Here is a 56,103-nt window from a genome sequence, read left to right on the forward strand (position 1 = left end):
CTCCCCTTCAGGGGAGGGGTTGGGGTGGGGCCGTGCAGCGCGCTCGGCATCGGAGAGTCTCGGCACCATCCCACGCGCACTTCTCCCGATTGCGCTCAAAACGACCAGACAAAGAGATACCGCTACCGCCAACCTGCCTCATTTTCAGGCATCCGTTCGCACCTGCACATAAAATTTACGCAATCTTAACCCTATCGCCGCGCCGCGACCGCGGAATCGCGTTCCGGGACGTTTGGCATGCCGATTGCAGAACAGAACCCCAGGACCAATGAACAGGGGGGTTCGCGCGTGAAGCTCGTCATAGGCATTATCAAGCCATTCAAGCTCGACGACGTGCGCGAGGCGCTGACTGAGATCGGCGTCGCGGGCATGACGGTCACCGAAGTGAAGGGTTTCGGCCGCCAGAAAGGCCAGACCGAAATCTACCGCGGGGCCGAATACAGCACCAACATGGTCCCCAAGATCAAGATCGAGGTCGTCTGCGGCAGCGATATCGCGTCGCGCGTGGTCGAAGCGATCCAGGCATCCGCCAACACCGGCGCGATCGGTGACGGCAAGATTTTCGTGCTCGATGTCGGTCAAGCGGTTCGGATCCGCACCGGCGAAACCGACGAGACCGCGCTGTGAGGGGGGTAGAGATGAAGCCAGGAATCAAGACGGGTTTGGCGGTTCTGGCGGGGGCGACCGCCTTCGCGGCGCTGCCCGCCTGGGCACAGGCTGCGGCCGGCCCGATCAAAGCCCCCGATGCCGCCCAGATGGCGACGATGGTCAACAAGGGCGATACCAGCTGGATGCTGATCTCGGCAGCGCTCGTGCTGATGATGTCGGTACCCGGCCTCGCGCTATTCTACGGCGGCCTCGTCCGCACCAAGAACATGCTGTCGGTGCTGATGCAGGTGATGATGATCGTCTGCGTCGCGGCGTTGCTGTGGGTGACCTACGGTTATTCGATGGCGTTCACTTCGGGCGGCGAGAACCACTTCTTCGGGGGCCTGTCCAAGGCGTTCCTCAAGGGCGTTGACGGCACCACGCTTGCCGCGACCTTCTCGAACAACGTCTACATTCCCGAACTCGCCTATGTCTGCTTCCAGATGACCTTCGCGTGCATCACGCCCGCGCTGATCGTCGGCGCGTTCGCCGAGCGCGTGAAGTTCACCCCGCTCATCATCTTCGTCGTCGCGTGGCTGACCCTGGTCTATTTCCCGATCGCGCACATGGTGTGGTACTGGGCTGGCCCGGATTTCCTTCCCGATGCGCCGACCGATGGTGGCTGGCTGTTCAACCTCGGCGCGCTCGACTTTGCGGGCGGCACCGTGGTCCACATCAACGCTGGCATCGCCGGCCTGGTCGGCTGCCTCGTGATCGGTCCGCGGCTTGGCTTTGGCCGCGAGCCGATGCCGCCGCACTCGCTGACGATGACGATGATCGGTGCCAGCCTGCTGTGGGTCGGCTGGTTCGGGTTCAACGCGGGGTCCAACCTCGAAGCGAACGGCGTCACCGCGGTCGCGTTCATCAACACCTTCGTCGCCACCGCCGCCGCTGCGGTCTCCTGGGCCGTGATCGACCAGATCGTCCACAAGAAGCCGTCGCTGCTCGGCGCGGTGACGGGGGCGGTCGCCGGGTTGGTCGCGATCACGCCGGCGTCGGGCTATGCCGCGCCGATGACGTCGATCGTGCTCGGGCTGATCGTGTCGCCGATCTGCTTCATCTTCGTCACCTATGTGAAGGCGTGGCTGAAGTATGACGACTCGCTCGACGTGTTCGGGGTCCATTGCGTCGGCGGGATCGTCGGGGCGCTGGCCACCGCGATCGTCGCGGCGCCGTCGCTCGGCGGCCAGGGCTATTTCGATTACACCAAGTTCCCCGCGGTCGCGGTTGCGGCGGCCGACTACAGCATGTCGGCGCAGCTGGTGAAGCAGATCACCGCGGTCGGCATCACCCTGGTGTGGTCGGGCGGCGTCTCCGCCGTGCTGTTCCTCGCGCTCAAGTACACGATCGGCCTGCGCCCGACCGAAGAGGTCGAGCACAACGGGCTCGACATCACCGAGCATGGCGAGCGCGCCTACAATTATTGACGAGTTCGGCCGCCGGGTCGGTGACCCGGTGGCTCCACGATGTTCCTCCTGCGGACGACCTAAGGCCGGTGCGGCAACGCACCGGCCCTTTTTTATGCAGGCGACCGCAGTGCCAGGAACCGCGACCGTCGCGCGGTGCCGCTCAGGCGAACAGGCCGTGGAGGTACCAGTGCCCGTCGCGCGCTTCGCCCTCTGCCGGCGCGTGGCGAAAGATCCAGAAGCGCCGCCCGCGCCGATCCTGCACGCGGAAATACTCGCGCACTGAAGGAGCAGCTCCCTGCGGCTGGCCTTCGGTTTCGATCCGTTCGGGTCCGTCGAAGTGGATCACGTCGTGCAGCTTCCGCTGCCAGCGAAAGCGCTGCGGTGGGCCCTCCCCGCCCGGCGCGGTGACGTCGATCCGTTGCGGCGGATCGCACAAATGGATCGGGCGCAGCGCAGCGTCGTGGAAATCGCTCGCCAGAGCCGCGGGCGGAAGGTCAATGGGTTCGGGGATGCCGAGGAGGCCCTGCTCCGGTTCCGCACGATCGCGCGCTGCGGACCGGACCGTCCTCCGGCGTGCGACCGGCCCTGGATCGGCGGGCGGCGCGGTGCTGCGATCGGCGATCGCCCCGCCGTCCAGATCCAGTTCGGTCGGCGCGAGCGGCTCGATCCGCGGAACCGACAAGCGGACCAGATCGACCCCGGCGCCGGGGTCGTGCGGATCGACCAAGGGATCGGCGCGCGCACCGATCCGCTCGCGGAACAGCCGGAGCAGCGTCGGCGGGTCGCGTGCCGGCAGATTGAGCGCGACCGAAAGATCGCACACGCGCCCATCGCTGCGGAACAGGCGCACGGCGAAGCGGCGTCCGCCTTCGTGGCAGGCGGTCAGCGTCCCGCACGCTTCAGTCACGAGCTGCTCGATCATCGCCAGGATCTCGCGCGGTCGCCCGATCGGTGCGTTGAGGCGGCGTTCGAAGACGAGTGCGGGTAACCGACGGCGGGGGCGAAGCGGCGTGTCGTCCTCCCCCAACAGCCGTTCGAGGCTTTCGCCGACGTCGGAACCGAACCGTGCCGTGATCGCCGCCGGGCGCTGCCCCGCCAGATCGCCGATCGTCTTTACCCCCGCGTCGCGCAACGCGGCGAGCGTCTCATCATCGGTGCGCAGCGCCGCGATGTCGAGCCGGCGTAACGCGGCGGCCTCGCTGGCGGCGGGCATCGTCTGGAACCGGGCGAGCGCCTGCGCAGCGTCCGGACCGTGCGCGACCGCGTGGCGCAGATGCGCGCTCCATGGCGCGAGGCGCGATTCGAGATCCGCGATCAGCGCGTCCTCGCCCCCGAACGGAACCGCACAGTCGGTAATGTCGAGCGTCACGCCGTCGGCCTCGTCGAGCGCGACCATCGGGGTGTAGCGTTCGCACAAATCCGCGATCCGCTCGATCCAGTCCTGATCGGCGGACGATCCGCTGTCATGGACCGCGAGATCGGCGTGGATCGCCCGCGCTTTCGCGAGCGTCATTCCGGGCGACACGCCGATCGCCTGTGCGCGGGGATCGACCGCAGTGACGCGAGTCTCGCCGCGATGGTTCTCGACGAAAACGCACGGCGCGTCCGAAGAAAGGTCCGCGCCTGGCGCGCGCGCTAACCGGTCGCTCGACAGGAACGGGAACCACACGGCGAGATACCGCGGCGAGCGTTTTACGGGTTGGGGCGATGGCGCTGCGCGCCCAGTCGGCACGACCGCAGCGCCGCGACGATGCGGCGCCGGAGCAAGCTTTTCAGCGGCGCTGCGGCGCATGGCAAGGGGCGCGGTCACGCTTGTTCATCGTCTGTTCTCTATGGTGTGGATCGGGTCCGCGAGTCAACACGATCGTCGGCGGATCGAGCGGTGCCCCCCGACAGTGTCACAGCCGCCCGTTGACCTTGTGTTGCTGCAATGCAACAGGGCGCGGGAAACGCTTCATCCGAAAGGATCACTTAGACCTTTCGTGTGTTTGGGCGTCGTCAATGGAGAACACATATGCGTAAAATTTTGATGGTTGCAGCAGCAGTCGCCGCGTTTTCGGCAACGGCCGTGTCGGCTCAGGAAGTCACCACGACGTCCGCCAGCGAAGGCAACAACACCTCGTTCCGCGGGTTCCGCCTCGAAGGCAACCTCGGTGGTGATCGTTTCCAGTCGCAGGGCCGCCACGAAGACAAGTTCGGCTACGGTGCCACGATCGGCTTCGACGGCGTGATCGCTGACCGTATCGTCGTCGGTCCGGAAGCGACCTACTGGCGCGCGAACAACTGGACCGAGAATTGCGGCGCAGCGACCGGTGGGTCGGTTTGCCACAAGTCGTTCGAGGAATTCGGCGTTGGCGTCCGCGCTGGCTACCTGCTGACCCCGCGCGCGATGGTCTTCGCCAAGGGCGGTTACGTCACCAACGAGCAGCGCAAGGCGTATAACTCGGCAACCCCGGGTGCGTCGTATTACGACCACTTCAACACCACCGGCTACCAGGTCGGCGGCGGTGCCGAATACACGGTCACCGAGGGTCGTCTGCCGGTCTACGTCAACGCGCAGTATGTGTTCTCGCAGTATAACGACCACACCTCGCGTCACCGCATCATGGGCGGCGTCGGCGTTCGCTTCAAGTAAGCGTACCCCCACCCGTTCGAGAAGGGCGCGCCCAGCGATGGGCGCGCCCTTTTTCGTGGGAACTCACCAGTTCCACATGCTGCCGTCGCGCAGCCGCGCGATCGGCAACTGGCGCGGCGTGTAGGGGTATGTCGCGGCCAGCGCTTCGTCGATGTCGACGCCGTGCCCGGGCACATCGCCCGGATGCAGCATCCCGTCCGCGAAGCTGTAGTGATGCGGGAAGACCGCGTCGGTTTCCGCGCTGTGCGGCATATATTCCTGGATCCCGAAATTGGGGACCCAGCTCTGGAAATGGAGCGCCGCGCCCATCGTGACGGGCGAAAGGTCGGTCGCGCCGTGGCACCCGGTGCGGACCTGCCAGACCGCCGCGAAATCCGCGATGCGGCGCAGATGCGTGATCCCGCCGGCCCCGACGATCGTCGCGCGGATGTAGTCGATCAGCTGGTTCTGGATCAGCTCCTTGCAATCCCACACCGTGTTGAACACCTCGCCCACCGCGAGCGGGGTGGTGCTGTGCTGGCGGATCAGCTGGAACGACTCCTGGTTTTCGGCCGGCGTCGGGTCCTCGAGCCAGAACAGATCGTAGGGTTCGAGCGATTTGGCGAGTTTCGCGGCCTCCTGCGGGGTCAACCGGTGGTGCGCATCGTGGAGCAGCAGCGGCGCCTCGCCGAAGCTGGTGCGCAGCGCGTCGAACAGGCGGGGCGTGTGCCGCAGATATTCGGGGGTCGACCAGATCGTCTCGCTCGCGAGCGCGGCGTCGGCGGGTTCGTAGACGTGTTTGTCCTTCGACACGCCATACGGTTTGTCGAGCCCCGGCACCCCGCTCTGCGCGCGAATCGCATGATAGCCGAGGTCGATGTAGCGCGCGACCGCATCGGTCGTCTCGGCGATGTCGCGGCCGTTGGCGTGGCCGTAGACCGTCACGCCGTCGCGACTCTTGCCGCCGAGCAGATCGTAGAGCGGCGCGCCGAGCGCCTTGCCCTTGATGTCCCACAGCGCGACGTCCACCGCGGCGATCGCGCGCATCGTGACCGGACCGCGCCGCCAATAGGCGCCCCGGTACAGCAATTGCCAGATATCCTCGATCCGCCGCGCATCCCGCCCGATGAGCAGGGGACAGACATGGTCCTTGAGGTAACTCGCGACCGCCTTCTCGCGCCCGTTGAGCGTGGCATCGCCGATCCCGTAGACGCCCTCGTCGGTGACGATCTTGAGCGTGACGAAATTGCGCCCCGGGCTCGTCACGATGACACGGGCTTCGCGAATGCGCATCTGGGCTTGTCCTCTCGACCGGCGGTTACGCTAGCCCGCCAGAGCGGGCGCGTCCAATCGCGAGGCCGAGGGTCAGGCCGGGTGCGTCACTTGCTCGGGGCCGTGGGTCGGATGTTGCTGTGCGCGAACGCTTCCACGATCGGCGCCGGGTCTTCGAATTCAGCGTCATAGCGAAACGGCGTTGCCAGACGCGCCCAGGAATGGGCCGACCGCGTGAAGATCTCCGCGATCGGGCGGACCCAGCCCATGTCGTCGAGCGAACTCGGGCGAACGATCACGGTGTTGGGCGCGCCGGTCGTCGTCGTATGCGTCCAGGTTGCGCACGCTGGGCACACATACCGCGTCGAGGTCGCCCCGGACTCCGCCTGTTTGTCGAGCACGCGCGGCGCGACGTCGGACAGCAGCGCAAACCCGGCCGCGGGGACGGCCATGCCGAGCGAGAACGCCGAGGCGCTCATTTGCTGGCAGTCGGTGCAATGGCACGCCATCGTGAAGAGCGGCGCCTGGTCGACGCGGTAGCGGATCTGGCCGCAGAAGCAGCCGCCATCGAGCGGGAGGGGGAAATCGGTCATGCGCCGGACAACGTGCAACCGTACGATCGGTCGCACCGCGGCACACATAGTTTGGCGAATCGACAGTGCCCCGGCCTGAAGCTACTGCTTGCCGGTGATCGCCTTTGCAGCCCTTCTGCGCAGCCATGCCGCGACCGCCTGGACGGTGATCGTCTGCGCGGTCCTGCTGCGCGCGATCGTCCCGGCGGGTTTCATGCCGATGGTAAGCGCGAACGGCGTGGCGATCGTGGCGTGTCCGGGAATGGCGCCTGCCCAGCACGGCACCGATGCGTCGGTGGATCCGATGCCCGGGATGGCGCACCACGCAAGGCCCGATCATCCCCGAGACAAGCAGCCGGCGCCCGCAAAGTCCGACGGGCCGTGCGCCTTCACCGGCTTGACCGCACCAAGCATCGGCGGCGCGGATAGCGTGCTGCTGGCGATAGCGCTGGCAATCGTGTCCGCCGCCGCGTTGCTCCAACGGCCCGCGCTCGGGATCACGCCGCGAGGCTTTTTGCGCCCACCCTTGCGGGGTCCGCCCGCCCCCCGGTGACGGTGTCGCCAGCGCGGCACCCTGATGGACCGATCGCGTGCCCGACGGCGCGCGCCTTTGCGAACGGCCATGGCCGGGATCGAACGGGGAATTTTCATGACCAACCGCCTCCGACCGCGCGGTGCCGCGCCCGCGCAGCCGCCCGCCAGCCGCCCGGTCCGACTGTGAGCGTCCAGACCGCCGGAACCCGCTGGTACAACAGCGTGTGGCGCTGGCATTTCTATGCCGGGCTGATGTGCATCCCGTTCGTGCTGTGGCTCGCGTTGACGGGGGCAGCCTATCTGTGGCGTCCGCAAGTCGAGGCGTGGCTCGACCAGCGGTTCGATCATCTCGCGACCGCTGCGCCCGCGCAGTCGCCCGATGCGCAGGTCACGGCGGCGGAGCGCGCGGTGCCGGGGTCGACGCTCCGCAGCTACGGACTGCCCGCGGCGCCGGGGCAGGCGGTGCGGATCATCGTCGAGCGCGACGGCGTGGCCAGCCGGGTCTATCTCGATCCGGCAACGCTGCGCGTGCTCCATGTGGTGCCCGAGGCGGCGCGCCCGTTCGCGGTGCTGTCGCGGCTGCACGGCGAACTGCTTGCCGGAGCGATCGGAAGCTATATCGTCGAGATCGCGGCGTGCTGGGCGGTGACGATGCTGCTGACCGGGGTGTATCTGTGGTGGCCGCGCGGGCGACGCGGGCTTGGCGGCGTGCTGTATCCGCGCCTGGGGCGAGGCAAGCGCGTGTTCTGGCGCGATCTGCACGCTACCGCCGGGATCTGGGTCTCGGTCTTCGCGCTCGGGCTGATCCTGACCGGGCTGCCATGGGCGAAGGGCTGGGGCAGCTATCTGGTCGAGATCCGCACGCTGACGGGGACCAATGCGGGGCCAGTCGACTGGACGATCGGGGGCAAGTCTCCGGTCGCGGCGGAGGCCCCCGATCCGCATGCCGGGCACGCGGGGATGACGATGGGAATGGCGATGGGAATGGCGGCGGCACGCGCGCCCGCCGCGATCGCTGCGGGCGACCTGACGCGCGTCGTGGCGACGGCGCGCCCGCTCGGGATCGCGGCGCCGGTGATGATCGCGCCGCCCAAGACACCGGGCGCGCCGTGGTCGGTGCGGTCCGATGCGGCGGACCGTCCGCTCCGGTCGGAAGCGGAGATCGACGGGGCGACCGGCCGCCTGATCGGCCGCAGCGGGTTCGCCGAGCGGCACTGGATCGACCGGCTGATCGGCTATGGCATCGCGGTCCACGAGGGCGCGTTGTTCGGCCTCGCCAACCAGATCGCGGGGACGATCGTCGCGCTGCTGCTCGCGCTGCTGGCGGGATCGGGCGCGGTGCTGTGGTGGCGCCGGCGACCGGTCGGGCTGCTCGGCGCGCCGCTCCGGTTGACGCGGCCACGGTTCGGCGCGGTGCTGGTCGCCGCGATTGTGGTGCTGGGGGTCTATATGCCGATGTTCGGGGGGACGTTGCTGCTGGTGCTGGCGGTGGAACGGCTGGTGCTGCGAAACCTGCGCGGGCCGCGGCGGTGGTTGGGGTTGGCGCGGGGGTGAGGATTGGGGGAACGAGCGCCGTTCGAGCACGATCGGACCGCGACTGGCCCTGTGCCGGCGCATCTGGATGGGATCGCAGCCTGGGGTACCAGAGGAGTACCAGACAGACAGCGTTGGTCCTTGTCGAGAAAACGCTACGGTGCGCGCCATGAGCATGGCTGTGATAGACGACAATATGCGGGCGGCGATCCTGCGCCTGACGATCGCCGAGCGGGAATGCCTCAAGCGCTGTCTGGACCACCAGACCGCCAAGCAAATGGCGCTCGATCTCGGCATTTCTCCACACGCCGTGGAAAAGCGGTTGAAAATGGCCCGCGCCAAGCTGGGTCTGTCCTCATCGCTCGAAGCGGCCAAGCTGGTCGAGGCGGTGGAGCGGTCCGGTCGGCTGGGACCCGACGCGTCGGACCTTCCGCAGGGCGACTTCGGGCGCGATCAGGACGGCGCTACTGCCGCCCCGCGCAACGAGACCGCGCGGATTACCCTGCGGCACCGTATCTATCTGGTCTCCGGAGCAATCCTCATGAGCATTTTTGCCGCAGCCGCCATCCTGATCTGGGTTCAATCTTCCGGCGCGATCGCGGGGCAGGCCGGCGCTCCAGCAACCGTTCCGGCGGCATCGTCGGTCGCACCCAGCTCCGTGCCGACCGCCGGGACTGAGGCTGCGTTGCGGCGTCTGGTCGCCGGGCTGGCAAGCGGCTCGCCCGACTATGACAAGCTCTCTCCGCGGTTCGCCGAGGTCGTCCGCGGGGATTTGCCGATGACGCATCCGATGTTCGAGAAACTGGGCGCGCTCAAGTCGGTCACGTACCGTGGGCACAGCATGATGGGCGACGATGCCTACAATCTGGTATTCGCCAATGGCGAGGTCTTCATGTCGGTCGCGCTCGACCCTGAAGGCCGGATGGCGGGTGGCATTCTGCGACCGGGGGGTGCGGTTCCCTATCGCTAAGAGCGGGGTATGTTGCTGCATCCAGCAGAACCGTCAGCGGTATGCCGACCCCAGCCAGAGGCCGGGGTCGGGGCCGGTGCCGCTTACTCCGCTGGCAGGTAAATCTCCCCGCCCTTCTCCCGGAACGTTTCGCTCATCGCCGCCATCCCGGCCTCCGCATCGGCATGCGTCGTGCCCTTGGCGAAGGCCGCGCGGTCCGCGTCGACCTGCCCCGCGCCCGCCGCGAGGAACCCATCCGCCGGGCCATTCTGCTTCGCCGCGAAATCCCGCACTTCCTGCGTGATCTTCATCGAGCAGAACTTCGGCCCACACATCGAGCAGAAATGCGCGGTCTTGGCGCCTTCCGCGGGGAGCGTCTGGTCGTGATACTGCTCTGCCGTGTCCGGATCGAGCGACAGGTTGAACTGGTCGCGCCAGCGGAAGTCGAAGCGCGCGCGCGACAGGGCGTCGTCGCGCATCTTGGCGGCGGGATGCCCCTTCGCCAGATCGGCGGCGTGCGCGGCGAGCTTGTAGGTCACCACGCCGACCTTGACGTCGTCACGGTCGGGGAGCCCCAGATGCTCCTTGGGCGTGACGTAGCAAAGCATCGCGGTGCCGTACCAGCCGATCATCGCCGCACCGATTCCGCTGGTGATATGGTCGTAGCCGGGTGCGATGTCGGTGGTGAGCGGCCCGAGCGTATAGAACGGCGCCTCGCCGCACACTTCGAGCTGCTTTTCCATATTCTCCTTGATCTTGTGCATCGGCACGTGGCCGGGGCCTTCGATCATCACCTGGACGTCGCTCTTCCACGCGCGGTGGGTGAGTTCGCCCAAGGTGTAGAGCTCGCTGAACTGTGCTTCGTCGTTCGCGTCGGCGATCGAGCCGGGGCGGAGGCCATCGCCGAGTGAGTAGGCGATGTCATACGCCTGCATGATCTCGGTGATCTCGTCGAAGCGTTCGTAAAGGAAGCTCTCCTTGTGGTGCGCGAGGCACCATTTCGCCATGATCGACCCGCCGCGCGAGACGATCCCGGTGACGCGCTTGGCGGTCATCGGGATATAGGCGAGCCGCACGCCCGCGTGGATCGTGAAGTAATCGACGCCCTGCTCGGCCTGTTCGATCAACGTGTCGCGGAAGATCTCCCAGGTCAGGTCCTCGGCGACGCCGCCGACCTTTTCGAGCGCCTGGTAGATCGGCACGGTGCCGATCGGGACGGGCGCGTTGCGCAGGATCCATTCGCGCGTGTCGTGGATGTTGCGGCCCGTCGACAGGTCCATCACCGTGTCCGCGCCCCAGCGGATCGACCAGACCATCTTGTCGACCTCGGCCGCGACGTTCGACGCGACCGCCGAATTGCCGATGTTGGCGTTGATCTTGACCAGAAAGTTGCGGCCGATCGCCATCGGCTCGGATTCGGGGTGGTTGACGTTGTTGGGGATGATCGCGCGGCCGCGGGCGATTTCGTCGCGGACGAATTCGGGGGTGACGTAATCGGGGATGCTCGCGCCGAACGATTCGCCGTCGCGGATCAGCTTCTCTTTTGCCGCCGCGCGACCGAGGTTCTCGCGGATCGCGACATATTCCATCTCGGGGGTGATGATGCCGCGCCGCGCGTAATGCATCTGGCTGACGTTCGCGCCCGCCTTAGCGCGCAAGGGGCGCTTGATGACGTTGGGGTATTGCGGGACGCCCGCCGAGCGATCCGGCCCGGTGAGGCCATTGTCTTCGGGGCGGATTTCGCGCGCGTCGTAGGATTCGACGTCGCCGCGCGCGAGGATCCAGTCGCGGCGGAGCTGTGGGAGCCCCATGTTGATGTCGATCTGTGCCTTGGGATCGGTGTAGGGGCCGGAGGTGTCGTAGACGCGCAAGGGGGGCTCGAGCGCGGACGGATCGAGCATAATCTCGCGCATCGCCACGCCCGCGCCGGGGATGTTGGCGGACGGAACGTGGATCTTGCGGCTGCCACGGATTGCTCCAGTGGTGACGCCAATTTCGGTGCGGGCAGGTATGTCGGCCATTGTGTCGCTCCTCAAATCGGACGAGCGACAACGGAACCCGGGCGTGGACACCGCTCCCTCCCTCCGCCCGTGCTAACGGGATCAGGTTCAAACGGGTCGTGGCTTCAGCCACCTCTCAGCTGCTCTGGCGCAGCCCCCCGGGGAATATCAGTCTTGTACGCGGTTCACACCGCGATGAAAAGCGCCGTCAGCTGGCAGCGCTGGTTTTGATCGTGCCGTTGATGCCCGCCGGGAAGAAGCCCCCGCCGACGACCGCGTTGCGGTTGAGATAAACGACGTTGAGCACCTGCCCCGGCGTGCGGCTGAAGGTGATGCCGTTCGCGTCGGTGGGGACGAGATTGGCGGTCGTGCCGTCGCCGATCCCCTGGTCGAGGTCGCTAGTCCCGTCGAGGCTGTCGCGCGCATCGCTGATCGCGTTCGCCTTGATCCGCAGCGACGGCGTTGCGATTCCCTTGGTGTAGAGGACGGTGCGGATCAGCCCGGCGTGATACGCCTCGGTCGCGAGAATGCCCGCCGCCGCGTCGATCAGCAGCGCCTGCGCGATCAGCGGGGCGGCACCCTTATAGGCGGTGACGCCGACGTCTTCGAAGATGAACGCGGCGAGCAGGAAATTCTCGTCGCTGGCATAGGGGTCGAAGGTGTCGGTCATCCCGATGATCCCCGCCGCGCGCGCCGCCAGAGTGAACGCACCGTTCGCGCCGCCATCGATGTTGATCGCGGGCTGCGCGACGGTCGAGGTGCCGAGCACCGAGCGCAGGAACGCGACGTGCGCGACCTCGTCTGCCGCGATCTCACGCGCATATTCGCGCACGACCGGGTCGGTGAAGGTGACTTGCCGCCCGCCGGTGACCGCCCCTTGCGCGCCCGTGCCGGTCAGCAATGCAGCGGGAAGCCCCGCGCCCGTCACTGCAAAGCTATAGAATTGCGCCTCGAGATATTCGAGGTTGAGCGCGAAGTTGAACGTGTCCTGGTCCTTGAGCACGTCGGTCGACGCGGGACTGGGGGTGGCAGTCGCCGTCGCGGTCGGCGTGGGCGTCGGGGGAATGAGGCTGTTGGTGTCGTTATTACTGCAAGCGGCGAGCAACGCGCCGCCACCGGCCACCACCGAAGCTGCCCCCGCGGTGCGCAGGAACTGGCGGCGGGCATCGCGGCGGCGGTCGCTCGCGTCGATCGCCTGGAGAAGAAGGTCGCTATCGATCACTGGAAACACTCCGGTACGGGCGCGAAAAAGGAAAAGGGCATCGGACAGGCGTCAGTTGGTGGCGCTGGTCGCGATCGAGCCGTTGACACCGTTGGGGAAGAAGCCCCCCTTCGAGACCGGCAAGGTGTTGAGATACAGGATGTTGAGCACGTTCCCGGTAGCGCGGCCGAACGTAAGGCCATCCTGCCCGGTGGGCACGATGTTGGACGCGGTCAGACCGTTGAGCGCGGGTGCCTGGCTGTTCGCGATCGTCACCAGGGAAATGCCCTGGTCGAAATCGCTGATCCCGTCGAGCGCATCGCGCGTGTTCGAGATTGCATCCGCGTTGGTGCGCAGGCTCGGCGTGGCGACGCCCTTGGAATAGAGCACGGTGCGGATGATCGACGCGTGATACGCCTCCGCCGCGAGGATCCCGGCGGCAGCTTCGAGATAGACCTTGCTGGTCAGCAGCGCCGATGCGCCGCGATAGGCGGTGACGCCGACGTCTTCGAACAGGAACGCCGCCTGCAGGAAGGCCTCGTCGCTGGCATAAGGGTCGAACGCGGCGCCGGTCGCCACGATCTTCGCCGCCTGCGCCGCGAGGCTGAACGCGCTGGTCGCGGTCGAGCCGATGTCGATCGCAGGCTGAGCGACCGCTGCGGTGCCGAGCTGCGCGCGGAGGAAGGTGACGTGTGCGATCTCGTCCTGCGCGATTTCGCGTGCATATTGCGCAACGACCGGATCGGTGAAGTTCACCTGCCGCCCGCCGCTGACCGCGCCCTGCGTGGTCGTGCTCGCACTGCCGGGCGTCAGCAGCGTGGTGGGAAGCCCGGTGCCGAAGGCGGCGAAGGAATAGAATTGCGCCTCGAGATATTCGAGGTTGAGCGCGAAATTGAGGATTGCGGCGTCGTTGTTGGCGGCCTGCGCGAATGCGTTGCTGCCGACTGCGACCGCGGTCGCGCCGACGGCTGCAATTGCGCCCGCGCCCAGCGCGGTACGGAAGAATTCGCGGCGTTCGCTACGGCGTTCTGCCCGCGAATCAAGCCGTTCGATCAGTTGTTCGTCGGTATCGGTCATCGCAGCGAAGCCTTCATCCTGGAAACACGCCAAGCGTTCGGGCTTGCGTGGCACCGTGCGGCGCGCGACGCAAGCCGGGAATGGCGCTCCGGCGCGACGGTTCGTCGCGCCGGAGGAGTCGCTGCGGGGATCGTTGGCTTAGAAGGTGTAGGCGACGCCGGCCGCGCCGACCCACTGGTTACGCGAGCCCGCGATCCGCACGATCGGCGCGTCCGCGAAGCTGCCGAGCATGCGCGAATAGGTGCCGCCCGCGACGAGCTTGAAGCCATGGAGCAAGTCGCCGGTCAGCGAATAGGTCGCGAGACCGCCGACCGAATAGTTCTTCCAGCCCTTGCCGGTGCTGTAGGTCGGAAGCCCGCTGGCGAGGCTCTGCGCTGGGGTGATGCTGAAGTAGGTCGCGCCATAGCCGCTCTCGACATATTGCGCGGTGCCGAACAGCGCGACCGCCGCCTTGCGGCTGAGCGGGGTCAGATAGTTGATCGACGGCTGCAGGATGCTCGACTTGTGGACGTTGTTGACGTCGTGGCGCATGCTGATCGACACCGACAGCTTGTCATACGGGCTGGTGATGACGCCGGTCTTGCCGAGGCCGATATAGCCGCCGAGTTCGATCGCGGTATCGATCTTGCCGAGCGCGCGGACGCGCAGGTCGTCGATGTTCTTCGGGCTCTGGCGGTCGAAATTGACCACGCCGATCGGGCCGAACTGGATGTCCCAGCGCTGGCCAGGCTGGTTGCGGGCAAGATCGAGGCTGGCGCGGTTGCCGATGACCGAGAAGTTGAAGCCCTTGACCGAACCGATCACGACCGGCGCCGGAACGACGCGATAGTCGTTCGAGCCGTCGTAATCCGGCAGATACGCCGCGCCGACACCGACGGTGACCGTGTCCTTGTCGAACTCGTCCGCAATCTGGTTGTTGTCGGCGGGCGCCGGCACCGCCTGCTGCGCGAGCGCGGGTGCGGCGGAGGCGAGCAACAGGACGGTTGCGGCGGCAAAGATGGAACGATGGGTCACGGGCGGCTCCGGCAATTCAGGAAGGGGCAAGACGATAATCGGGTACGAAACGCGGATTGTGTCGGGCGCGTAACGCGATGCAGTGGGATTGTTTCCGTGCCGTCGGGGTCAGAGCAGATATCGCATCCGGACCTGTTGCCGATCTGCATCACTCGACAGCGTGAAGCGCGCGGCAGCGAAGCGCGGCGGACCGAAGGTCACCGACGGATTGCGCGAAAAACCGAAGCCCTCGCGGGGAATTCCGGCGAACGTGTCGAGTTTGTGGTTGTCGTTCTCGTCATGGATCACCGCGACGGCATAATTTCCGTACGGAAGCCCGTCGAAGTGGATGCTGGTCATGTTTGCGGGGATCGAACGCGTCGTTGCCCGGGCATCGTCGACGCAGGCGGGGAAATTGTCGGGGTCCGCGGTCAGGCAGACGCGCACCATCCCCTTGGCCGAGCGCAGGTTCGAAACGTCGACGGCGAGCTCACTGGTCCCCACCGCGCCCGGCAAGGCCAGGAGCACCACCATGCCCGCGGCCGCGATCGACGCCAGCCTTGGCATGTTCGCGCGTGAAATTCCCGACGCCGCGGTCGGTGCCGCAGACCCGGTCCCAGAAACGGAAGTAGAGACCATAATTCCCTCGGTACAGTTCATGGTGTCGCTGATGATGGCTCGCGGTAATGAGCCACGCCCCCAATGGACCTCGCCACATGAACGCGGGAAACATTTCCCACCCCATGTGATTGGTGACGCCCATAACCGTCATCACCGTGAGCACCAAGCCGAGTGCGCCGACGTGGATCGGAATCGCGAAGACCAGTAGCGGAATTATCACAGCGCCGCTGATCGCCTCGATCGGATGAAACGCCATCGCCGCCCAGGCGGTCGGCGGGCGGCTGTCGTGGTGGAGCGCATGCGCGAGCTTGAACGCGCGCGGCTGGTGCATCCAGCGATGCGTCCAGTAGAACCAGGTGTCGTGCGCGACGAGGTAGAGCAATACCGAGACGGGGAGATACCACAGCGGATAGGCGTGGACGTCCTGATAGACCAAAGTCCAGCCGTGGTTCTGCCAGCCCCAGGCGATCACGCCCGCGGGAATGCCGTAGATTGCGGCGGAGACGATGCTCCACCAGATCTCGCGCCGGATTTGCGGGTTCATGCCGCGATACAGGCCGGGATAGCGCACCCGCGTCGCCGCCGCGAACGCGCCCGACACGATGAGATAGCGGACCGCGACGATCAACGACATGACCAGCGCGGACGCGAGGATGGCAAGAGCGATCGACATGACGGCCGCTATAGCCGCCACGCCGCGATCGACCTAGCGCAAGATCGTGCGGTCGCGATTTGCCCCCGGACGACCGTGACGCCTCCAAATACCGCAGGACGTGACTGTTCCATCACGGAAGATCGCCGCTTGCGTGCCGTACAGGATCGGTTACCCGCTGATTCATGGCGACCACATTCCACTGCGACGTCGCGATCGTCGGTGCCGGCCTCGCGGGCGGATTGATCGCGCTTGCGCTCAAGCGGCGGCATCCCGCGCTCGACGTCCGGCTGGTCGATGCGGCCGACACGGTCGGCGGGAATCATTTGTGGTCGTTCTTCGCGAGCGACGTCGATGAAGCGGACCGCTGGATCGTCGCGCCGCTGATCAGTTATGGCTGGCGCAGCTACGACGTCATGTTCCCCGCGCACGAGCGCCACATCACCGCGCCGTATTATTCGATCGAGTCGGACCGGCTGGATACGCTGGTCCGCGCGGCGCTGCCCGAGGCGGCGCTGATGCTGGGCCGCCCGGTGCACAGCGTCAGCGCGATCACCGTGGAGTTCGCCGACGGCGACCGGATCGAGGCGAAGGGCGTGATCGATGCGCGTGGGGCGGGCGATCTGGGGCAGCTCGATTGCGGCTGGCAGAAGTTCGTCGGGCGCGAGTTCGAGCTGGCAGAGCCGCATGACGATCCACGCCCGATGGTGATGGATGCGCGCGTGCCGCAACGCGACGGCTATCGCTTCGTCTATTGCCTGCCGTTCGCCGCGACGCGGATGTTCGTCGAGGATACCTATTACAGCGATACCCCCGATCTCGACCGCGCAGTGCTGAGCGACCGGGTCGACGCCTATGTCGCCACGCGCGGCTGGCAGGTCGATCGTCTGATCCGCGAGGAAGCGGGCGTGCTGCCGGTGACGATGGGGGGCGATTTCGAGGGGTATTGGCGCTCGACCGGGCAGGATTCGGCCAAGGCCGGGATGCGCGCCGGGCTGTTCCACCCGACGACGGGCTATTCGCTGCCCGACGCGGTGCGGACCGCATCGCTGATCGCGCGGACTCGCGACCTGTCGGGCGCGGGCTTGCGCGACCTGACTTATGGGTTCGCACGCGCGACGTGGCAGCAGCGCGGCTTCTATCGTATGATCGACAAGATGCTGTTCCGCGCGGCCGAGCCCGAGGAACGCTACCGTGTGCTCGAACGCTTCTACCGGCTCGACTCGCAATTGGTGCGGCGCTTCTATGCAGGACAATCGACGATGATGGACAAGGCCCGGATCCTGACCGGCAAGCCGCCGGTGCCGATCGGCCGCGCCTTACAGGCGATCGGCCTGTTGCCCGCCGCGCGGACGGAGCCGTCGGCATGAGCACCACGCCGCCCGCCCGGACTGCTATCGTCATCGGCGCGGGGTTCGGCGGGCTCGCGCTCGCGATCCGGCTGCAGTCGGCGGGGGTCGAGACGACGATCGTCGAGGCGCGCGACAAGCCGGGTGGGCGGGCGTACGTGTGGGAGAAGGACGGCTTCATCTTCGACGCCGGGCCGACCGTGATCACCGATCCGCCGTGCCTGCAGGAACTCTGGGCGCTGACCGGGCGCGACATGGCGGACGACGTGACGCTTGCGCCGGTGACGCCGTTCTACCGGCTCAACTGGCCCGACGGCGTCAATTTCGATTATTCAAACGATGCCCCCGCGCTCAACGCCGAGATCGCCAAGCTCAACCCCGAAGACGTCGCGGGCTACGCCAAGTTCCTGGAATATGCCGCGGGTGTGTATGAGGAGGGCTATCGCAAGCTCGGCCATGTCGCGTTCCTCGACTTCGCCTCGATGATCAAGGCGGCGCCTGCGCTGGCGAAGTATCAGGCGTGGCGGTCGGTCTATTCGATCGTGTCGTCTTACGTGAAGGACGAGCATCTCCGGCAGGCGCTGTCGTTCCACACGCTGCTGGTCGGCGGCAACCCGATGAACACCAGCGCGATCTATGCGCTGATCCACAAGCTCGAGAAGGACGGCGGCGTCTGGTTCGCGATGGGCGGGACCAACCAGCTGATCGCGGGCATGGTCCGCCATTTCGAGCGATTGGGCGGCGTGTTGCGGCTGAACGATCCGGCGATCGACATCGCGACGATGGGCGACCGCGCGACCGGCGTCACCACCGCGAGCGGCTGGCATGCGGATGCGGACATGGTCGCGTGCAACAGCGACGTGATGCACAGCTACCGCGACCTGCTGAAGTCGTCGCGGAGTGCGCAGCGGACCAAGACCGGGCTGGAACGCAAGAAATACTCGCCGTCGCTGTTCGTCGTGCATTTCGGGATCAAGGGGACGTGGCCGGGCATCCCGCACCATATGATCCTGTTCGGGCCGCGCTATCAGGGGCTGCTCGCGGATATCTACGACCACGGCGTGCTGCCCGAGGATTTCTCGCTGTATCTCCACCATCCGACCGTAACCGATCCGTCGCTCGCGCCCGAGGGGCATTCGACCTTCTATGTGCTCGCGCCGGTGCCGCACCTTGGCAAGTTCCCGGTCGACTGGAAGGAGATCGGCCCGATCCTCGAGAAGCGCATCCTCGATGAAGTGGGGCGGCGGCTGATCCCGGATATCCACGAGCGGATCGTGACCAAGTTCCATTACGCGCCGAACGACTTTGCGGCGGATCTGAATGCGCATCTGGGAAGCGCCTTCTCGCTCGAGCCGTTGCTGACGCAGAGCGCGTGGTTCCGGGTGCACAATCGCGACGACCATATTCCCAATCTGTATTTCGTGGGCGCAGGCACGCATCCGGGCGCGGGGATTCCCGGCGTGGTGGGGAGTGCCAAGGCGACCGCGGCGTTGATGCTGGAGAGTGAACGATGACTTTTGACGTAAAGCCCCTCCCCCTCGGGAGTGTCGGGTCGGCCATGCCCCCGGCATGGCCTGAAGGATGCGGGGCATCCTTCACCCTACACTGGGTTGGGGGTGGGGCGTGCCTCGCAGAGAGCAATGTTCTGCTGTACTGCCCCAGCCCAACCCCTCCCCTGAAGGGGAGGGGCTTGTGAAGCGCCTTGCTGTTTACTGTGGATCCGCCACCCCTGCTGATCCGGTCTATATCGAATCCGCCCGCCAGGTCGGCCGCACGCTCGCCGAGCGCGGGATCGGCGTCGTGTATGGCGGCGGCAAGCTCGGGCTGATGGGCGCGGTGGCCGACAGCGCTCTGGAAGCGGGCGGCGAAGTGATCGGGATCATTCCCGAAGCGCTCGTCAGCGCCGAGGTCGCGCATCGCGGCCTCACCGAACTCCACGTCGTCGCGACGATGCACCAGCGCAAACAGGCGTTTACCGACCTGTCCGACGGGTTCGTCAACTTGCCCGGCGGCACCGGCACGATGGACGAATTGTGGGAAGCGCTGAGCTGGGCGCAGATCGGCTATCATGAGAAGCCGGTCGGGTTGCTCAACGTGAGCGGTTATTATGACGGCCTGATCGCCTTTTATCACAAGATGGGCGAGGTCGGCTTCCTGCGGCCGCAGCATCAGGGCATTCTGCTGATCGATACCGCGCTCGACGGGTTGCTTGCGCAGATGGCGGCACACGAACCGATCGAGACGATCACCAAGATGCTTGCCAGCGACCTGTGAACGATCCCGCGTCGCGCGCCGCGACCGTTGCGGCCGCCAAGCAGTCGATCGCGCGCGGCTCCAAGAGCTTTGCCGCGGCTAGTACGCTGTTCGCGCCGAAGGTGCGCGAGCGCGCGTGGCTGCTCTATGCGTGGTGCCGCGCGTGCGACGACATCGCCGATGGGCAGGATCACGGTCATGATATGACGGGCGTGGCGGACGGCCCCGAACGGCTCGCGATGATGACCGCCAAGACCGAGGCGGCTTTGGCGGGCGTCCCGGTCGGCGAGCCGGCGTTCGATGCGTTGCGGCTGTTCGCGGCCGAGACCGCCCTGCCCCCGGCACTTCCGCGCGACCTGATCGCTGGGTTCGCGCTCGACGCCGAAGGGTGGCGGCCGCAGACCGAGCAGAATCTGTATCGCTATTGCTACCATGTCGCGGGCGTCGTCGGCAGCATGATGGCGATCGCTATGGGGGTGTCCCCCGACGATCACGCCACGCTCGATCGCGCGTGCGATCTTGGCCTCGCGTTTCAGCTCGCCAACATCGCGCGCGACGTCGCGGAGGATGCGCGTGCGGGGCGGTGTTACCTGCCGCAGGACTGGCTCGACGAGTTCGGCATTCCGGCGGAGGCGCTGCTCGCGCCGCAATATCGCGATCGGCTGGGGTCGCTCGGCGAGCGTTTGGGACTGCTTGCCGCGCGGTATGAGGAAAGCGCGCGCTACGGCACGCCTGCGCTCGCGTTCCGTTCGGCGTGGGCGGTACTCGCGGCGGCGGGAATCTACGGGGCGATCGGGCGGAGCGTCGCGACGCTCGGGCCGCGCGCGTGGGATGCACGGGTGACGACGTCGCGCCAGGCGAAGCTCGGGTTCATCCGCCGCGCGTTCGACGAGGCGCGACGGCGGCGGGTGCTCTATCCGGCGACGGAGCGGGATGCGACGCTGTGGACCCGGCCACGCTGACGCGCTTCCCTCACCGTTCGCCCTGAGCGCAGTCGAAGGGCACCTCTCGAAGCCGAGCGACGTGCGTGGTGAGAGCAGGGCTTCGACTTCGCTCAGCCCGAACGGAATGGGGGGATGGGGCGCGGGAGAAACGCCCTACCGCGCCTGCGCGCGCCACTTCTTCAGCGTGCGGGTGATCATCTCTTCCTCGCCGCCGGATTCGCACCACAGTTCAGAGAAGACCGGATCGTCCGACGCGGGCCGCCGCGAATCCTCGAGCGAATCGAACGACACGCGCACCGGCACCGGAACGCCCTCGCCGCAGACGATGCATTCGCGGTTGCGCAAAGCCGGGATCGAATCGAGGAACCCGCGCGCGCCCTCGGGCATCGCGGCACGGACGAACGCCTGGTCGCGATCGTTGTTGAGCCGCATCGCGATGATCGTCCCGCACTGCGACAGCACGCCTTCCGCCAGATCCGACGGCCGCTGCGTGACGAGGCCGAGCGACACGCCGTATTTGCGGCCTTCCTTGGCGATCCGGCTGAGGATCCGCCCGACGCTCGAATCGATCTTGTCGCCATTGGGGATGTAGCGATGCGCTTCCTCGCAGACGAGCAGGATCGGGCGCTTGGGCTCACCGCGTGACCAGATCGCGAAGTCGAACACCATCCGGCTGAGCACCGCCACCACCACGGACGTGATTTCGCTCGGCACGCCCGACACGTCGATGATCGAGATCGGCTTGCCGTCGCCCGGCAGGCGGAACACGCGCTGGAGGAACGCCGCCATCGTATCCGCGACGAGCATGCCTGAGAACATGAAGCCGTAGCGCGGATCGGCCTTGATCTCCTCGATCTTGGTCTTGAGCCGGAGGTACGGCGCAGTGTCGCCCGCGCGGTCCATCTTGCCCATTTCGAGCTGGACGAGGTTGGTCAGGTCGCTCAGCAGATACGGCACCGGCGCATCGACCGTCAGCTTGCTGATTTCTTGCCCCAACCGCCCCTTGGCGCGCGCCATCAACAGGCATTTGGCAAGGATGTCCGCGTCGATCTGCTTCTCGGACCCCGAACTGGTGACGAACACCTCGCAATGTTCGTCGAAGTTCATCAGCCAGTATGGCATCTGCAGGTTGGACACGTCGTAGATCGCGCCGTTCTCGCGGAAGGCCGAGGCATATTCGCCGTGCGGATCGATCATCACGACATGGCCGTGCGGCGCCATCTCGCAGATCCGGTGGAGGATCAGCGCGGTCGCGGTCGACTTGCCGGTACCGGTGCTGCCCAGCAGTGCGAAATGTCGTCCGAGCAGCGCATCGACATACAAGGCCGCGCGCACGTCGCGAGTCGGATAGACCGTGCCGATCTCGATCCGCGCGCGGTCGTCGGCGGCGTAGATCTGCGTCATGTCGGCGGACGAGACGGGATAGGCGAGGCAACCGGGCGTGGGATAGCGCGTCACGCCGCGGCGGAAATTGTAGATCTTGCCGGTCAGTTTCTCCTCGTCGGCCTCACCGAGGAAATCGATCTGTGCGGCGATCCGGTCGGCATGGCCGTCGAGCAGTTTGAGCGCGCGCACGTTGGCGACCAGCCAGGTGGACCCGACCCGCATCTTGATCTGGCTGCCGACCGAGCCCGCGCTGGCGACGACCGGATCGGCGTGCTGGCCGAGGTCTTCCAGCGCCACCGCGTCGAGCACGACCATCCCGCTCGATCCGGCGATGTCGAACACCATCCCGATTTCCGTGCCGGTTTTTGTAGACGTCGCCAGCGGGGCGGCATCGGCGAAGGCCGTGGTGCGGAGGATTTCGGTCATGAGCGGGAACGTCCTGGGAGTCGCGAGTCCCGCAATCTTGCCGCGCCAGGGGTAAAGATTGCGTGACGGGCGGCGCCGGCCCCAGGGATGGGGCGCCCCCTATTCCGCGACCGCCTCGATCGCCTCCGCCATCGCGATGTCCTTGTGCGACAGCCCGCCCGCATCATGCGTGGTGAGCGCGATGTCGACGCGGTTCCACACGTTCGACCATTCGGGATGATGGTCCGCCTTCTCCGCCAGCAAGGCGACCCGCGTCATGAACGCAAACGCCTCGCTGAAATCGGCGAAGGTGAAGCGCCGCGTGATCGCGTCGCGGGATTCGTCATAATCCCATTCGTCGAGCGTATCGAGCGCTGCTGCCCGGTCTTCGTCGTTGAGCGGCTCCACCGTCACACATACTCTCCTGCTGGCGCACCGCGCGCCGCCGCCGTAAGGCTTACCGCATGGAGCAGACCGATCAACTCCCACCGGAGGCCGACGTGATCGAGGCGATCGCCCGCGCGACGATCGCGGGCCTGCCGCCCGCATTCCGCGCGCATCTCGGCGACGTCGTGTTGCTGGTCGAGGAGTTCGCCGACGACGAGACGCTGGACGCGCTCGGGATCGAGGATCCGTACGACCTGACGGGGCTCTATCACGGTCGGCCAGTTGGCGAGAAATCGTCGATGGAAAGCGGGGCGCTGCCGGACCGGATCCATCTGTACCGCCGCGCGATCCTCGACGAATGGGTCGCGACCGGGGTCGGGCTTACCGAATTGGTGCGACATGTGACGATCCACGAGATCGGCCACCATTTCGGTTTGTCGGACGCGGACATGCACGCGCTGGAAGCGACGGTTCAGGACCAGTGAGCGAACACGCCCCACCCGTGCTCGCCTTTTCGGACGTGCGCTGCGTCCGCGGTGGACGGATGCTGTTCGATGGCCTGTCGTTCTCGCTCCCCGCGGGCGCGGCGGGGCTGGTCGCGGGGCCGAATGGCGTGGGCAAATCGAGCCTGATCCGGATCGCAGCCGGGTTGCTGCGCGCGGACGCGGGTACCGTCCGCCATCCGCCGACGCGCGCGCTGATGGCGGAGGCGCATGCGCTCGACCCGGCGCGACGGCTGGTCGATGCGCTCGCCTTCTGGGCATCGCTCGATGCCGCGCCTGCGCGCGCGCGGGAACGGGCGGAGCATGCGCTGGCGGCGGTGGCGTTGTCCACGATCGCCGAAGTGCCGGTGCGCCTGCTCTCGACCGGCCAGCGCCGCCGCGCCGCGCTGGCACGAGTCGTCGCCAGCGGTGCGAGCCTTTGGCTGCTCGACGAGCCCGCGAACGGGCTCGATGTCGCGAGCGTCGGGGTGCTGGAACGGCTGATCGCGCGGCACCGCGCCGACGGCGGGATCGCGCTGGTCGCGACGCACATGCCGCTCGACCTGCCGGACGCACAGAAGATCGTGCTGCCATGCTGACGCTGATCCTGCGCGATCTGCGGATCGGCTGGGCGAGCGGCGGGATCGTCAATGCGCTCGCCTTCTTCCTGCTCGTCACGATCCTGTTTCCGTTCGCGGTCGGCCCCGACACCGCTTTGCTCGCGCGGATCGGCGGCGGGGTGATCTGGGCGGCGGCGGTGCTCGCGGCGTTGATGCCGGTCGAACGGCTGATCGGCCCCGACACCGAAAGCGGGGTGCTCGATCAGCTGGCGGTGCGCGGGGTGAGCTTGTCGGCGGTGGCGGCGGCGAAGATCGTCGCGCATTGGCTCGGGTTCGGGCCGCCGCTGATGCTGGCGGCGGTGATCGCGGCGGGGTTGCTCGGCCTGCCCGCGGCGACGCTGGGGACGGTGGAACTCGGGCTGCTGATCGGCACCCCCGGCCTTGCCGCGCTTGCGGTCGCGACGTCGGCGCTGGTGACGGGGTTGCGCGGGGCGGGATCGGTCGCGGGGCTGGTAATGCTGCCGCTCGCCGTGCCGTTGCTGATCTTCGGCGCAGGATCGATCGACGGCGGCGCAGGCGCGCTCAAGCTGCTCGCGGCGGTCGCGCTGTTGCTGGTCGCGGGGGCACCGTTCGTCGCCGGCGCAGCAATGCGCGCCGGGATGGAGTGACCCCCGACCGATCGGTCACCGCGTGATTTCGATCGCGGAGACGATCGCATCCCCCGTGACGGGCACGAACGCCAGATCGAGCATCCCGCCGCGCACGACCACCGTTCCCTGCCGCACCAGCGCCTTGATCGGGCCACCCGCACTGCGCGCGATGTCGAGCGCCTTGACGATCGGCTTGCCGTTGGCGGTCACGTCGAACACCCGCGCGCCCGCCGCAAGCCCCGGTTCGACGAAGGTCAGCGTGACGGTATAGCGCCCATCGGCGAGCGGAATGGCATAGCCGAAGCGCCCTTCGCGGTAGGTCGCGGCGACGGCGGGATCGGTGGCGCCGGCGATCACCGCCGCCACCGCGGGCTTGCCGTAATCGGCTGGCTTGGTCAGCGTACCCGCCGTGCCACCGGTGAAGAACGCATCCGACCCGAACCGCCGCGAGGCGGGCGCGGCGACGATCGCGCCCGCGTCGATCCGCACGCTGGCGGCGGCATCGGCCCCCAGCGTCCAGGCGACGCTGTCCTCGATTCCCCCGCCGCGCGCGACCAGCGCGTTGCGCCCGACCGCAAGCGCGACGGCCGGCCAGACGCAGATCCGGTCCGGGCAATTGCTGCGCGCGCCGAGCGACCGACCGTTGAGCAGCAGGTCGGTGCTGGCAAGATTGCTGTACACGCGCACGTCGGTGACGGGGTACGCGCGATCGACATAGCGTCGCCCGTTGATGTGGACGGTCGGGGTGTCGCTCCACTGCGCCTTGTAGAAATAATAAGCGTCCTTGCGGATCGCGCGATCGTAAGTGACCAGGCCCTTGGTGTTGATGTCCTGCGCATCGCCCTCGGCCCGGATCGTCGTGGCGAAGTCGAACGAATTCCACAGGAACGTCCCCCACAGATACGGCCGCGCCGCGAGCGTCTTCCACGCGTCCTCGTGAATATGGCTCTCATATTCCTCGGGCTGGCGGACGCCGCGCGAATCGATCGGGCCGCCGCGCACGTCGTCGGTGTGGATGCTGGTCGCGCCGCCAGCGCCATATTCGGTCACCGCGAGCGGTTGCGCAGGGCGTTTGGCGTGGAGTTGGTCGAGATGCGGACCAAGATCGCCCGGCACGCCGAAATACCAGCCGAAATAGCGGTTCGCGCCGCCGAGGTCGGCCACCGCCGCAGTCGTCGGGATCGCGATCCCCTGATCGAACAGCCGCCCTTCGCAACACGTCGCCAGCGCGGTCGGGCGGCTCGGGTCCTCGGCGCGGGCATCGCCCTGCAAGGTCCTGAGCAAGGGCAGCGGATCGGGGGTCCGGCCATCCGCGAAGCCGGTCAGGAACGCCGGGAAGGAATTGCCGAAGTCGACCTCATTGGCGATTCCCCAGGTGACGACCGAGGGATGATTGCCGTTCTGGCGGATCAGTTCGCGCAATTGCTGGCGGGCGTTGGCGACCAGCGCCGGACGCGGCTCGAGCTCGCCGCGCCGGGTCCAGGCGGACACCAGCGGGATCTCGTCCCACACCAGCAGACCGGTGCAGTCGGCCAGATCGTGGATCGCCTGGCCATGCTGATAATGTGTCAGGCGGATCGCGTTGACGCCCATCTCGCGCATGATCGCCACGTCCGCGGCGACATCGGCGGGGGTGGTCGCCCAGCCCTTGCCCTCGTGATCCTGGTGATAGCCGACGCCGTGCAGCGGCACGTGCACGTCGTTGAGGAACAGCCCCTGCGCGGGGTCGATCCGGATCGTGCGAATCCCGAACGGTTGCCGAACCCGATCGAGCAGGCGTCCGCGCGAATCGGTCACGTCGACTGACAGCGTGTACAGATACGGATCCGCCACCCCCTGCCAGCGGTGCGGCGTGGCGACGGCGAGCGTGAGCGCGGCCTCCTGCGTGGCGGATGCGCCGAGCGCGAGCGACGCCTGCGCCGACGTCGCGGTGCGCCCGTCGGCATCGATCAGGCTGGCGACGACGCGGACCGCGCCCGTGCGCCGCCCGGCATTGGCGATGCGCGTGCGCACGGCGATCTTCGCCTCGGCCGCGCTGGCGCTGGTGGTGGTCGCCAGAACGCCCGATCCGCCGGAATCGGCCAGGTCGAGATGAATCGGATCGACCGCGATCAGCCGCACCGGACGGTACAGGCCGCCGTGGACGAAGAAATCGCCGGTCAGCGGCAACACGTCCGCAGTCGTCGAGTCCTTGCCCGCGGGGGCGCTGTTGTCGGTCCGCACGACCAGCAGATTGTCCGCACCCGGTCGCAGTGCCGCGGTCGCATCGAGCCGGAACCGCGAGAAGCCGCCCGCATGGTCGCCCAGCTTCCGGCCGTTCAGCCACACGCTCGCGATCCGGCTCGCCGCATCGAACTCCAGCCAGATCTGCTTGCCGCGCATCGCCGGCGGAACCGCGAAGCGCTGCCGATACCAGCCGAGGCCCTGCGTCTTGTTGACCGTTTCCGCGCGGTGCACGTGGCTTTGCGGATCCGGACGGTAGAAGCCGACCCGGTTCCACGTGTGCGGAACGCTGACGATCTCCCATCCGGCGTCGTCAAAGCCGTCGGCGGTTGCGTCCCCGGAAACCTCGCCCTGGTGAAAGCGCCAACCCTCTGCCAGCGTCTGGCTTGCCCGAGCCTCCGCCGTGGTGGCTTGCGCGGCAGCGGTGCCCGGCGTGGATGTCTGCGCCAGCGCGGCCGTGCCGAACATGCCCGGTACCAATGCGCCAGCGACGATCAGCCGCTTGTAACGGTCCGTCATCATCGTGTCCCTCTCCTGTTGCGACAGCGATATCATCGCAGCATCGGCCTGACCAGCTTTCCGTTGCGCAGGCAACGTCGTCCGACCAGTCGGGCAATTTGGCCTTACCAACCGCGTTCTGAAATGGCGTTTTGAGCGGATGACCGCACGCCTATCGGCCGGCGATCGGCGCCTGTGTAACGGCGCGGGGCTTCGTCACCATGGCGAATCCAAAAACGGACAAGGGCCGGGCGCGGCGACGGTGAAGACGCTGCGGGGTGGTGTTCACCACGGATTTTCCACCAAATCCGGCACCCCGGTTCGGCCACCGCCTATAATCTAAAGGTATGTTTGTACGACGAAAGAGATCCTGATGACGTGTATGCCATCGTCCGTCGTCGCTAGCCGACCGGAACCGACCAGTCCGTTCCTGCCGTTGCTGGAGAATGTCGTCGCGCTGCTCGATGATCAGACCGATCATCCGGAGATCTGGGCGGCACTGGCCGAGGCGTCGCGGCATGACGACGTCGCCGATCTGCGGACGCTGATTGGTACGATCCTGCCGCTGCAGGACGGCAATGCCGCCAAGTCGCTGCAGACCGTCGCGGCGGTGCTGACCGCGCTGTGCGCCGATCGCGCCGCCGGTCTGGCCGACCTGGACCGAATCGCGCTGCTCCATCCGCATTGCCCGCAGGTGGCCGGCGCGCAATTCTTCGTCCAGCGCCATGACGACCCCGATCGGTCCGCCGATCTGCGTGGCCGATTCTGCGACGCGCCGTTCATCAAGTTCGAGACGCTGATGGACGGATCGGTCGCGCCGTGTTGCTCGATCTGGACGCAGGCGCGGCTGGGGCATCTGGATGGCCAGACTGCCGAAGAGATCTGGAACTCCGCGTCCGCGCAGGCGATGCGGGGCAGCATTCTCGACGGCAGTTACCGATACTGCCACAAGCAGCGCTGCACGTTCATCATGGACGATACCCTCCCGAAGCGCGAAGACGTCCTTGATCCCGCGCGGCGTGCCGACATCGACGAGAACCGCACCGTCATGGCCGAAGGGCCAAGCTGGCTGTTCCTGGCGCATGACGTGACGTGCAACCTGGCGTGCCCGTCCTGCCGCGACGGGATCCATGCCGCGGACGAAGCGCAGGAACGGCGGTTCGATCGGATCGAGAAGCAGGTCTTCCAGCCGCTGTTGAGCAGCCGCGGCAAAACAACGATTTCGGTTTCCGGCCAGGGCGATCCGTGGTCGAGCCCGCATTATCGGTCGATCCTGCGCTACATGGCCGATCACGATCTCGACGTCGGGCTGGACCTGCATACCAATGCCCTGTTGATGAACGAGAGCCGTTGGTCGCACTATGCCGGGCTCGACCGGTACCGGGCGCTGGTGAACGTGTCGATCGATGCTTGTACACCGTGGGTCTATGAAGTCGTCCGGCGTCCCGGCCGGTGGCACGTCCTGATGCCGAACCTCCGGTTCATCGCCGGCAAGCGCACGCGCGGCGAATTCCGCGAGTTCCATCTCAACGCCACGATCCAGCTCGACAACTTCCACGAGATGCCCGCGCTCGTCGACTTCGCGCAGACGCTGGGCGCGGATTCGATGCGGCTCTACATGATCCAGAATACCGGTGGCCATGTCAGCCCCCTGTATCCGCGCCTGAACGTCGCCGCGCAGGATCATCCGCTCCACAGCGCCTTTCTCGAAACACTGCGACACCCCATTCTGGGATCGGATTTCGCGCATCTCTACGATGTCAGCCACTGGCGCGACCGGGCGCTGGACGCGACGCTGCCGTCCGACGGGTTGGGCAAGGACTGGACTCGCGCCGATCTGACCGATGCGATCGCCGGGGCGACTGACCCCGCCATCATCGTGGCGTTCTGCGCCGCCGGACGCATCCGCTTTCCCGATGACCTGTCGCTTCTCCTCCGCGAGGCGCAAGCCCTGTGCGACCTCGGCTTCGCGCCGCAAGCCGCCTACCGCATGAAGGACCGCGAAGCGCTCGGTGGCGAGGCCATCGTTCTGCAGGGATGATCGCGTCGTCCGCCTGGGTCCGGCGATCCGGGGCCAGGCGGCAGGCGGTCACGCCGAAACGTCGAGGTCGATCTGCACGCGAATGGCGTCGTGGCGCCAATATTCCTGGTCATATTCCACCACGCGCCCGTCGTGCGCCAGGCTGGTCCGCACAACCATCAGCCCCGGCGTACCGGGTTTGACGCCCAGCGCGTCGGCGGCGAACTGCACCAGCGCGCACGGTCGCATTTCGACGCGGTTGCGGACCACCTTGAGGCCATACTCCCCGCTGAGGATCTGGGTCAGCGACCCGTCGAGCGAATGCGACAACAGGTCGGGTGCGATCCCCGGATCGACGATGATCCGTTCGACGAGCACCGCGCGCCCGTCGATCGAACGGCGGCGCTGCAGATTGTAGAGCGGGGTGCCCGGCGCGGTGCCGAAGATCTCGGCGACCGCGGGCGAGGCCGGCACCAGGTCCTTGCTCAGCGTCTCGGTCACGGGAATGCGCCCCTGTTCGGCGACATAGCTCATGAAGCCCGACCAGCGCATCGGATGATAGGTCACCGCCGGCGGGGAAATGTACCAGCCGCTGCGATCGCGGCGATAGATCAGCCCCTCCGCTTCGAGCTGGAACAATGCCTCGCGGACGGTACCGCGCGCGGCGCCGGTATCGCCCTGGAACTGGCGTTCCGACGGCAGCTTCGATCCGGGCGCGAGCTTGCCCATCTCGATCGCCGCGGCGATCTGGTCGCGGAGCGCCAGATACTGTGGGCCGCCCGCGGGATCGCCGCGCGCGATGGGGATGAGTTCGAGGTCGCTGCGCATCATGTCTGCCTGGAACGTGGCAGGACCACCCGACACTGGTCAAGCGGCCCCTGCCGATCCCGCCAATTACCCCCGGCCCGCGCGCAGGTCAGGCGGTGGCGCGCCGTTGAGTATCAAGGAGCGCGCGGTAGCTCTCCAGATCGGGCGCATGCCACTCGGGCTGTTTGCCCATGTCGTCGAAGCGGCGCAGCGTCACCGCATCGTTGCAAAACGGTTCGCGCTCGAACGCCGCGGCTTCGAGCGCCGACATCGGGCCGCCCTGAAGCTGCAGGCTGAGCGCCGAGGCGCGACTGAGCCCGTCCCGGTACCCCGCGTCGATCGCACAGAGGTAGCGCTTGGCGGCGACGTGCAGCCGGATCGGCTCGGTCACTTCAGGCGGGAAACAGGCGCTCAGATAGGCCGCGCCGGAAATTTCGTGCCGCGCGTCGATCCCCCGGGCTTCGGCGGCATTGCCGGCATCGTCCATCAACTGGCCGACATCGTGGAGCAGCCCCGCCACGATCATCGCATCCGAACAGCGATGGCGCCGCGCGAGTTCGGCGACTTGCAAGGCATGCTGGAGCTGAGTCGCATCCTCTCCGTAACGGAGCGAACCGAAGCGGTCGAACAGGTCGAAGATCTCGTCGATGATATGGGCGGGCATGGATCCTCGCTGGCTGGGCAGGTGACAGGGGGCAGGGGGCAGCATGGGGGCGCGAACCGACCCCGGCAGGGGGAAGGATCGCGGTCAGGATGTCGCGATACTGTCATGTAGCTGGACTAGACCAGTTTCAGACACCGCGCTCTAGCGGTTCCGAACGGCCAGGGAAAGGGCGAACACCCGATGGAGCGCACGACCAGGCGACATTTTCTTCGGGCGGCGAGCGCGGGCGTCGCCGTGGCGCAGCTCCCCGGCCTGATCGAGCGCGCGCTGGCGGTGCCGGCGAACCGGCGGACGGGCACGCTCCGCGATGTCGAGCATGTCGTGATCCACATGCAGGAAAACCGCGCCTTCGATCATTATCTGGGCAAGTTAAACGGCGTGCGCGGCTTTGGCGATCCGCGGCCATTGCGGCTGGCCGGTGGGCGCAGCGTGTGGGCCCAGCCTTCCGCCCAGCATCCCGACGGCCATGTCCTGCCCTTCCACGGCGATTCGAAGACGACGCGCGCGCTGACCGTCGACGGCGCCGAACAGTCGCACCCGGAAAATGTCCATATCTTCAACCGCGGCCGCTATGACCGCTGGGGGCATAGCGGCGCGCTGCACACGCGGATGCTGCACTATACCGCGAGCGACCTGCCCTTTTACTATGCGCTCGCCGACGCCTTTACCGTGTGCGACGCCTATCACTGCTCGACGATGACGCAGACCTATCCCAACCGGCTGCACCTGTTCAGCGGCTGCAATGGCGGCGGCACGGTGGGCGGCGATCCGCAGATGCACAATTATGGCGAGGACGAAACGCCCAGCGCCGACATGGCCGAGGATCGCCCGCTGCGCCCCGACGCCTATCGCTGGACGACCTATGCCGAGCGGCTGCAAGCGGCCGGGATCGAATGGAAAGTCTATCAGGAATACGACAATTTCGGCGACAATTTGCTGTCCGTCTTCCCGCCCTTCCGCCCCTGCGCCAGGGACTCTGAACTGTATCGCCGCGGCCGATCCTGGGTAAGCGAGCATAAGGCCGGCGCCGATCGCAAACGGTCGGATGGCGAGCAACTGGTCGAAGCGTTTCGCAGCGACGTGGCGGCGGGCACGCTGCCGCAGGTGTCGTGGATCGTCACCGCCGCCGATCTGTCCGAACATCCCACGGCCGAACCGTCCAAGGGTGAGCATGTCACCGCGCAACTGATCGAGGCGCTGGTCGATCATCCCGAGGTCTTCGCCAAGACGGTGTTCCTGCTGGTCTATGACGAGGCCGGCGGCTTTTACGATCATGTGCCGCCGCCGGTGCCGCCGGTGGGCGACTATCGCGGGCACAGCACCGTGCCGATCGAGGGCGAGACGAAGGACTATGGCGCGGGCACTGCCGAGGTGGCGGGCAAGCATCCGATCGGGCTGGGCATCCGCACGCCGACGATCGTGGTGTCGCCGTGGAGCCGGGGCGGCTTTGTCTGTTCCGAATTGTTCGACCACACTTCGGTGCTGCGTTTCCTGGAGGCGCGGTTCGGCGTGGCGGAACCCAATATCAGCGCGTGGCGGCGATCGGTGTGCGGGGATCTGACCTCGGTGTTCGACTTTGCCGGATCGGATCGCGCGGCAGCGCTCGACCTGCCGAGCACCGCTGATTTCCGCGAACGCGTCGCCCGATCACGGGCCGGGCCGGTCAACGCAATCCCGGCGACGCAGGTGCCGACCGCGCAGATGCCGGGCCAGCGCGGGCATCGCCCCCTGCCCTATGCGATCGATATCGTCGCTGCCGTCACCCCCGCGCGGCGGCTGCGGATCGAGATGATCAATCGTGGCCGCACCGGCGCGGCGCTGTCCGTGCACGACAATAGCGACGCGCAGGAGCCGTGGCATTACACGATCGGCGCAGGCGATCGCTTCGCCAGCGAACAATGGCATGATGCCGGGCCGATCCCCGCCTATGACCTCACCCTGCGCGGCCCCAACGGGCTGTGGCGCCGCTATGCCGGATCGCTGGAGGCCGGCGCGGTGGCGGCCGAAGTCCTGCTGCTCCAGCGCGGCTCGGAAGGCGCGGTCGAATTGGTGCTGCGTAACGATAGTGTCACGCCCCTGGTGTTCGCGGTGGCGATGGACAGCAACTATCCCACGACCGGCGGAGGCACGCGCCGCATCACGGTCGCGCCGGGCCAACAGGTCAGCGATGTGTGGAAACTGGCGGCGAGCGACCATTGGTATGATCTTGCGGTCTCCGTGGCGGGCGACGCCGCGTTTCTGCGCCGGTTCGCCGGCAAGGTGGAAAGCGGCCGGGCGACTCGCACCGATCCGGCCATCGGCGCGATGCGGGTGACAGCGTGAAGCGCGCGCGGACCGGCGTGTTGATCGCCGCATGGCTGGCGCTGGGAGCGATGGGGCAGGCGCAGGATAGCGGGCCCTATGTGCCGCGCGATCAGGTGCCGGATGGTCTGGCGATCCTGCCGCCACCGCCCGCACCGGGTAGCCCTGCCGCCCAAGCCGATCGCGCGATCTTCCGGGCGACGCGCACGCTGCAGGGCACGCCGCGCTGGCGCATCGCGACCGACGATGTGACCAATGCCACCCTGCCCCGCTTCGCCTGCGCGCTGGGGATGCAGCTCGACGAAAAGCGCGTGCCGGCGCTCGTCCGCCTGCTCGATAGGTCGGGCACGGGGCCGCTCGTGAACCTGGTCAAGGCGCACTATCAGGCGCGGCGCCCCTATCTCGGCACCGATGCGCCGATCTGCGAGGCGAAGACCGCGCATTTGGCCGGCAATGGCGATTATCCCTCGGGTCACGCCGCCAATGGCTGGCTGGAAGGGCTGATCCTCGCCGAGCTGGCGCCCGATCGCGCAGGCCCGATCCTCGCCCGCGCCCGGGCATATGGCGAAAGCCGCGCGGTGTGCGGATCGCATTCGGCGAGCGCGGTGCGCGCCGGCTGGATGGCGGGATCTGCGATGTTCGCTACGCTGAACGCCACGCCTGCCTTCCAGCATGATCTGGCGGAGGCACGCGCCGAGCTGGCGTCGACACGCGCCATTCCCCCCGATGCAGCGCGATGCATTGCCGAACGCGCAACCCTCGAGCGCTCCGTTTTCTGACCCCACGCGTCATCAAAGTGTCGCTTGACTGGTTTATACCAGTTTAATGGATTGCCCCGGGGAGCAGATGTTGCCTTCAAAGATCCCGGCGGGCGCCACGCCCCCTCTAATGGTGCTGGCCAGTGGGCTGGCGGCCTTTGGTGCCTATTTTGCAATGTATGCGTTTCGGAAACCCTTCGCCGCCGCCACCTTTGGCGATGTTCACGGGTGGCATTTCGCGATCGATTACAAGTCCGCGCTGCTGATCGCGCAGGTGCTGGGCTATGCGCTGTCGAAACTGATCGGCGTGCGGGTGATCGCCGAATTCGGCCGGCAGGGGCGCGGCGCGCTGATCCTAGCGCTGATCGGATCGTCTTGGCTCGCGCTGGTGCTGTTCGCGCTGCTGCCGGCGCCGTGGAATGTCGCCTGCCTGTTCCTCAACGGCCTGCCGCTGGGGATGATCTGGGGCCTGGTGTTCAGCTATGTCGAGGGGCGCCGCGTGTCCGAATTGCTGGGCGCGATGCTGTGCGCCAGCTTCATCCTGTCGTCCGGGGTGGTGAAATCGGTGGCGGTGCTGTTCCTGCATGCTGGCGTGGCCGAGGCATGGATGCCGGCGGTGACCGGCGCGGCGTTCGTGCCGGTGCTGCTGGTGTCGCTGTGGTGGCTGGAGCGGATGCCACCGCCCGATGCGCAGGACGAAGCCGAACGCACCGCCCGCACGCCGATGCGCCGCGCCGATCGCGCCGCCTTTCTGCGCGCGCACGGGCTGTCGCTGGTGCTGCTCGTCTCCGGCTATGTGCTGCTGACCGGCATCCGCGATTTCCGCGACAATTTCGCCGCCGAACTGTGGACCGCGATGGGCTATGGCGGCAGCGCGGCGATGTTCTCCACCAGCGAACTGCCGGTGGCGGTGATCAGCTTGGGCGGCCTCGCCATGCTGATGCTGGTGCGCGACAATATGCGCGCGCTGCTGGCGATGCATGCGATGATCCTGCTGGGGGCAGCGCTGCTGGGCTTGTCGACCGTGGCGTTCCAGGCCGGACTGCTCGCGCCTTTGCCCTGGATGATCCTGACCGGTGCAGGGCTGTATCTTGCCTATACGCCGTTCAACGCGATGCTGTTCGATCGGATGATCGCGGCGATCGGCACCGCGGGCAATGCCGGATTTCTGATCTATATCGCCGATACCTCGGGCTATGCCGGCAGCGTTGTCTTGTTGCTGTTCCGCAGCCTCGCCGCACCGAAAGTCCAGTGGTTGCCCTTCTTCATCGACATCTCGTACCTCACGGCGGTGGCGGTGGGGGTGCTGACGTTGCTGTCTGCCATAGGGTTCGCCGCCCGCGATCGTTCGGAGCGTTCCCATGTCGCAGTATGACCTGATCGTCGTCGGCGCCGGCATTGTCGGGCTGGCCCATGCGCTGGCCGCCGCGCGGCTGGGCAAGCGCGTGCTGGTGCTCGATCGCGATGCCCAGGCCAATGGCGCGTCGATCCGCAACTTCGGGTTTGTCACCGTGACAGGCCAGGAACGCGGCAAGGTTTGGGAGCTGGCAATGCGCAGCGCCGCCCGGTGGCGCGAAGTGGCGCCGCTCGCCGGCATCCCGATCGAGCAGCAAGGGCTGCTGCTGACGGCTCAGCGCCCAGAGGCGGTAGCGGTAATCGACGCGTTCCTCGAAACCGAAATGGGCCGCGATTGCCTCCGGCTGGATTCGACCGCGCTGGCCGAGCATTGGCCGATGGTGCGCGGTGGATTGGCGGCGCTGCGCAGCCCGCACGATCTGCGCGTCGAATCCGCGCAGGCGATCCCCCGGCTTTCGGCGTGGCTGGCGGCCGCGCACGGGGTTGAATTCGCCTATGGCGTGGCGGTCCACGCCGTCGAGACCGGGCGCGTAGAGACCAGCCGCGGCGTCCATCAGGCCGATGCCGTGATCGTCTGCCCCGGCGACGATTGGGCCAGCCTGTTCCCCGAAGTCTATGCCGAAGCCGGCATCACCCGCTGCAAGCTCCAGATGCTGCGCCTTGCCGCGCCGAACTGGCGGCTGGCATCGCCGGTGATGAGCGACCTGAGCATGGTCCGCTATCTCGGCTATGCCGATCTGCCCGAGGCGGCGGCGCTGCGGCAGCGGCTGGACGCGGAGGAAGCCGCAGCGCTGGCGTACGGCGTCCACCTGATCGCGGTGCAGAGCGCGGACGGATCGCTGGTGGTCGGCGACAGCCACGAATATGCCGCCACCCCCGGCCCCTTTTCCTCCACCGCGATCGATGGCGTGATGCTGGATGCCTATGCGCAGGTGCTCGGCACGCCGCCGGCGGTGATCGCGCGCTGGACCGGCACCTATGCCTCGGCGGCAGGACACAGCATCGTCCGCACCCCGGCCGAGGGCGTGCGGCTGGTCGTCGTCACCAGCGGCACCGGCGCCTCGACCAGCTTTGCGCTGGCCGAAGACGTCGTCGCCGAACTTTACGGGAAACATTGATGTACGAAAACCTCAAGGCGGTCGTGTTCGACTGGGCCGGCACGATGATCGATTTCGGCAGCCGCGCGCCGGTGGTGGCGCTGTGCCGGGTGTTCGAACAGGCCGGCGTGCCGATCGAGGAAGCCGAAGCGCGCGCCGATATGGGGCTGGCCAAGCGCGACCATATCCGCGCGCTGCTCGGGCAGCCGCGGGTGACCCAGGCCTGGGCCGCGGCGCATGGCAGCGACTGGACCGAGGCGGATGTGTTGACGCTGTTCGACGCCATCGGCCCGAGGATGCGCGATGCCGCGCGTGACCATGCCGATCTGATCCCCGGCGCGGCCGAGGTCGTCGCCGATCTGCGCGCGCACGGCGTCGCGATCGGATCGTGCACCGGCTATACCCGCGATATGATGGCAGACATCCTGCCGCGCGCTGCCGAACAGGGCTATCAGCCCGACCTGCTGGTCTGTGCGGGCGAGACGGCGGCGGGGCGCCCCTCCCCGCTGATGCTGTGGAAGAATCTGGTCGAGTTGGGCGCATGGCCGGCCACCGCCTGCGTCAAGGTCGACGATGCGGATGTCGGCATCGCCGAGGGCCGCGCCGCGGGGGTGTGGACGATCGGCGTGGCGGCAAGCGGCAATGCCATCGGCCTGTCCGAAGCGGCGCTTGCTGCCCTGGTGCCAGAGGATCGCGCCGAGCGCATCGAACGCGCCCGCACCGCATTGCTGGCGGCCGGCGCGCATATCGTCATCGATACCGTCGCCGACCTGCCCAAAGCGCTCCGCGCGCTGCCGATCGGCTAGTTACTCAAAAAATCCTCCCCCGGAGGGGGAGGGGGACCACCCGCAGGGTGGTGGAGGGGTGTCCCGGCCGGCGAGGGAGCCCTCACCTATCAGCGTTTACACCCCTCCAACATGCCTGCGGCATGCCACCTCCCCTTGCAGGGGAGGAATTTCAGGGAATGCCAATCCGCGCTAGGCGACCAAATGCTGGAGGACGCGCTTCTCCAGCACCAGCAGCGCGCCGGCGCCGTTGGTGCGCATCACCAGCCCCTCGGCCAGCGGGCGGGCGGCGTCGTGTATCGCGCGGGCCAGGCCGATGAATTCGGGGCGGCCCCGCCCGCTGATGCCGTGCAGCGCGCAGAGCTGGCGCCAGTCGAACACGAAATTGTCCAGCAGCGCCCCGAACCGCTCTGCGCGGGCGTCGCTGGGCAGGAGTTCGGCGCGCAGGTCGTCGAGCAGCCATTGCACTTCGGCGGCGGGCATCACGGGCGGGCGCTGTTCACCTTCGCACAGCAACGGGGCGCGGGCGGCCGGATCCCACCCCATTGTGCGCCACGCCTCGCGCGGCGGCGCCTTGCCGCAGGCGAAGCGCCAGAAAGCGGCGGTGCCGGTGGTATCCGCCACCAGATGGATGCGCTCCGCCGGCGCAGCATTTTCGACATGGTGGCGCCGCCAATTGTCGAAGATCCACGCCTCGCCCGCGGCCATGTGCACCGCCTGCCCGTCGCAGTGGAAGCGCACTTCGGGCCGGGTGAAGACGGGAATGTGGACGCGCGCGCGGGTGTGCCAGTGATAGTTGATATCGGCATGTTCGGGCACGCCGACGCCGGGCGCGAGCCGCATCAGCCGCGATCGGCTCCACACCACGCCGAACCCCGCCAGCGCCTGACGCGCATAGGGCATCGCCTCCAGCCAGCGGGTCGGCAGCATCTGGCCGTGCATCCCGTCGCCTTCGACACCGTCGACGCTGATCAACCGCGCGGCGCTGTTGCCGGGGATGCCGTCCGGGTGCGGCACCCAGGCCTCTGCCGGTAGCGCCGCCACTTCGGCCTGGAGGCGCGCCACGTCGAACAGCACGGGCAGCTGGAAAAAGGGTTGGGAGAGCCGCATCGCTCAGTCTTCGGATAGCGCGGCGCGCAGCGGGGCGAGCCAGGGGGCGTAGTTGCGCCATTGGTCCAGCCCGGCGTGGTCGATCGGGCGACGGACCTGTTCGGAACTCGGTGTCCGCACGCTGCGCCGGGTTTCGTGAAAGGCGAGGCAGGCGGGATCGAACGGCAATCCGGCATGGGCGAGCATCTGCCGCACCCCGCCTTCCAGCTCGGCAACCAGATTTTCATAGGAAACTTGCAGCACCCGGCCGGGCAGCACCGCATCCCAATGCCGCATCAGGCCGAGATAAACGCGGGTGTGGCGCGCGACATCGTCGATGCTGTAGCTGAATTCCTGATTATTTGTGCCGAACAGCTGCTTAAAGTTGCTGAAGCCGCACGCCGTTGGATCGCGCCGGATATCGATGATCGTCGCGCGCGGCAGGATCAGCTGGATCAGGCCGATATGCCAGAAATTGTTCGGCATCTTGTCGATGAAGAACGGACGGCCCAGTCGGCGATAGGTCCGGGTTTCGGCGAGGAAGCGCTCGCCCAGTGCCCGCGCATCCGCCGCGGTCAGCCGCGCCAGCGCCTCCGGGTGCAGCGGCAGGCCGCACGCCGGGTCGGCGCCGCAAAGCGCGCGGGCATAGCGGCTGATCTCGGTCAGCTCCTGCGTGCCCTCCACCTGGGGATGCGATGCCAATATCTGCTCGACCAAAGTGGAGCCCGAACGCGGCAGGCCCAGCACGAAGAGCGGCGCGGCATCCGCCACCCCCCAGCCCGTGCGCTCGGCGAAGAAGTCCGCGGTGCAAATCTCCGCAATGCGCGCGGCACAGGCCTCCGCCACTTCCGGGCGATAGGTTGCGCTCGCCCGGCGCAGGGCATTGCCGCGCGCGTAGAACGCCCAGGATTCGGCGAAATCCGCGCGATCCTCAAACGCCTTGCCCAGCGCGAAGCCGAGATAGACGCGGTCCATCGGGTGGATGCCGGGCCGCGCCTCGGCGGCGCGCATCGCCGCAATCTCGGCGTCGGTGAAGCGATAGGTCTTCAGGTTCGCGAGGCTGAACCATGCCACCGCCTGATCGGGCCGCGCGGCCAGTGCGGCGCGATAGTCGGCAATCGCCTCATCCGTGCGGCCGGTGATCTTCAGCGCATTGGCCCGCCATAGCCGCAGATCGGCCAACTCGGCCGGCGATTGCGGCGCACCCGCCAGGCGTTCGTACAGGTCGATGACCGGTTCATAATCGCCCATCCCGATACAGGTGACGCCGAACAGCTTCAGCGTATCGCGATGGTCGGGCTGGTGCGTCAGCAATGTCTCCGCCTCGGCCCGCGCGGCGGCATGGTTCTGCTGCTGCAACAACAGCATCGCCAATTCGAAGCGCGCAGCGTGATACTCCGGCACCCCGGCCAGCGCGGCGCGCAACAGCGCCTCCCGATCGCGGATGCTCACTGCGTCGGCCCCGGCTGGTCCAGATCGAAGACTTCGAAGATCAGGTGCACGCGGTCCGTTGCGCCCTGGTTGCGCACCCAATGGGGCCCAAGATTATTGACCTCGACCGCCGTGCCTTCGGGGAAATGATGCGCCGCTCCGCCGAAGAACGACACCACCTGCGGGTTGGTCGCCAGCGGCACATGGATCTTGTGCGGCCATTTCGCCGCGAGATTGGCATCGATATGCGGGTGGATCACCCCGCCCGGCGCCATCCGCGCGAGCATCACCCGCGGGAATACAGGCCGCGCATAGCCATAGGGCTGTACCGCCTGCGCCAGCACCGGCTCCAGCAGCGTACGCCACGGCCCCCATGCCGGCCGATCGTGCGACGCGCGCCAGTCTCGCGGATCGTTGATGAAGCGGAACACGATGTGGCGTGTCGCGTCCAGCGCGTCGAATTTATTGGGTTTGGCAGCATTCTCCGCATCCCACACCGCCTCGGGGATCGCGCGCACCGCAGCGGCCAGCGCGGCGATGTCGATATTGCCCAACGGGCGGATGCTGGTGGTCTTGGCCGGATTCATCGGCGCCCGTCAAAGTGATAGCCGAACAGCTCCAGATCCTGCGCATAGCGGGCGGCGACGCCATCGATCAGATTCTGGTCGTAATACTCCCGATAGTCGCGGTGGCTGGTGCCGTTGACCCGGTCCAGCGGGCGCGAGGCGATGCCGATCCGCGCGCAGATCGCATCATACGATCCCTGCATATCCTCGACATGGCCGATCGCGTCGGCGGCCAGCGTCGTGCCGTCCGGCCCGGTGAGCAACGATGCCTGTGGCCGGAACAATATGTGCCCTTCCGGCGGCTCGCGAAACAGGAAGTGATGCATCACGTCGCGCGGCCGCTGCTGGAACACATCGCCGCCGCGCAGCATGAACGCGCAATAGGAAACGAACCGGTCGAACGGATTGCGGACAAAGGCGAATTTGAAATAGCTGTGGAAGCGCTCCTCGCCCAGATGCGGGCGCAATTGCTCCAGCGACAAATGGCCATGCTGCACGGCGGCCAGATCGTCCCATGGAAACTTCTTGTGCACGAACAGGCCGACCTGTTCGACATCCTCCTCCCCCATCTGTTCGCGCAGCGCCTGGCGCACCGAATGCGTGCCCGTCTTGGGCACCGCGGCGAACACGAAGCTATGGCGATGGGAAACGATCATGCAGCCAGTCTCATAAGGAAAGTCCGCCCCCGCCGGCGATGCGGCGGGGGCGCTTTAGGGTATCAGAACTTGAAGCTGAAGCCGGCCATATAGGTCGCCCCGCTCTGGTTCTGGTTATACAGATAGCGGTTCTGGCCCCAGAACTGCGTATCCTTCTGGTTGGTCAGGTTCACCGCGTTCAGCGTGAGCTGAAGTTCCTTGGTGACGTTGACGAAGGCCGATGCGTCGAAATAAGTCGTCGCTTCGAACCCGCGCGTATTGGCGCTCATCACGCTGGGATCGCGACCGGTGTAATACGCCGAACGGTGGCTCATCGAACCACGCAGGCCCCAGCGCTTGGTCTCGTAATAGAGCGTGGCATTGTAGCTCGTCTTGGAAATGCCGGTAATTTCCTTGGGCGCATCGACATAGGTGTAGTTCGCCAGCGCGCCCAAGTTGTCGAACGGCGCCGGCAGGAAGCTGAATTGCGCCTGCGCCGCCAGTTCCACGCCGGTCAGGCTCTTGGTGCCCGCGACGTTGATCGGCATCGAGAACTCCTTGACGATCGTGGCCGCGGTCGCCCCCGGGATCGTGCCGAACGGCACGCCGGTCTGGCTGAAGGGCACGTTCTCCAGCGTCTGCGATCCGATGAAGTTCTTGATCTGCTTGTTGAATACGCTGGCTGAAATCAAACCGACCTTGCCGAAATAATATTCGGCGGAGACGTCGAGCGTGGTGTCCTTATACGGCTTGAGCCCCGGATTGCCGCGCGAGGCGGTGATCGCGCCGCCATCGTCCTGCAACGCGCTGCCGCGCGCCGCGATCGAGCCCAGGCCCGGTCGGTTCAGATTCTGCGAGGCCGCGAAGCGCAACTGCAGCTCGGACGTCACTTCCAGCACCGCGTTCAGCGCAGGCAACACGCCCGAATAGCTGCCGTTCACGTCGGTCGTGCCGAGATAGGCATAGCTGTCGCCCTGGATCCAGCCCGAGCTGTGCGTATCGGTATGGTATCCCCGCGCACCGACGTTGCCGCGCAGGCGCTTGCCGAACAGCTCGGTGTCCCAGTCCATCTGGAGATAGCCGGATTCGCTTTCCTCGGTCGTCGTATAGACGTTCTCGATATCGCGCAGCGCGCCGCCGCTGCCGTCCTTGTTCGGGGCAAGGCGGTGATATTCGTTATATTTCGCAAAGCCCTTGGCATAATCGCCGACCAGCCACGATCCGAATGCGTTGCTGAACACCGACGAGACATCGCCCACCGCGGTGCCGCGCGTCTTGGCGCGGGTGCCGTTGACGTTGTCGTCGTAGAACAGGTCGATGCCGTCCTGCTTGAACCGGTGATAGGCCGCGCCCGCGCGCAGCGTCAGCGCGTCGTTGATCTTGTACCGCAGGTTGCCGACGCCCTCGCGGAGTTCCGACGCATTGTTGAACGAGCGATAATAAAAGGAATCCATCGCATAAGTAGACGCGTTGGTCGGATCCCAACCGGTATAGGCGAATGACGCCGAGCGCCCGTCGATGCCGTAATCGGCGACCAGATTGCCCTTTGCCCGCATGTAGAACTTGTCGTCATACGGCGTCTTGTAGGTCGATTTCTGATAGCCGACATGGCCATCGATCGTCAGCCGGTCCGAAGCCTCCCAGGTACCCGTCAGCTCCAGCGAGCGGAACCGCGTCTTGTTGAGCGAGCGACGGTTTTCGCTGCCGAAGGTCGCGCCGGTGACGTCGGTCTTGGTCACATAGTTGCTGTCGTCCCAGCGCAGATCCTTGATGACCGAAGGCTGCTGGAACGCGGCAGGCCACGGCGATCCCGCGGCAGTGTCGAACGCGACCGATCCGGTCGAGCTGAGCGGCCGCGTGGCAAGGTGCAGCTCTTCGCGCTTGGTGGTGAGCTGGCCGTACAGGCCATCCAGCGTCAGCAGCAGATTGTGGGCCGGACGCCACTGCAGTGCGGCGGTGATGCCGAGCCGCTCCTGATCCGCGTTCCACGAGGAAAGGCGGTTGCCGTCGGCAAAATACAGGTCGCCCGACAGGAATTTGGTCTGCTGCGCAGCGCTTAGGCGCGAGATGTCGAGGCCCTTGCCGACCAGGCTCTGCAGCGTCGAGGCGCTCGGATGGTTGTAGTTATAGGTGTTGTGGCCCTGTTCGGTGGTCTTGCGCTTCGAATAGGCGACCGAGACCAGCGCACCGAGAGTATTGTTCCAATTGTGGCTGAACAGCCCGGCAACCCGTGGCTGCGCGTCCTTGGTATATTGGTTGGTGCCCAATCGGCCGACGATGACGGCTTTGCTACCGGGCGCGTAATCGAACGGTCGACCGGTGAACAGGCCGACCGTACCGGCCATGCCGCCTTCGTTCTGCGCCGCCTGGAACGTCTTCTCGACTTCGACCCGCGTGAACAGCTCGGACGCGAAGATGTTGAAGTCGAAAGCACGGTCGCGCGTGCGCTGACCGCGGCTATCCTGCGCGGAATCGACGTTACCCAGCACTTCCATGCCGTTCAACTGCACCCGCGAGAAATCCGGCCCGAGGCCACGCAGCGAGATCCGACGCCCCTCGCCGGCTTCGCGCGTGATCTGCACGCCGGGCACGCGCTGAAGCGATTCCGCCAGGTTCAGCTCGGGAAACTTGGCCATGTCCTCGGCGACGATCACGTCGACCTGAATCGCGGACTTCCGCTTGATCGCGCGAGCGTCGCTCAGCGACTTAGTATAGCCGGTGACGACGATGTCCTCGCCGCCGCTGACAGGCGCATCCGCCGTCGTCTGCGCGAACGCGGCGCGCGGTGCGCCCCCCACGCTCACCATCGCGACGGTCGCGAGCAATATTGTCCTGAGATTCGGGCGCATCGCCCGAACTCGTGTGTGCGTGATCATGAAAGGATGCCCCCTGCAACTGGTATGAACCAGTCCGGCCTAGAGCATGCGTTAACGACTTCTCCGTGACAGTCGCAGCCGAAACGACTTTTCGTCGTCATCATTTCGACCTCGTCGAGCGGCCTGCCACTCACGTCAGGATGGACGCAACCGTGGTTAGTGGCGGAAAGAGTGCCGAAGCGATCCTGCGAAGGTGTTGCGAATGAACGTCTTCCAGCTCTGCGATCGGGATCGGCCATCCGAATACAGGGCGAGGGCAGTGTAATGAGGTGGCGGTGCGGACCTTCGCGCAACGGTCGCGCGATTTTTCCTTTATGCCGCCCTGAATGGTACCGGACACAGCGCGGTCACCCTGCCCAACACGCGTTGGGCAACCGGAACGTCGGCTAAGATTCTGGAATTGGGCAACCGCTGACCCGCTGAAACGGCGCTATTGCCGCCGGGTGCCGGGCGGGACAAGCTTTAGAGCGCACCAGCGTCGCACCGCCAAATGGCGGCTGCGGCCGAGCGAGCACACCAGATCGCAGCGGGCTTGTAACCGAACGCGCCTTACCAGGCGCGCGGCGAACTTCCGACTCGTTGCGCGACGGATTGCTCTACCGCATTGAGCTGATCCTTGGTCATGACTCCGGATGCGAGCATCTGTCGCATCAGTTCATCGACCAGCGCAGCAAGAAAGTGAACTTCGCCGCGCTCCGAACCGGTGTCTTCGCCCTCGGTGTTCACTTCCATCAAAAGTCTCCCGGACAGGCGTTGCTTCGTGAACGCGTGGCTTGAACCACGGTCGAACGCTTATGCCTGGAAAAGTACTAAATTATCGTGCTGCGGCAAGGCAAAAAAACCTGCCCTTCCCGAACCACCGGCACTCGCCATATGGGGAATGCCAAACGCGGTCCGGATTGTGTCCGGAGCGGTGCGAGACGAAGTGGCTGGATGCCCCGTGAGGATTCGAACCTCAATAGGCGGTATCAGAAACCGCAGTCTTACCATTAGACGACGGGGCAACGCCGGGCCGCGATCTAGGCGGGCCACGCGCGGGTGTCAACCGGTCTGCGCATGTCCGTTCAAACACGGGTGTTTGCATCGCTTGCTGCAACGTCATGGCTGCGCTAGCGTTATCCCAAGCACCGAACGGCGCGCGCATCCGCGCGCACCGCGACGGCAGAACAGAATAAGCGAGTTTTAACGGCATGGGGGACGTTCCGCCCGATATGCCGGTCCGGCAGGCCCGTCCTGCCCGTTCGGCGCCGATCCACGGCCGCGAGGTCCGTGGCAAGCCAGCCAACGGCCGGAAGCCCGGCGTCGGTCGCCCGGACAAGCAGGCATCCCGCGGTCGGGACAGCCGCCATTTCGCGGCGCTGGACCTTGGCACCAACAATTGCCGGTTGCTGATCGCGCGTCCGCAGGGCGAAGGCTTCGCCGTGGTCGATGCGTTCTCGCGAATCGTCCGGCTGGGGGAAGGCCTGGCGAAATCGGGACGGCTGAGCGATGCGGCGATCGACCGCACGATCGTCGCGCTCAAGATCTGTGCCGAGAAGCTCAAGCGGCGCAACGTCACCTTGTCGCGCGCCGTGGCGACCGAAGCCTGCCGTCGCGCGGAGAACGGCGCGGAGTTCATCGCGCGGGCCTATGCGGAAACGGGCATCCTGCTCGATATCATCACGGCGGAGGAAGAGGCCCGGCTCGCGGTACTCGGCTGTCACACGCTGATCGAGCCGGGCGAGGATCCCGCCTTGGTGTTCGATATCGGCGGCGGTTCGACCGAGCTGGTACTGGTCGACACGCGCGGCGAGGTTCCGCACGTGCTCGATTGGCATAGCGCGCCGTGGGGCGTCGTCTCGCTGACCGAAAGCGCCGGACACGGCCCGCCCGGTGCGGACGGTGGCGCAGACGGTCGCGCCGCGGCCTATGCGCAGATGCGATCCTTGGTGGCGAACAGCATGGCGAGCTTCGCGGCCCGCCTGCCGCGCGGGATCGCGGTGCCGCGCTTGCTCGGAACGTCCGGCACCGTGACGACACTCGCGAGCGTTCACCTTGGGCTGACGCATTACGATCGCTCGCAAGTCGACGGGCTGATCGTCCCGGCCGCGGCGATGCGACGGATCAGCCTCGATCTTTCGAGCAAGGATCTGAACGAGCGCGCGCAGCTGCCGTGCATCGGCACCGAACGCGCCGACCTGGTGGTCGCGGGCTGCGCGATCCTCGAGACGATCCTGGATTTATGGCCCGCCGAACGGCTGGGCATCGCCGACCGGGGTATCCGCGAGGGCATCTTGCGCCGATTGATGGAGAGTTCTTCGTGAGCAGAGACGGCGGCGGACTTCGCGTCCGCGTGAAGACCGCGCGCAAGCGCACCGCGCAATCGACGCGCTGGCTCGAACGCCAGCTCAACGACCCCTATGTAAAGCGTGCCAAGGCGGACGGCTTCCGCAGCCGGGCTGCGTACAAACTATCCGAGCTCGATGAGCGGTTCGATTTCCTCAAGGGCAAGCGCCACGTGGTCGATCTTGGCCTCGCCCCAGGCGGCTGGGCGCAGGTTGTGCGGCGTCAGGTGCCCAAGGCGGCGATCGTCGGGATCGATTTGCTCCCGGTCGATCCGATCGAGGGGGTGGAGATCCTCCAGCTCGACTTCATGGACGACGTCGCACCCGAGCGGCTGATGGCGGCGCTGGGTGGCGCACCCGATCTGGTGCTGTCGGACATGGCGGCGAACACCGTCGGCCATCCGCAGACCGATGCGCTGCGGACGATGGGGCTGGTCGAGGCGGCGCTGGAGTTCGCGATCGACGTGTTGCAGCCGGGTGGCGCGTTCGTCGGCAAGGTGTTCGCCGGCGGCGCGGATACCGCGCTGGTCGCGGAAATGAAGCGCAACTTCACCACCGTGAAGCACGCGAAGCCACCGGCGAGCCGCAAGGCGTCGTCCGAATGGTATGTCGTGGCGCAGGGGTTCAAGGGGCGGAAGGTCGCGGAGTAGCCGCGGCCGTTTGGTTGCGGCGTCGATGATCACCCGGAATGCAGCATCCGGGGCAAAGGCCCTTCGACTGCGCTCAGGGCGAACGGGTGGCGGAAGCCACCACATCCGTTCGGGCTGAGCGAAGTTGAAGCCCCCGGCGCAACGCCGGGGCCGACCTCAGCCCGAAACGAAAGCCTCAGCCCTCGTAGTCAGCACCCAGATTCTGGTTGCGCGGCGGCGCAGCGGCGGTGAGGCGAAGCGCCTCGGCCGATGCCGACAGGCTGCCGACCGCATCCGCTTCGTCCTCGTCGTCGACCTGGACGCGCTGGAGACCGTTGATGACCGACTCCTTCAAATGCGCAGGGCGCACGCGCTCTTCCGCGATTTCGCGCAGCGCGACGACCGGGTTCTTGTCGCGGTCGCGATCGACGGTGAGGTCGGCACCACCCGAAATGGCCCGCGCACGCTGCGCGGCGAACAGGACGAGATCGAACCGGTTGGGGATCTTGTCGACGCAATCTTCGACAGTGACGCGCGCCATGAATGGCTTCCTTCGCAAACGACGGTATTCGGAAAGATGATCCCCTAGGCGGCAACCCTGCTTGAGTCAAGAAAATCGGCCTTGGGCGGGGCTTGCGTCCCTTGCGGCGCGCAGCGCGAGGCGGCATCACCCGCTGCGATGACCGAACCCGCCCCCCAGCCGAGCTTCACCGTGGCGGGCAACCAGTTGACGATGCTCGATACCGGGCCACGCCGGCTGGAGGCACTGATCGGGCTGATCGATGGCGCGCGGCGCTCGTTGCGGGTGATCTTCTACATCTATGTCGATGACGACGCGGGCGAAGCGGTCCGCGCCGCGCTGCTGCGCGCGGCGGCGCGGGGCGTGGCGGTGTCGCTGATCGTCGACGGGCTCGGCAGTGAGGCGGCGGCGGCGCACGACTTCTTCACCCCGATGCGCGACGGCGGGGTCGAGGTGTGTCGCTTCGTTCCGCGCTGGGGCCGGCGCTATCTGCTGCGCAATCACCAGAAGCTCGCGCTCGCGGACGGCGAGACCGCTAGCCCGCGCGCGATCATCGGCGGGTTCAACGTCCAGGACAGTTATTTCGGCACCCCCGCCGAACAGGCGTGGCGCGATCTCGGGCTGATCGTCGAAGGGCCGGCAGCGCAGCGGATCACCGGCTATTTCGACGTGCTCGCGCGCTGGGCGGGACAACCCAAGCCACCGCTGCGGACGCTGCGCCGCGCATTGTCGCGGTGGAGTGAGCCGCAGGGCACCGTGCGCTGGCTGTTCGGCGGGCCGACGCGGCGGCTGTCGCCGTGGGCGCGCGCGGTGAAGCGCGACTTGCGCACTGCGACCCAGGTCGACCTGATCACGGCCTATTTCGCGCCCAATCCGGGAATGTTGCGGCGGCTCGACAAGGTGGGGATGCGCGGGCGCGTGCGGATCGTGCTGGCGTCGAAGAATGATCACGGTGCCGCGATCTGGGCGTCGCGCTTCACCTATGCCGGGCTGCTGCGCAAGCGCGTGAAAATTTACGAATATCAGCCGACCAAATTGCACACCAAGCTCTTCTTGATCGGCGACGTCGTCTATATCGGCTCGGCCAATTACGACATCCGCAGCCTGTTCCTCAATCTCGAGATGATGCTGCGGATCGAGGACCATGCCTTCGCCGCGCACGTCCGCCGCTATGTCGATGGCGAGGTCGCCAATTCCGAAGCGATCACGCAGGATCTCTACAAGGCGCGCACCAGCCCGTGGATGCGAGTGAAACAAGCCGCCGCGTTCTTCGTGATGACCGTGCTCGACTATAACATCACCAAACGCCTCAATTTTGGACGCGAGTGATGAAGTCGAAGCGAATAGACCGCGAGTTCGGCTTGCTGTTCGTCGTCATGCTGACGATCGCGGCGGGGAACACCGCGTTGCAATCGGTGCTCCCCGCGCTCGGGCGGTCGCTGCGCGTGCCCGACAGCGCGGTGGCGGCGGCGTTCTCGGTTTCCGCCTTGTTGTGGGTGATCGCCGCACCGTTCTGGGCACGACGGTCCGACCGGCACGGGCGGCGCGCGATGATCCTGCTCGGGGTCGGCGGGTTCTGCGTGTCGCTGCTGGTGTGCGGGGTGTTCCTTGCCGCGGGGATCAACGGCTGGATCGGCGGGACGACCGCGTTCGTCTGCTTCATCCTCGGGCGGCTGATCTATGGCACCTTCGGTTCGGCTGCGCCGCCCGCGGTCCAGGCACTGGTCGCGGGCAACACGACGCGCGCCGAACGAACCAAGGCGCTGACGTTGCTCGGCTCCGCGTTCGGGCTCGGGACCATCCTCGGGCCGACGATCGCGCCGTTCCTCGTGCTTGGGACGATCGCCGGGGTCGAGATCGGGCTGTCCGGCCCCGCCTTCCTGTTCGCGCTGTTCGGGCTGGGCGTGTGGGTCGCGGTGCGACGGTTGCTCCCCAACGATCTGCATCCGGATGGGGCGACGCACGGCGCAGCCAACGCCTATCCCTCGATCGGCGGGCAAAGCGGGGGCGCCAGCATCGTCGCCGCGATCGAGCCGACGGTCGAACAGCATGCCGAACAGGTCGGGTATCGCGACCCGCGGATCCGGGCGTGGCTGATCGCGGGACTGGTTTCGGGTCATGGCCAGGCGATGACCGGGCAGGCGATCGGGTTTCTGGTGATCGACCGATTGCACCTCGCGCCCGCAGAGGCGCTCCAGCCGACCGGAATCGTGCTGATGATTGGCGCGCTCGCGGCGCTGCTGGTGCAATGGGGGATCATCCCCAACCTCGACCTGCGCCCGCGCGCGATGATGCTGGTCGGGCTAGCGATCGCGGCGGTCGGCTGCGCGCTGACCGGAGTGGCGACGTCGCTTTATACGATCGCCTGTGCCTACGCGCTCGCGTCGGTCGGGTTCGGATTCACCCGGCCTGCCTTCACCGCGGGCGCATCGCTCGCGGTCGGACACAATGCGCAGGGGTCGGTCGCGGGCAAGGTGACGTCGGTCAACGGCGCGGCGTTCGTGCTCGGACCGTCGATCGGCGTTGGGCTGTACGAGGCGCAGCATGCGCTGCCGTATCTGGTCGCGGGCGCAGCGATGATGGCACTGTTCGGCTATGCCTGGGTGCGATTGCGCGAGCAATGATCCTCCCTTCCCTGGAAGGGAGGGGATCGAGGGGTGGGTCGGCCCGTTATCGAACGCTACGCCCGACCGCAGGCCAACCCAGTGTCGGGTCGATGATGCCCCCGGCATCATCTGGACAGCGCGGGGCGCTGTCCACCCGACACTCTTTTCAGGGAGGGGATTAGGAGGGTTAGCGCGCTTCTTCCTTTGCACGCGGCGGGAAGGCGAAGCCGATCGGCTGTAGCGCGGTCGCATCCTGTTTCAGCCGCGCCGACATCGCCTCATATTCGCGTTCGAGCTCGGGCGTCACCGATGCCCGCGAATTGCCAAGCGCGGTTTCGAAATGCGCCATGGTGACGTGGTTGACCGTCATCGATTCGCGCAAAGCCGCAAGCCCCGCGCGGCGCACCACGTCCTCGAGATCCGCGCCGGTGAAGCGATCGGTCCGCCCCGCCACAACGTCGAGATCGACGTCATCGGCCAGGGGCATCTTGCCGGTCTGGATCGTCAGGATGCGCTTGCGCCCTGCCCGGTCCGGCACGCCGACATAGACCAGTTCGTCGAACCGGCCCGGACGAAGCAACGCCGGGTCGATCAGATTAGGCCGGTTGGTCGCGCCGATCACGACGACCGACTGGAGTTCCTCCAGCCCGTCCATCTCCGCGAGGATCGTGTTGACCACCCGCTCGGTCACCTGTGGTTCACCCCCGCCACTGCCGCGCGCAGGGACCAGCGAATCGAGCTCGTCAATGAAGATGACGCACGGCGCCACCTGCCGCGCGCGCGCGAACAGCTTGGCGATCTGCTGCTCGCTCTCGCCATACCATTTGCTCAGCAGGTCGGACGATTTGGTCGCGATGAAATTGGCCTGCGCCTCGCGTGCGACCGCCTTGGCGAGCAGCGTCTTGCCGGTGCCCGGCGGGCCATACAGCAGGAAGCCCTTCGCCGGTCGAATCCCCAGGCGTCGGAACGCCTCGGGGTTCTTGAGCGGAAGCTCGACGCCCTCCTTGAGCCGCATCTGCGCCGAATCGAGCCCGCCGACATCGTCCCAGCGGACGCGCGGAGCCTCGACCATCACTTCGCGCATCGCGCTCGGCTGGACGCGCTTCAATGCATCGAGGAAATCCTCGCGCGTGACTGCCAGCGTATCGAGCACTTCGGGCGGGATCGTGCCTTCGGACAGGTTGAGCCGCGGCATCAGCTTGCGCACCGCTTCGATCGCAGCCTCGCGCGCGAGCGCCGCAAGGTCAGCGCCGACGAAGCCATAGGTCGTCCGCGCAAGTTCGCCGAGATCGACCTTGTCGCCGAGCGGCATGCCGCGCGTGTGAATGCCGAGAATCTCGCGCCGTCCACGCTCGTCGGGAACGCCCACGACGATCTCGCGGTCGAACCGGCCGGGACGCCGCAGCGCCTCGTCGATCGCCTCGGGGCGGTTGGTCGCAGCGATCACGACGACGTTGGCGCGCGCTTCCAGCCCGTCCATCAGCGTCAGCAACTGCGCGACGAGGCGCTTCTCCGCCTCGCCCGACACTTGCCCGCGCTTCGGCGCGATCGAATCGATCTCGTCGATGAACACGATCGACGGCGCGGCCTTGGCGGCTTCCTCGAACACCTGGCGCAGCTTGCCTTCGGATTCGCCGTACGCCGACCCCATGATCTCGGGCCCGTTGATCAGGAAGAATTCGGCCGCGGATTCGTTGGCGACCGCGCGCGCAAGGCGGGTCTTGCCGGTTCCGGGTGGGCCATGCAGCAACACGCCCTTGGGCGGATCGACGCCCAATCGCTGGAATAGCTCGGGATAGCGCAGCGGCAACTCGACCATCTCGCGGAGCTGGTCGATCGTCGGGCCCATCCCGCCGATATCGTCATAGGTGACATCGGCGCGGCGCGCTTCCTTGGGCTCCTCATATTCGGGGCGAAGTTCGATCTCGGTCGTCTCGTCGACATGCACCACGCCCTTGGGGACGGTCGAAATCACCGCGAGACGAATCTCCTGCAGCGCATAAGCGGGCGCGCGCAGCATGTTCTGGACACCCGGCGGCATGTTGTCGACGCGTTGCTGCCCTGCGGTAGCAACGACGTCGCCCTGGCACAAAGGCCGTCCGAAGAAGGTGCGCTTGAGCGCGTTGGAAGACCCCTGCAAACGGAGGTTCTGTTGTGCAGGTGCGAACACGACGCGAGTCGCGGCCTTCGACTCGACCTTGCGCAGTTCGACGAAGTCGCCCGACCCGACTCCAGCATTTGCACGCTGGAGGCCATCAATCCGGATGATCTCGAGTCCCTCGTCCTCGACATAGGGTGCGACCGCGCGCGCCGGCGTGGTCGACTTGCCGACGATCTCGATGACGTCGCCCTCGCCAATGCCGAGAGCCGCGAGCATCGACCGCGGAACATGCGCAAGACCACGCCCGCTATCTTCGGCGCGCGCGTTGGCGACCTGTAATTTCCGAACAGGCGCATCGACTTCCGCCATCATCTTTCCTTTGCGAGACCCGCTGTTGAGCGCGCAAGATAGGAAGTCGGTTCCGCGAATGCGAGACGACGCTCGGGGGGCGGTTGGCGGACAACAGACAAAAAAAGGGCCGACCCCGAGGGATCGGCCTTGAAAGTTTTAGGAGAGGATGCCTGAAAGGCACCGTCTAAATGCACCGCAGCAGATTATGTTGCAAGTGCGAAAGGATTGGTCGCGATTGCGCTTTCTGCAATCAACCTTATCTATTGCATGTGTAACGCGTCGCCCCCCTGCATCGCCCGACGGGATGGTGCGTCGCACCATCTATGGAAGAAGAGGCATCCGATATGCGGCGCCTGCCACCACTGACCGCAATCGAAGCCTTTGTGCAGGTCGCGCGCACCGGATCGATCAAGGCCGCCTCGCAGGAACTCGCGCTGTCGCCCCCGGCGCTCAGCCGTCGCATCCAGGCGCTCGAACGCTTCATCGGCCGTCCCTTGTTCGAACGTCGCCATCAGGCGGTCGTGCTCAACGCGGACGGCGACCGGCTGCTCCAGCAAATCGCCCCTGCGCTCGACCAATTGTCGGATGCGGTCGAAGTGATGACGAGCAATACCGATGTTGTGCGGCTGCGCCTCGGTATCCTGCCGCTCTACGCGTCACAACGGTTGTTTCCTCGACTCGGGGAATTGCGGACGCGTCATCCCGAGCTGCATCTCGATATCGATACGAGCACGCACAACATCTCGCGCCTGGGCGAGGGTCTCGACGCGGTGATTGCGCTGGCGCGCGACATTGATCCAGCGCTGTATTCCCGACGGCTCGATCGGAACCAGGTCTATGTCATTGGGGCGAAGGCGTTGATCGAAGGACCCGACCCCGTCGTCCGGCCGGACCAGCTCTCCGGGCTGACTGCGCTCGTCCATCGCGAAATGCCCGATACGTTCAGCGCATGGCGCGCCGCAGCGGGGCTGACCGATCTCGAGCCGCTCGCGGTCGACCATTTCGATTCGGGCGCGTTGATGCTGGAAGCGGCAGCCCAGGGTCTGGGCATCGCGTTCATGCACGAAAGCCATTTCGCCGAGGCAAAGGACCCGCGGATCGTGCGGTTGTTCGATATCTCGGTGGAGAGTCCGTACAGCTATTGGTTCGCGTGCCGCCCGCGGGCGTTGACGCAAAAGCCGGTGAAGCTGTTCCACGACTGGCTGATCGCAACGATCGCCGATCCCAGCGTGTAAGTTAAGCCCCTCCCCTTCAGGGGAGGGGTTGGGGGTGGGGAAGTGCCTCGCAGAAAGTTATGCACTGCTGGACTGCCCCACCCCAACCCCTCCCCCGAGGGGGAGGGGCTAAGACAAGCAGATTAAGCAGCCGTCGCCTTCAGGATTTTACCCGGCTCGCGCGGAGGCTCGCCCTTCGGCAGCGCATCGATATGCTCCATGCCCGACGTCACCTGACCCCACACGGTGTACTGACCGTCGAGGAAGCGCGCGTCGTCGAAGCAGATGAAGAACTGGCTGTTCGCCGAGTTCGGGTCGTTAGTGCGCGCCATCGACGCGACGCCACGGACATGCGGCTCCTTCGAGAATTCGGCCGGGAGGTTGGGCTTGTCCGAGCCGTGCATGCCGGTGCCGGTGGGGTCGCCGCCCTGCGCCATGAAGCCGGGGATGACGCGGTGGAACACGACGCCGTCATAGAAGCCGTCGTTCGCCAGCTCGGCGACACGTGCGACATGCTGCGGCGCGAGATCGCCGCGCAGCTTGATCACGACATCGCCGCCATCAAGGGTCAGCGTCAGGGTTTCGGGAAGATCGGCCATGTTGGGCTCCTGAAATGGGAATGACGCTGCCGTAGCGATGCAGCGTCGGAGAGGCAAATCGCCACCGATTGGCTTTGTTCCCATATCGGGTTAGAGCGCACCCCCGGCGGGCAACAGGAGGTCCATGATGAGCGAGACCGAGCTCCTACCCGAAAACGACGGCGCACAACTCGACGAGGACGATCGGCTCAAGCCCGAATTCGTCCGTGCGGTGCTCGATGCGGTCGAGTCCGGTGATGCGGAGGGCGCGCGCGCGCTGGTCGAGCCGCTCCATCCCGCCGATATCGCCGATCTGTTCGAGCTGACCCCGGCGGATTGCCGCGCGGCGCTGGCGAGCGCGATCACCGACCTGCTCGACGGCGACGTCTTCGCCGAAATGAACGATTACGTCCGCGAGGATCTGATCGATTCGCTCTCGGCGAGCCAGGTCGCGGATATCGCGTCCGAACTCGACACCGACGACGCAGTCGCGATCATCGAGGACATGGAGCCCGCCGACCAGCGCGAGGTGCTCCGCGCGCTCGACCCCGACGATCGCGCCGCGATCGAGGAGGCGCTGAGCTATCCCGAGGAATCCGCCGGCCGCCTGATGCAGCGCGAGCTGATCGCGGTGCCCGAGCATTGGAGCGTCGGCGACGTGCTCGATTATCTGCGAACGCATGACGCGCTGACGACCGATTTCTGGGAAATCTTCGTGGTCGACCCGGCGCACAAGCCGATCGGCACGGTCGCTTTGTCGTGGATCCTGCGGACCCCGCGCGGGATTGCGATTGGCGACGTGATGCAGCGCGAACAGACGCTGATCCCGGTCGACATGGACCAGGAGGAAGTCGCGTTGCGCTTCCAGAAATACGCGCTAATCTCGGCGGCGGTGGTCGATACCGGCGGTCGGCTGGTCGGGATGATCACGGTCGATGACATCGTCCACATCATTTCCGAGGAAGCGGGTGAGGATATCCTCCGCCTGTCGGGTGCGGGCGATGGCGACATCAACGAACCGATCCTGCTGACGGTGCGGACGCGAATCACCTGGCTGGTGGTCAACCTCGGCACCGCGATGATCGCCGCGTCGGTGGTCGGCGCGTTCCAGGGCGAGATCGCGCGCTTTGCGTTGCTCGCGGTGCTGATGCCGATCGTGTCGGGGATGGGGGGGAATGCGGGAACGCAGACGCTCGCGGTCGTCGTGCGCGCGCTGGCGACCAACCAGCTGACGAGTTCCAACACCGCGCGGATGATCCTCCGCGAATTCCGCATCGCCGCCGCCAACGGCGCGATGCTCGGCGCGCTGGTCGGCAGCGGAACCTATCTGGCGTTCGGCAACGTCGGGCTCGCAATCGTGATCGCGATGGCGATGGTCATCAACAACCTGATCGCTGGGCTTGCGGGCGTGCTGGTGCCGGTGTCGCTGGAGCGCGCCGGAGTCGATCCCGCGGTGTCCTCGGCGGTGTTCGTCACGACGATGACCGACGTGATGGGTTTCTTGTCGTTTCTGGGGCTTGCGACGCTGTGGGGGCTTGGCGCCTGACCCTGCCGCGCCCAAATCCACGCTTATGTTGCATTTGACCAAGGTTGCGTTCGGCGCGACGAGCCTCGAACACCTCGCCGAACGCCTGAAGCAACGCGCCGCCGACGGACCGGTGTTCCTCACCACGCGCTATCTGCCCAAACGCCACGAGGAAATCGTCGGTGCGGACGGCAAGGGCGGGTCGCTCTACTGGATCATCAAGCACACACTGGTCGCGCGCTCGCCGATCCTCGGGTTCGGCGAGGCCGAGGGCGGGCGAGTCGCGATCCACATCGATCCCGCGCTCGTGCTGACCGAAGGCCGCCCCAAGCGCGCGCACCAGGGCTGGCGCTATCTCGAGCCGAGCGATGCGCCCGCCGATCTAAGCGACGACGTAGTGGTGGGGGATGCGATGCCGGCGGCGCTCATCGGCAAGCTCGCGGCGTTGGGACTGATCTGACGCGCACGACGGCCTAACGGCATCTCCTCTTTACGGCGTCGCCTCCACCCCGCAGCGGATCGGCCCGGACGCCGTGCGCGAAACCCGGCACGTCGGCTTGCCGTAGATCGTCACCGCCCCCAGCCCGGTGCTTGTCGCATCGGCGGTGTAGCGTGCGGTCGCCGTGATCGTCCCCGATCCGTCGAGCCGTACGGTCAG

At 66.7% G+C, this 56,103-nt stretch carries 49 protein-coding genes, 1 tRNA gene and 1 riboswitch; of the genes, 26 read left to right on the plus strand and 24 right to left on the minus strand.

From position 1 onward, the window contains the following. The first annotated feature begins 288 nt into the window (after window positions 1-288). A complete protein-coding gene (locus tag QBJ92_RS15280) occupies window positions 289-627 on the plus strand; it encodes a P-II family nitrogen regulator (RefSeq protein ID WP_277970564.1) in 339 nt (112 codons plus the stop codon). Between the two features lie 11 nt (window positions 628-638). Next, window positions 639-2,075 (plus strand): ammonium transporter, encoded by a 1,437-nt coding sequence (locus QBJ92_RS15285; RefSeq protein WP_277970565.1) that lies wholly within the window; start codon window positions 639-641, stop codon window positions 2,073-2,075. 142 nt (window positions 2,076-2,217) lie between these two features. Here the strand turns inward: QBJ92_RS15285 and QBJ92_RS15290 are convergent, their stop codons facing one another. Next, window positions 2,218-3,867: a Y-family DNA polymerase gene (locus QBJ92_RS15290; protein WP_277970566.1), complete on the minus strand. Its 1,650-nt coding sequence runs from the start codon at window positions 3,865-3,867 to the stop codon at window positions 2,218-2,220. Window positions 3,868-4,071: 204 nt separating this feature from the next. Here QBJ92_RS15290 and QBJ92_RS15295 point away from each other — a divergent pair, with 204 nt between their 5' ends. After that, on the plus strand, window positions 4,072-4,692 hold the full coding sequence (locus tag QBJ92_RS15295) for an outer membrane protein (RefSeq protein ID WP_277970567.1): 621 nt from the start codon (window positions 4,072-4,074) through the stop codon (window positions 4,690-4,692). A 63-nt stretch (window positions 4,693-4,755) separates the two neighbouring features. Here the strand turns inward: QBJ92_RS15295 and manD are convergent, their stop codons facing one another. Both manD and QBJ92_RS15305 read right to left on the minus strand, forming a co-directional pair. Beyond that, window positions 4,756-5,964, minus strand: a complete 1,209-nt coding sequence (manD, locus tag QBJ92_RS15300) for a D-mannonate dehydratase ManD (RefSeq protein WP_277970568.1) — start codon at window positions 5,962-5,964, stop codon at window positions 4,756-4,758. A gap of 86 nt (window positions 5,965-6,050) precedes the next feature. Continuing rightward, on the minus strand, window positions 6,051-6,536 hold the full coding sequence (locus QBJ92_RS15305) for a GFA family protein (protein WP_277970569.1): 486 nt from the start codon (window positions 6,534-6,536) through the stop codon (window positions 6,051-6,053). A 94-nt stretch (window positions 6,537-6,630) separates the two neighbouring features. Between QBJ92_RS15305 and QBJ92_RS15310 the strand changes: the two genes are divergently transcribed. The 3 genes from QBJ92_RS15310 to QBJ92_RS15320 all read left to right on the plus strand — a co-directional run bounded on the left by QBJ92_RS15310 (window position 6,631) and on the right by QBJ92_RS15320 (window position 9,552). Continuing rightward, window positions 6,631-7,068 carry a DUF2946 family protein gene (locus QBJ92_RS15310; protein ID WP_277970610.1) on the plus strand — a complete coding sequence of 146 codons (438 nt, stop codon included), beginning with the start codon at window positions 6,631-6,633 and terminating at the stop codon, window positions 7,066-7,068. Window positions 7,069-7,232: 164 nt separating this feature from the next. Then, complete coding sequence (locus QBJ92_RS15315) at window positions 7,233-8,603, plus strand: PepSY-associated TM helix domain-containing protein (RefSeq protein ID WP_277970570.1); 1,371 nt, start codon at window positions 7,233-7,235, stop codon at window positions 8,601-8,603. Window positions 8,604-8,757: 154 nt separating this feature from the next. After that, window positions 8,758-9,552: a helix-turn-helix transcriptional regulator gene (locus QBJ92_RS15320; RefSeq protein WP_277970571.1), complete on the plus strand. Its 795-nt coding sequence runs from the start codon at window positions 8,758-8,760 to the stop codon at window positions 9,550-9,552. An 83-nt stretch (window positions 9,553-9,635) separates the two neighbouring features. Here QBJ92_RS15320 and thiC read toward each other — a convergent pair whose 3' ends face one another. From thiC to QBJ92_RS15350, 6 genes are all read right to left on the minus strand, one after another. After that, complete coding sequence (gene thiC, locus QBJ92_RS15325; protein WP_277970572.1) at window positions 9,636-11,552, minus strand: phosphomethylpyrimidine synthase ThiC; 1,917 nt, start codon at window positions 11,550-11,552, stop codon at window positions 9,636-9,638. Between the two features lie 41 nt (window positions 11,553-11,593). Continuing rightward, window positions 11,594-11,702, minus strand: a riboswitch (TPP riboswitch). Between the two features lie 37 nt (window positions 11,703-11,739). Further along, a complete protein-coding gene (locus QBJ92_RS15330) occupies window positions 11,740-12,753 on the minus strand; it encodes a ferritin-like domain-containing protein (RefSeq protein ID WP_277970573.1) in 1,014 nt (337 codons plus the stop codon). A 51-nt stretch (window positions 12,754-12,804) separates the two neighbouring features. Continuing rightward, window positions 12,805-13,809, minus strand: a complete 1,005-nt coding sequence (locus QBJ92_RS15335) for a ferritin-like domain-containing protein (RefSeq protein ID WP_277970574.1) — start codon at window positions 13,807-13,809, stop codon at window positions 12,805-12,807. A gap of 138 nt (window positions 13,810-13,947) precedes the next feature. Continuing rightward, window positions 13,948-14,823, minus strand: coding sequence for a MipA/OmpV family protein (locus QBJ92_RS15340; protein ID WP_277970575.1), 876 nt, complete (start codon window positions 14,821-14,823; stop codon window positions 13,948-13,950). 108 nt (window positions 14,824-14,931) lie between these two features. Continuing rightward, window positions 14,932-15,336 (minus strand): DUF2141 domain-containing protein, encoded by a 405-nt coding sequence (locus tag QBJ92_RS15345; RefSeq protein WP_277970576.1) that lies wholly within the window; start codon window positions 15,334-15,336, stop codon window positions 14,932-14,934. Further along, window positions 15,293-16,096: a sterol desaturase family protein gene (locus tag QBJ92_RS15350; protein WP_277970577.1), complete on the minus strand. Its 804-nt coding sequence runs from the start codon at window positions 16,094-16,096 to the stop codon at window positions 15,293-15,295. Before QBJ92_RS15350 ends, QBJ92_RS15345 begins: the two co-directional genes overlap by 44 nt. 164 nt (window positions 16,097-16,260) lie before the next feature. Between QBJ92_RS15350 and crtY the strand changes: the two genes are divergently transcribed. From crtY to QBJ92_RS15370, 4 genes are all read left to right on the plus strand, one after another. Beyond that, window positions 16,261-17,445: a lycopene beta-cyclase CrtY gene (gene crtY / locus QBJ92_RS15355; protein ID WP_277970578.1), complete on the plus strand. Its 1,185-nt coding sequence runs from the start codon at window positions 16,261-16,263 to the stop codon at window positions 17,443-17,445. Further along, window positions 17,442-18,938 carry a phytoene desaturase gene (locus tag QBJ92_RS15360; RefSeq protein ID WP_277970579.1) on the plus strand — a complete coding sequence of 499 codons (1,497 nt, stop codon included), beginning with the start codon at window positions 17,442-17,444 and terminating at the stop codon, window positions 18,936-18,938. Before crtY ends, QBJ92_RS15360 begins: the two co-directional genes overlap by 4 nt. Window positions 18,939-19,116: 178 nt before the next feature. Next, complete coding sequence (locus QBJ92_RS15365) at window positions 19,117-19,698, plus strand: TIGR00730 family Rossman fold protein (RefSeq protein WP_277970580.1); 582 nt, start codon at window positions 19,117-19,119, stop codon at window positions 19,696-19,698. After that, a complete protein-coding gene (locus QBJ92_RS15370; protein WP_277970581.1) occupies window positions 19,695-20,639 on the plus strand; it encodes a phytoene/squalene synthase family protein in 945 nt (314 codons plus the stop codon). The genes QBJ92_RS15365 and QBJ92_RS15370 overlap by 4 nt, the downstream gene beginning before the upstream one ends. A 135-nt stretch (window positions 20,640-20,774) precedes the next feature. Here the strand turns inward: QBJ92_RS15370 and QBJ92_RS15375 are convergent, their stop codons facing one another. Both QBJ92_RS15375 and QBJ92_RS15380 read right to left on the minus strand, forming a co-directional pair. Then, complete coding sequence (locus QBJ92_RS15375; RefSeq protein WP_277970582.1) at window positions 20,775-22,433, minus strand: ATP-binding protein; 1,659 nt, start codon at window positions 22,431-22,433, stop codon at window positions 20,775-20,777. 99 nt (window positions 22,434-22,532) lie between these two features. Then, complete coding sequence (locus QBJ92_RS15380; protein ID WP_277970583.1) at window positions 22,533-22,826, minus strand: 4a-hydroxytetrahydrobiopterin dehydratase; 294 nt, start codon at window positions 22,824-22,826, stop codon at window positions 22,533-22,535. 50 nt (window positions 22,827-22,876) lie between these two features. On the opposite strand from QBJ92_RS15380, the gene QBJ92_RS15385 reads away from it, so the two are divergent. Genes QBJ92_RS15385 through QBJ92_RS15395 form a run of 3 tightly spaced genes read left to right on the plus strand, consistent with a single transcriptional unit; the run spans window position 22,877 to window position 24,509 of the window. Further along, the gene (locus QBJ92_RS15385; protein WP_277970584.1) at window positions 22,877-23,284 is read left to right on the plus strand and encodes a metallopeptidase family protein; all 408 of its coding nucleotides are present in this window, start codon (window positions 22,877-22,879) and stop codon (window positions 23,282-23,284) included. A gap of 59 nt (window positions 23,285-23,343) precedes the next feature. Further along, window positions 23,344-23,880, plus strand: a complete 537-nt coding sequence (ccmA, locus tag QBJ92_RS15390; RefSeq protein ID WP_431358418.1) for a heme ABC exporter ATP-binding protein CcmA — start codon at window positions 23,344-23,346, stop codon at window positions 23,878-23,880. Further along, window positions 23,874-24,509 carry a heme exporter protein CcmB gene (locus QBJ92_RS15395; RefSeq protein ID WP_277970586.1) on the plus strand — a complete coding sequence of 212 codons (636 nt, stop codon included), beginning with the start codon at window positions 23,874-23,876 and terminating at the stop codon, window positions 24,507-24,509. The genes ccmA and QBJ92_RS15395 overlap by 7 nt, the downstream gene beginning before the upstream one ends. 15 nt (window positions 24,510-24,524) lie before the next feature. Here QBJ92_RS15395 and QBJ92_RS15400 read toward each other — a convergent pair whose 3' ends face one another. Next, complete coding sequence (locus QBJ92_RS15400) at window positions 24,525-27,236, minus strand: glycoside hydrolase family 2 TIM barrel-domain containing protein (RefSeq protein ID WP_277970587.1); 2,712 nt, start codon at window positions 27,234-27,236, stop codon at window positions 24,525-24,527. Between the two features lie 349 nt (window positions 27,237-27,585). Here QBJ92_RS15400 and QBJ92_RS15405 point away from each other — a divergent pair, with 349 nt between their 5' ends. Then, window positions 27,586-29,253, plus strand: coding sequence for an SPASM domain-containing protein (locus QBJ92_RS15405; protein WP_277970588.1), 1,668 nt, complete (start codon window positions 27,586-27,588; stop codon window positions 29,251-29,253). A 48-nt stretch (window positions 29,254-29,301) separates the two neighbouring features. On the opposite strand, the gene QBJ92_RS15410 is transcribed toward QBJ92_RS15405, so the two are convergent. Further along, window positions 29,302-30,060, minus strand: a complete 759-nt coding sequence (locus QBJ92_RS15410) for a UTRA domain-containing protein (protein ID WP_277970589.1) — start codon at window positions 30,058-30,060, stop codon at window positions 29,302-29,304. An 88-nt stretch (window positions 30,061-30,148) separates the two neighbouring features. Next, entirely contained in the window at window positions 30,149-30,703 is a 555-nt protein-coding gene (locus QBJ92_RS15415) for an HD domain-containing protein (RefSeq protein ID WP_277970590.1), read from the minus strand. A 180-nt stretch (window positions 30,704-30,883) separates the two neighbouring features. On the opposite strand from QBJ92_RS15415, the gene QBJ92_RS15420 reads away from it, so the two are divergent. The 5 genes from QBJ92_RS15420 (at window position 30,884) to phnX (ending at window position 37,021) form a co-directional block, all read left to right on the plus strand. Next, a complete protein-coding gene (locus tag QBJ92_RS15420; protein WP_277970591.1) occupies window positions 30,884-33,025 on the plus strand; it encodes a phosphocholine-specific phospholipase C in 2,142 nt (713 codons plus the stop codon). Next, entirely contained in the window at window positions 33,022-33,783 is a 762-nt protein-coding gene (locus tag QBJ92_RS15425; protein WP_277970592.1) for an acid phosphatase, read from the plus strand. The genes QBJ92_RS15420 and QBJ92_RS15425 overlap by 4 nt, the downstream gene beginning before the upstream one ends. A gap of 70 nt (window positions 33,784-33,853) precedes the next feature. Beyond that, complete coding sequence (locus QBJ92_RS15430) at window positions 33,854-35,137, plus strand: DUF5690 family protein (protein ID WP_277970593.1); 1,284 nt, start codon at window positions 33,854-33,856, stop codon at window positions 35,135-35,137. Continuing rightward, window positions 35,124-36,236 carry a TIGR03364 family FAD-dependent oxidoreductase gene (locus QBJ92_RS15435; RefSeq protein WP_277970594.1) on the plus strand — a complete coding sequence of 371 codons (1,113 nt, stop codon included), beginning with the start codon at window positions 35,124-35,126 and terminating at the stop codon, window positions 36,234-36,236. The genes QBJ92_RS15430 and QBJ92_RS15435 overlap by 14 nt, the downstream gene beginning before the upstream one ends. After that, window positions 36,236-37,021: a phosphonoacetaldehyde hydrolase gene (gene phnX, locus QBJ92_RS15440; RefSeq protein ID WP_277970595.1), complete on the plus strand. Its 786-nt coding sequence runs from the start codon at window positions 36,236-36,238 to the stop codon at window positions 37,019-37,021. The genes QBJ92_RS15435 and phnX overlap by 1 nt, the downstream gene beginning before the upstream one ends. 171 nt (window positions 37,022-37,192) lie before the next feature. Here the strand turns inward: phnX and QBJ92_RS15445 are convergent, their stop codons facing one another. The 7 genes from QBJ92_RS15445 to QBJ92_RS15475 all read right to left on the minus strand — a co-directional run bounded on the left by QBJ92_RS15445 (window position 37,193) and on the right by QBJ92_RS15475 (window position 44,601). Beyond that, window positions 37,193-38,110 carry an aspartyl/asparaginyl beta-hydroxylase domain-containing protein gene (locus QBJ92_RS15445; RefSeq protein ID WP_277970596.1) on the minus strand — a complete coding sequence of 306 codons (918 nt, stop codon included), beginning with the start codon at window positions 38,108-38,110 and terminating at the stop codon, window positions 37,193-37,195. A gap of 3 nt (window positions 38,111-38,113) precedes the next feature. Further along, window positions 38,114-39,541, minus strand: a complete 1,428-nt coding sequence (locus QBJ92_RS15450) for a tetratricopeptide repeat-containing sulfotransferase family protein (protein WP_277970597.1) — start codon at window positions 39,539-39,541, stop codon at window positions 38,114-38,116. Continuing rightward, window positions 39,538-40,107, minus strand: a complete 570-nt coding sequence (locus QBJ92_RS15455) for an aspartyl/asparaginyl beta-hydroxylase domain-containing protein (protein WP_277970598.1) — start codon at window positions 40,105-40,107, stop codon at window positions 39,538-39,540. The genes QBJ92_RS15450 and QBJ92_RS15455 overlap by 4 nt, the downstream gene beginning before the upstream one ends. Further along, a complete protein-coding gene (locus QBJ92_RS15460; protein WP_277970599.1) occupies window positions 40,104-40,742 on the minus strand; it encodes a sulfotransferase family 2 domain-containing protein in 639 nt (212 codons plus the stop codon). The genes QBJ92_RS15455 and QBJ92_RS15460 overlap by 4 nt, the downstream gene beginning before the upstream one ends. Before the next feature lie 62 nt (window positions 40,743-40,804). Then, window positions 40,805-43,570 carry a TonB-dependent receptor gene (locus QBJ92_RS15465; protein ID WP_277970600.1) on the minus strand — a complete coding sequence of 922 codons (2,766 nt, stop codon included), beginning with the start codon at window positions 43,568-43,570 and terminating at the stop codon, window positions 40,805-40,807. A gap of 576 nt (window positions 43,571-44,146) precedes the next feature. Beyond that, a complete protein-coding gene (locus tag QBJ92_RS15470) occupies window positions 44,147-44,329 on the minus strand; it encodes a hypothetical protein (protein WP_277970601.1) in 183 nt (60 codons plus the stop codon). Window positions 44,330-44,527: 198 nt separating this feature from the next. Then, window positions 44,528-44,601: transfer RNA gene (locus QBJ92_RS15475), tRNA-Gln, on the minus strand. Between the two features lie 207 nt (window positions 44,602-44,808). On the opposite strand from QBJ92_RS15475, the gene QBJ92_RS15480 reads away from it, so the two are divergent. Both QBJ92_RS15480 and QBJ92_RS15485 read left to right on the plus strand, forming a co-directional pair. Then, window positions 44,809-45,900, plus strand: a complete 1,092-nt coding sequence (locus QBJ92_RS15480; RefSeq protein ID WP_431358419.1) for a Ppx/GppA phosphatase family protein — start codon at window positions 44,809-44,811, stop codon at window positions 45,898-45,900. Next, complete coding sequence (locus QBJ92_RS15485) at window positions 45,897-46,571, plus strand: RlmE family RNA methyltransferase (RefSeq protein ID WP_277970603.1); 675 nt, start codon at window positions 45,897-45,899, stop codon at window positions 46,569-46,571. Before QBJ92_RS15480 ends, QBJ92_RS15485 begins: the two co-directional genes overlap by 4 nt. A gap of 175 nt (window positions 46,572-46,746) precedes the next feature. Here the strand turns inward: QBJ92_RS15485 and rpoZ are convergent, their stop codons facing one another. Continuing rightward, a complete protein-coding gene (gene rpoZ / locus QBJ92_RS15490) occupies window positions 46,747-47,091 on the minus strand; it encodes a DNA-directed RNA polymerase subunit omega (RefSeq protein WP_010161409.1) in 345 nt (114 codons plus the stop codon). Between the two features lie 138 nt (window positions 47,092-47,229). Between rpoZ and QBJ92_RS15495 the strand changes: the two genes are divergently transcribed. Both QBJ92_RS15495 and QBJ92_RS15500 read left to right on the plus strand, forming a co-directional pair. Further along, window positions 47,230-48,399, plus strand: coding sequence for a phospholipase D-like domain-containing protein (locus QBJ92_RS15495; protein WP_277970604.1), 1,170 nt, complete (start codon window positions 47,230-47,232; stop codon window positions 48,397-48,399). Further along, a complete protein-coding gene (locus QBJ92_RS15500; protein ID WP_277970605.1) occupies window positions 48,399-49,694 on the plus strand; it encodes an MFS transporter in 1,296 nt (431 codons plus the stop codon). The genes QBJ92_RS15495 and QBJ92_RS15500 overlap by 1 nt, the downstream gene beginning before the upstream one ends. Window positions 49,695-49,863: 169 nt before the next feature. Here the strand turns inward: QBJ92_RS15500 and QBJ92_RS15505 are convergent, their stop codons facing one another. After that, window positions 49,864-52,146 carry a CDC48 family AAA ATPase gene (locus tag QBJ92_RS15505; protein WP_277970606.1) on the minus strand — a complete coding sequence of 761 codons (2,283 nt, stop codon included), beginning with the start codon at window positions 52,144-52,146 and terminating at the stop codon, window positions 49,864-49,866. A 326-nt stretch (window positions 52,147-52,472) separates the two neighbouring features. Here QBJ92_RS15505 and QBJ92_RS15510 point away from each other — a divergent pair, with 326 nt between their 5' ends. Then, the gene (locus QBJ92_RS15510) at window positions 52,473-53,363 is read left to right on the plus strand and encodes a LysR substrate-binding domain-containing protein (protein WP_277970607.1); all 891 of its coding nucleotides are present in this window, start codon (window positions 52,473-52,475) and stop codon (window positions 53,361-53,363) included. Window positions 53,364-53,485: 122 nt separating this feature from the next. On the opposite strand, the gene QBJ92_RS15515 is transcribed toward QBJ92_RS15510, so the two are convergent. Beyond that, window positions 53,486-53,941 carry a peptidylprolyl isomerase gene (locus QBJ92_RS15515; RefSeq protein ID WP_242138131.1) on the minus strand — a complete coding sequence of 152 codons (456 nt, stop codon included), beginning with the start codon at window positions 53,939-53,941 and terminating at the stop codon, window positions 53,486-53,488. Between the two features lie 127 nt (window positions 53,942-54,068). Here QBJ92_RS15515 and mgtE point away from each other — a divergent pair, with 127 nt between their 5' ends. Together mgtE and QBJ92_RS15525 are read left to right on the plus strand one after the other, a co-directional pair. Continuing rightward, complete coding sequence (gene mgtE, locus QBJ92_RS15520) at window positions 54,069-55,466, plus strand: magnesium transporter (protein WP_277970608.1); 1,398 nt, start codon at window positions 54,069-54,071, stop codon at window positions 55,464-55,466. A 25-nt stretch (window positions 55,467-55,491) separates the two neighbouring features. After that, window positions 55,492-55,905 (plus strand): DUF1489 family protein, encoded by a 414-nt coding sequence (locus QBJ92_RS15525; protein ID WP_277970609.1) that lies wholly within the window; start codon window positions 55,492-55,494, stop codon window positions 55,903-55,905. The last annotated feature ends 198 nt before the right edge of the window (window positions 55,906-56,103 follow it).

This window comes from Sphingomonas echinoides, from assembly GCF_029623395.1.
Lineage (GTDB): Bacteria > Pseudomonadota > Alphaproteobacteria > Sphingomonadales > Sphingomonadaceae > Sphingomonas > Sphingomonas echinoides_A.

Coding starts and splice junctions, on each gene's coding strand:
- manD (WP_277970568.1), bottom strand. CDS start 5,964: ATGCGCATTCGCGAAGCCCGTGTCATCGTGACGAGCCCGGGGCGCAAT.
- QBJ92_RS15525 (WP_277970609.1), top strand. CDS start 55,492: ATGTTGCATTTGACCAAGGTTGCGTTCGGCGCGACGAGCCTCGAACAC.
- QBJ92_RS15500 (WP_277970605.1), top strand. CDS start 48,399: ATGAAGTCGAAGCGAATAGACCGCGAGTTCGGCTTGCTGTTCGTCGTC.
- ccmA (WP_431358418.1), top strand. CDS start 23,344: ATGCTGTTCGATGGCCTGTCGTTCTCGCTCCCCGCGGGCGCGGCGGGG.
- QBJ92_RS15460 (WP_277970599.1), bottom strand. CDS start 40,742: ATGATCGTTTCCCATCGCCATAGCTTCGTGTTCGCCGCGGTGCCCAAG.
- QBJ92_RS15495 (WP_277970604.1), top strand. CDS start 47,230: ATGACCGAACCCGCCCCCCAGCCGAGCTTCACCGTGGCGGGCAACCAG.
- QBJ92_RS15515 (WP_242138131.1), bottom strand. CDS start 53,941: ATGGCCGATCTTCCCGAAACCCTGACGCTGACCCTTGATGGCGGCGAT.
- QBJ92_RS15395 (WP_277970586.1), top strand. CDS start 23,874: ATGCTGACGCTGATCCTGCGCGATCTGCGGATCGGCTGGGCGAGCGGC.
- QBJ92_RS15470 (WP_277970601.1), bottom strand. CDS start 44,329: ATGGAAGTGAACACCGAGGGCGAAGACACCGGTTCGGAGCGCGGCGAA.
- QBJ92_RS15455 (WP_277970598.1), bottom strand. CDS start 40,107: ATGAATCCGGCCAAGACCACCAGCATCCGCCCGTTGGGCAATATCGAC.
- QBJ92_RS15465 (WP_277970600.1), bottom strand. CDS start 43,570: ATGCGCCCGAATCTCAGGACAATATTGCTCGCGACCGTCGCGATGGTG.
- QBJ92_RS15445 (WP_277970596.1), bottom strand. CDS start 38,110: ATGCGGCTCTCCCAACCCTTTTTCCAGCTGCCCGTGCTGTTCGACGTG.
- QBJ92_RS15420 (WP_277970591.1), top strand. CDS start 30,884: ATGGAGCGCACGACCAGGCGACATTTTCTTCGGGCGGCGAGCGCGGGC.
- rpoZ (WP_010161409.1), bottom strand. CDS start 47,091: ATGGCGCGCGTCACTGTCGAAGATTGCGTCGACAAGATCCCCAACCGG.
- QBJ92_RS15350 (WP_277970577.1), bottom strand. CDS start 16,096: ATGTCGATCGCTCTTGCCATCCTCGCGTCCGCGCTGGTCATGTCGTTG.
- QBJ92_RS15360 (WP_277970579.1), top strand. CDS start 17,442: ATGAGCACCACGCCGCCCGCCCGGACTGCTATCGTCATCGGCGCGGGG.
- QBJ92_RS15405 (WP_277970588.1), top strand. CDS start 27,586: ATGACGTGTATGCCATCGTCCGTCGTCGCTAGCCGACCGGAACCGACC.
- QBJ92_RS15505 (WP_277970606.1), bottom strand. CDS start 52,146: ATGGCGGAAGTCGATGCGCCTGTTCGGAAATTACAGGTCGCCAACGCG.
- thiC (WP_277970572.1), bottom strand. CDS start 11,552: ATGGCCGACATACCTGCCCGCACCGAAATTGGCGTCACCACTGGAGCA.
- QBJ92_RS15295 (WP_277970567.1), top strand. CDS start 4,072: ATGCGTAAAATTTTGATGGTTGCAGCAGCAGTCGCCGCGTTTTCGGCA.
- crtY (WP_277970578.1), top strand. CDS start 16,261: ATGGCGACCACATTCCACTGCGACGTCGCGATCGTCGGTGCCGGCCTC.
- phnX (WP_277970595.1), top strand. CDS start 36,236: ATGTACGAAAACCTCAAGGCGGTCGTGTTCGACTGGGCCGGCACGATG.
- QBJ92_RS15415 (WP_277970590.1), bottom strand. CDS start 30,703: ATGCCCGCCCATATCATCGACGAGATCTTCGACCTGTTCGACCGCTTC.
- mgtE (WP_277970608.1), top strand. CDS start 54,069: ATGAGCGAGACCGAGCTCCTACCCGAAAACGACGGCGCACAACTCGAC.
- QBJ92_RS15285 (WP_277970565.1), top strand. CDS start 639: ATGAAGCCAGGAATCAAGACGGGTTTGGCGGTTCTGGCGGGGGCGACC.
- QBJ92_RS15375 (WP_277970582.1), bottom strand. CDS start 22,433: ATGACCGAAATCCTCCGCACCACGGCCTTCGCCGATGCCGCCCCGCTG.
- QBJ92_RS15410 (WP_277970589.1), bottom strand. CDS start 30,060: ATGCGCAGCGACCTCGAACTCATCCCCATCGCGCGCGGCGATCCCGCG.
- QBJ92_RS15305 (WP_277970569.1), bottom strand. CDS start 6,536: ATGACCGATTTCCCCCTCCCGCTCGATGGCGGCTGCTTCTGCGGCCAG.
- QBJ92_RS15385 (WP_277970584.1), top strand. CDS start 22,877: ATGGAGCAGACCGATCAACTCCCACCGGAGGCCGACGTGATCGAGGCG.
- QBJ92_RS15435 (WP_277970594.1), top strand. CDS start 35,124: ATGTCGCAGTATGACCTGATCGTCGTCGGCGCCGGCATTGTCGGGCTG.
- QBJ92_RS15320 (WP_277970571.1), top strand. CDS start 8,758: ATGGCTGTGATAGACGACAATATGCGGGCGGCGATCCTGCGCCTGACG.
- QBJ92_RS15335 (WP_277970574.1), bottom strand. CDS start 13,809: ATGACCGATACCGACGAACAACTGATCGAACGGCTTGATTCGCGGGCA.
- QBJ92_RS15510 (WP_277970607.1), top strand. CDS start 52,473: ATGCGGCGCCTGCCACCACTGACCGCAATCGAAGCCTTTGTGCAGGTC.
- QBJ92_RS15480 (WP_431358419.1), top strand. CDS start 44,809: ATGCCGGTCCGGCAGGCCCGTCCTGCCCGTTCGGCGCCGATCCACGGC.
- QBJ92_RS15345 (WP_277970576.1), bottom strand. CDS start 15,336: ATGGTGGTGCTCCTGGCCTTGCCGGGCGCGGTGGGGACCAGTGAGCTC.
- QBJ92_RS15400 (WP_277970587.1), bottom strand. CDS start 27,236: ATGATGACGGACCGTTACAAGCGGCTGATCGTCGCTGGCGCATTGGTA.